We start from the raw sequence: 54,926 nt of genomic DNA on the forward strand, positions 1-54,926 counted from the left end.
TGGCGGTCGGCACAGACGTGCAGTGGGTGGGCCTGACGCCCCCCGTCTGGGCGGTGGGGGCGCGAGAGGCGGCGGGGCAGCCAGCCGACCCCCTCCAGGCCGCGATGGGGGAGGCCCTGGCCCTGGCGCGGGAGGCAGCCCAGGCGGGTGAGGTGCCGGTGGGTGCCGTGGTTCTGGGGCCGGGCGGGGCCACGGTCGGCCGGGGCCGCAACACCAGCCGCGAACACGGCGATATGACCCGGCACGCCGAACTCGCGGCGCTGCGGGAGGCGGCCCGCACCCTGGGCACCCCCTACCTGACCGGCTGCACCCTGGTCGTCACGCTAGAACCCTGCCCCATGTGCCTGGGCGCGGCGCTGGAGGCGCGGGTGGGACGCATCGTGTACGGCGCGGCCAACCCGAAAGCGGGGGCGCTGGGCGGCGTCAGCGACCTGCTGGCCGCCCACTGGGGCCACACGCCCCAGGTGACAGGCGGCGTGCGGGCGGGGGAGGCGGCGCGGCTGCTGCGTGAAACCTTCCGGGCGCTGCGGCAGCCCAGGGAACCGGCCTACTCGCCCCCGCCGCAACTGCCCCCGTCGCCGCCTCCACAGTCGCAGCCCCCACTGCCGGAATCGCTGATCCCCGCATCGCAGCCGCCCGCGCCGTCCCCCCAGGACGCCTCGAACGACCCCCACACCACGGGATCCCCGCCGGACCTGCCCCGTTGCCGCTGATGCCCGGAAGGGGCGGGAAGCAGCAGCAGGCCCAGGGTGAAGACCACACTGCCCGCGACCCAGCCGCCCAGCCAGACGACCAGCAGCAGCAGCAGGAGCGCGAGCATCAGAGTGACCGGGGCAGGGGCTTTAGGGGTGTACATGATGTCCTCCGTTCAGAGAGCGAGGGGCCGGTGCCGGTGCCTGCCCCAGCGTCTGCCGGTGCCGTCAGCCCGCGGTCACGCGAGGGTCAAGGCGGCCTTCGGGAAGCCGTCACCCGTGTCAGCCGGGCGTCTGGTAACCTGAAAAGGTCGTTTTCCGGTGAAGTCCCCCTCCTGATGCCGCCTCTGCTGACCCTGCTTCCCTTCCAACATCTGGTGCGGCAGGTGGCCCCGCATGGCGAGCTGTTGCGGGCCTGGCCGCTGTCGGGCGGGGTGTCGGCGCAGGTCACGGCGCTGGAGGTGCGGGGGGAAGGCGGGCAGGTGGAGACCTGGGTGGTGCGGCACTACGGCGAGGCCGACTTCCGCCACAACCCCGCTGTGGCCGAGACAGAGTTCCGGCTCTTGCAGACGCTGCACGCCGCCGGGTTGCCGGTCCCCGCGCCCCGCTGGGTTGTCCCGCCGGGCGAACTGTTTCCCCGCTCGGCCCTCGTCACGGCTTACGCCGCAGGGCAGACCGACTTCGCGCCCGCTGACCGGGCCGGGTACGCCGTGCAACTGGCCGACTTCCTCGCCCGCCTCCATGCGGTGAGGCGTGAGGGGACGGACCTGTCCTTTCTTCCACCCCTGCGCGGTCTGGGCGAACGGCCCGCTGTGCCCGACGAGTCCCTGGACGAGACCCTGATCCGGGACGTGCTGGAGCCGCTCTGGCCGCCTGCCCCGGTGAATCCCCCTGCCGTGCTGCACGGCGACTTCTGGCCGGGCAACGTGCTGTGGCGGGAGGGCCGCCTGGCCGCCGTGCTGGACTGGGAGGACGCGGCGCTGGGCAACCCCCTGGCGGATGTGGGCAATGCGCGGCTGGAACTCCTCTTTTTCCTCGGCCCGGAGGCGATGGAGGCGTTTACGCGGCGCTACCGGGAGCTGGCGGCCCTGGACTTCGCCGCCCTGCCCCTCTGGGACCTCTGCGCCGCGCTGCGTCCGGCGGGCCGGCTGGCGGGCTGGGGGCTGGACGCCGACGCCGAACAGGGGCTGCGAGCACGTCATCACGGGTTTGTCCGTCAGGCGCTGCGGGAAGTCGGTGCATAGGCGAGGCGGCCCCCGGCGGCCCTCCCTCCCCCTATCCTGTCCCCCATGCGCGTCGTCCTGAAGCTCGGCACCAGCGTTCTCACGGCGGGGACCGACCGCCTGCACCGGCCCCGGCTGGTGGACCTGCTGCGCGGGATGGCGGATATCCGGGCCGCCGGCCACGAGGTCGTGCTGGTCACGAGCGGCGCGGTGCTGGCCGGGTGGGAGGCGCTGGGCTTCCCGCCGCGCGACCGCACGCTGGCCGAGAAGCAACTGCTGGCGGCGGTCGGCCAAGGCCGCCTGATGCACCTCTATGCCAGCATTGCCGACCTGTACGGCGTGCCGGTCGCGCAGGTGCTGCTCACCGCCGACGACTTCCGCGACCGCACCCGCTACCTGAATGCGCGGACCACCCTGGACGGCTGCCTGGCGCGCGGCGTGCTGCCGATCATCAACGAGAACGACGCCGTGGCTGTGGAGCAGATCAAGGTGGGCGACAACGACACGCTTTCCGCCTTCGTCGCCAACCTGGCCGAGGCCGACCTGCTGGTGATCCTGACCGACGCGCCCGGCCTCTACACCGCCGACCCGCGCAGCGACCCCGCGGCCACGCTGATTCCGGTCGTGGAGCGCGTAACGCCGGATATCTGGGCGCTGGCGGGTGGGGCGGGCAGCCACCGCGGCACGGGCGGCATGCACACCAAGATTCAGGCCGCCGAGATTGCCACCCGTGCCGGAACCCCGGTCGTGATTGCCCCCGGCGACGCCGAGAATGCCCTGGCCCGCATCGTAGGCGGGGAGGCGCTGGGCACGCGCTTTCTGGCCCACGGCTCCCGCCTGGAGGCCCGCAAACGCTGGATTCTGGCCGAAATCGCCACCGGCCGCGTCGTGCTGGACGACGGCGCGGCGCGGGCGGTGCGCGAGCGCGGCGGCAGCCTGCTTCCCGCCGGAATCACCGCTGTCCACGGCCCCTTCGAGCGCGGCCACACCATCCGCCTCCTGGCCCCCGACGGCCACGAGGTCGCCCGTGGCCTCACCCGTTACCGTGCCGCCGACCTGGAACGCATCGCGGGCCGCCACTCGCGCGATATCGAGGGCGTGCTGGGCTTCACCTACGGGCCGGAGGCGGTCCACCGGGACGACCTGGTGAGGTTGTAGGACGCGGGAGGCAGTACGCGGTGCGCGGGAAAAGAGCCTTTACTGCGTACCGCCTCCCGCGTACCGCGCACCCTCGACAAGCCACGGGCCGCCCACCACCCACCCTGCTACCCTGCCCCCATGACGACCGAGACTCTGACCGTCCGTGACCTGGGGGTGCGGGCCAGGGCGGCGGCGCGGGTGCTGCGCTCGCTGCCCACGGCGCGCAAGGTGGCAGCGCTGCACGCCATCGCGCGCGAGCTGCGGGCGCGTGAGGCCGGGATTCTCGCCGCGAACGCGCGGGACGTGGCGGCGGCGCAGGCGGCGGGCCTACCTGCGCACATGGTGGACCGCCTGCGCCTGGACGCGGGGTCGCTCGCGGCCATCGCGGACGACGTGGAGGCGGTGGCCGGTCTGCCCGACCCGGTGGGCGAACAGACGGAGGAAAAGCTGCTTCCCAGCGGCATCCGTGTCTCGCGAAGGCGCGTGCCACTGGGCGTGCTGGGCGTGATCTACGAGAGCCGCCCGAACGTGACGGTGGACGTGGCCGCCCTCGCCCTGATGAGCGGCAACGCGGTTCTGCTGCGCGGCGGCAAGGAGACGGTGAACAGCAACGCCGCCCTGGAGGAGGCCATCCGCGCCGCCCTGGCCGCCGAGGGCCTTCCCGAGTCCGCCGTGCAGGTTATCCGCGACCCCGCCCGCGAGCGGATGCTGGAACTGCTGCGCCTGGACGACCTGGTGGACGCCATCATCCCGCGCGGTGGGGCGGGGCTGCACCGCTACTGCGTGGAGAACGCCACGGTGCCGGTCATCGTGGGGGGCATCGGCGTCGTCCACATCTACCTGGACGAGAGCTTCACCCGCGACCCCGCCGACGTGGCGCGGGCGGCCGACCTCATCCGCAACGCCAAGGTCCAGAAGCCCAGCGCCTGCAACGCCCTGGATACCCTGCTGATTCATGAGGGCGCACTCCCCGTCCTGCCCGTCATCGCCCATGACCTGGCCACGCACGGCGTCTCCCTGCGGGCCGACCTGCCCGCCCTCGCGGCGCTGGAGGCCGCTGGGGTGGAGGCAAAGCCCGCTGCCGAATCCGACTACGGCACCGAGTTCCTGGCCCTCACTGCCAGCATCCGCACCGTGGCCGGGCTGGAGGAGGCCCTCGACTTCATCGCCGCGCACGGCAACCACACCGACGTGATTCTGACCCGTGACCCCGCCCAGGCCGAACGCTTCGTGCAGGACGTGGACAGCGCCGCCGTGATGGTGAACGCCAGCCCCCGCTTCAACGACGGCGGGCAACTGGGCCTGGGGGCCGAGGTCGCCATCAGCACCCAGAAGCTGCACGCGCGGGGTCCGATGGGCCTCTCGGAACTCACCACGACCAAGTGGGTGGTGGTGGGGGACGGTCACGTACGGGCGTGAGCCTCTGCCCAGGAGCTGAGGGCACCGCCGCCTGACCCGCCACCGCAGTGCCGGGGCTGTCAGAGCGTGTTTAAAAAGTTTGGCTCTTCCTATATTCCGGGGAGCTGGCTTGCCAGGGAATGACATTCCCATGGTGCTGCACGGAGAAACGGTCGAAGGAGCCGTACGGGCTGGAGGGGTCGAGTTTTGAACGTGCTGTGCGCTCTTTTCCCCTCGATTCTCCCCTCGGCTCCCTGAAACGCAGGAAGAGCCAAAAGTTTGGCTGGGTCCCTCATTTGGTTGGAGGACATGGGCTTGTTTAGGGCCGACCCATGTCGCCGGAAACTGATACACACAACGTACTCGGTACGGACGATTGACCCCTGGAGCACCTCATGCTTTCAGAGGCTCAGCAGGCGAGCGGCTGTGCGCCGATGAATTGCCCTCAGTGGTGTCACGCTCCTGTCCGACTTGTACAGCACTTTCACTTGACGTGGGTCGGCCCTGGTCAAAGGGGAAAGGGCGGCCCGGCTGCCCTGCGTGTTAGCCTCCCCGGATGCATCTGCTCCTGATTCGCCACGGTCAGTCGAGGAACAACCACCTGGCCGGGGCGGCGGACTACCTCGCGGGCAGGCTGGCCGACCCGCCCCTCACCGAGCGGGGGCAGCAGCAGGCGCTCCGGCTGGCGGAGTGGGCCGCCGGGGATGACCTCTGCGGGCGCGTGACGCACCTCTACACCAGCCTCACGACCCGCGCGGTGCAGACCGCCGCGCCCCTGGCGCAGGCGCTGGGGCTGAAGGCGCACGGCCTCCGGGAAGCCTACGAGTGCGGTGGTCTGAACAGTGGCCCGGCGGGAGGCTTCACCCCTGTGGCGGGCCGCGACCACGCCTCTTTGCAGGCCGACTGCCCCGCGCTCCTCTGGCCGGGGGAGCTTCACGGCCAGGCCTGGGACGGCGGCTGCGAACCCTGGGAACACGCGCGCTTCGCGGCCCGGGCGGCCAGCGTGATGGCCCGGCTGCGGAGGGATGCGGGGGAGGCCGACGTGCTCGCCCTCGTCACCCACCACGATTTCGCCCAGTACCTCGTCGCGGACCTGCTGGGCCTGCCCGCGCTGAACGGCGAGGCGCTCACGTTCCGGCTGAACAACACGGGCACCGCCTGCCTCGAACTGGGCACAGATGCGGCCGGCACAGAACGCGCCCTGCTGCACTGGTTCAACCGGACCTGTCACCTGACGCCCGACCTCGTGACGCTCTGACGCTCCCCCGTCGCCCGCCCGTGTGAACGCCTACATGCCCCGTTCGCCCCGGCGCGTTACCCTGCGGGCCATGGCTGCCCCGTGTGCCCCGACCGACGTGCTGGTGGTGGGCGGAGGTCCGGCGGGGCTGGGGCTGGCGGCGGAGCTGGCCGCCCACGGCCTGAGCGTGCGGCTGGTAGCTCCTCACCCACCCCGGCCCTTCCCGGCGACCTACGGGGCCTGGCTGGACGAACTGCCCTCCTGGGCGCACGCCTGCTTGGCGAACGTCTGGACCGATGTGCGCGCCTACACGGGCGAGCGGCCCACTCCCCTCCTGCGGCCTTACGCGCGGCTGGACAATGCGCGGCTGCTGGACACCCTGCTGGGGCGCGCGGGGGGCGGCTTGGCCTGGACGGTGGGCACAGTTCAGGGTGCCGTGCGGGTAGGGGAGGGCTGGGAAGTCCGGGGCCAGGGCGGCGAAACCTGGCGGGCCAGTCTGGTTGTGGACGCGGGCGGGCACACGGGCAGCCTGACGCGGCCCCAGCAACGGGGCGGAGCGGCCCTCCAGACGGCCTTCGGCCTGGTCGCTCACTTCGACGTACCGCCCGCTCCCCCCGGCGGCATGGTCTGGATGGATTACCGTTCGCCTGCCGCTGGCCCCGCCACCTCCCCGACCTTCCTGTATGCCATGCACCTGGGCGGCACGCGCTATCTGGTCGAGGAAACCAGCCTGGTCGCCCGCCCCGGCCTGTCCCGCGCGGTGCTGGAGCGGCGGCTCCTGGCCCGCCTGCGTGCCCAGGGCACCCCACCATGCGAGGTGGAGGCAGAGGAATGGGTCGCCTTTCCCATGAACGCGGCGGCTCCCTGCCCCGGCCCGGTTCTGGCCTTCGGGGCGGCGGCGGGGCTGGTGCATCCGGTCAGCGGTTTTCAGGTGGCGGGGGCGCTGGGGGACGCACCGGGGGTAGCGCAGGCAGTCGCCGCCGCTCTGGATTCATCCGGCCCAGAAGTCGCGGTGCGGGCAGGCTGGGCCGCCCTGTGGCCCCCCGAACGCCGCGCGGCCCGCGAGGTGGCGCTGCTGGGGGTGGACGCGCTGCTGACCCTGCCCCCGGCGCAGCTTCCGGCCTTTTTCGACGCTTTTTTCGGGCTACCCGCCGCCGAATGGCACGCCTTTCTGGCCCCCCGCACCGGGGCGGGAACTCTGGCCCGCACCATGCTGCGGTTGTTTGCCCACGCCCCAAATCCCGTGCGTGCCTCGCTGGTTCGCGCGGCCCTGGCCCACGGCGGGACGAGCGGGCGGGCGCTGCTGGCGGCGGTACGCGAGTAGGCCGGAGGGTCGAACGGTCAAGAGGTTCAACCGGACGACGGCCAGGGCTGCTGGGCGGTTTCTTCAGGGGTCAGCCCCTTCCTGCCGCCGGTTGCAGGAAGTCTGATGAACGCAGCCTTGACCTCTCCACATCCCCCTCGTGGGGCAGGCGCGTCAAGCTCAGACATGACCGACAGACGAGCCGAGGATCAGACGCCCCAGACCAGTGAGCTGGACGTGAGCCACGCCGACCAGCAGGATTCGGTCGGCACCGTGAATCCCGCCGGCCTGGACTCCGACCCGGACCGGGACGAGCTGGAAGAACTGCGCGCTAACCTGGCCGACATGACGCATGAGGAAAAGCCCCGCCTGGAGGAGGCCGAGGAGGAGGAGTAGGGGCAACTGGCCCTAGCTGTACTCCTGAGAGCATGTTGCAGAAGGGTCTGTATGGAGGGTGAAGTGCGCCGATATGAGATACCGGTTCCTCCCTCTTCTGCGGAGCTGTATCAGTTCCGGCGTCTGCAGACAGCTCTGTGAGTCGTCAGCAACAGGGGAAGCGCACTTCTGACCCTTCCCCCGTTGCCGGAAAGCTTTCACCTAACCTTCCGAACGCGCTTGCGCGGCATGGTTGCCTGTACCTCCGTCCCTGTTCTTGCGCAACTTTCAGGGGTCGTTGCAATCCGGTCTGTCCCCACGCCCCGGACACATCTCACCGTGCTTGCCTATACTGATTTCATGTCCCTGCTCGACATGATCGGCCCGGTGATGATCGGCCCGAGCAGCAGCCACACCGCCGGTGCCTGCCGCTTGGGCCTGGTCGCGCACCACCTGCTCGGTGAGGCCCCGCGCCGTGCCGTTATCGGCCTGCACGCCTCGTTTGCCAAGACGGGCCGGGGCCACGGCACGCACCTCGCGCTGGTGGCGGGCCTGCTGGGCTTTGCCCCCGATGCTCCCCATCTGCCCCGCGCGTTCGAGGAAGCCGAGGCGGCAGGCCTGACCGTCGAGTTCCGGGACGTGGACCTGGGCGACGTTCATCCCAACACGGCCCACATCGACCTGCATGGGGAGACGCAGCATGTCACCGTGCAGGGCAGCTCTACGGGCGGCGGCGTGATTCAGGTCACGCAGGTGCAGGGCCTGGGCGTGAATTTCAGCGGTTCCAACCCCACCGTCCTGCTGCGTTACATCGATGCGGTGGGCATGATCGCCCGCATTGCCACCACCATCGCCGCCGACGGCGTGAATATCGCGGCGCTGACCTGCACCCGCGAGAACCGGGGCGGCCTGGCTCTCCTCGCCATCGAACTCGACGCGCCACTCAGCGAGCAGGCCCTCGCCTTTTTCAACCGCTGGTCCGACACCGACTGGGTGCGGATGCTGCCCAAGTTGATGGACGGCTGAGCGGCGGGTGCCGCTGTCCAACGGTCTGACGGTCGAACCGTCCAACTGCCCGACCTCATCTCTTTTGCCTTTAGACGGTCAGACCGCCAGACGGTTTGGCCGCCTCCCCAGGAGGCCCCATGACCCTCGAAGAACTGATGAACGCGCCCGCCCCGGCCTCCGGCTGGGTGCTGGCACAGGACTGCGCCGAAACGGGCCTGGACCCCGACGACATCCGGCAGGAGATGGCCCGCCGCATCGGGGAGATGCGCGCCAGTATCGAGCGCGGGCTGAAAAGTGACGCTAGGAGCATCACTGGCATGGTGGGCTGGAACGCCAAGGGCCTCTGGGATGCGCCCGACGTTCTGGGAGCACCGCTGCTGAGGCGCGTGCAGGCCTACGCGATGGCCGTGAACGAGGAAAATGCCCGCATGGGCCGCATCGTCGCCGCGCCGACGGCGGGCAGCGCGGGCACCATCCCCGGCGCGCTGATCGGGGTGGCCGACCACCTGGGCCTCCCCGACGAGCGGCTGGTGGACCCGCTGATTCTGGCCGCCGGGGTGGGCAAGGCCATCAGCAAGCGCATGTTCATCTCGGGTGCGGCGGGGGGCTGTCAGGCCGAGATCGGCTCCAGCGCCGCGATGGCCGCCGCCGCCGTCACGGAGCTGCTGGGCGGTACGCCGCGCGCCGCCGTCCATGCGGCCAGCCTCGCCCTGATGAACACCATCGGGCTGGTGTGCGACCCGGTGGGCGGCTACGTGGAGGTGCCCTGCGTGAGCCGCAACGCCTTTTTTGCCGTCCACGCCGTCAGCGCGGCGCAACTGGCCCTCGCGCAGCTCGAATCCTTTATTCCGCCCGACGAGGTGCTGGGCGCGATGGCCTCGGTGGGCCGGATGATGCCCGCCGCGCTGCGCGAAACTGCCGACGGGGGCCTCGCCCAGACCCCGACCGGCCTCGCCGTGACGGCCCGGATGGAGGGCCGCGAGCCGGAAGGCGACCTGCCCGGCGGCATGGTGGAACTGCCGATGGCGTGAGGGGAGGGAAGCACGTTCGCTGCCCCCGCTCCCTCTACAACACCCCCCGGTACATCTCCTCCAGGGTTAGGGACCGGCCCAGGCAGGGCACCCCCACCTCACCCTCGCCGCGATGCTCACGCATCTGCCAGTCGCTCTCTGTACCGCCGCCTTCGGTGCGCTGGTATTCCACCACGTACCGCTCGCTCTGCGACACGATCAGGTAGGTCTGAAGGGTCGGAATTGCGGTGTAGGCCGCATATTTGTGGCGGCGGTCGTTATGCGCCGTGCTGCCGGACAGCACCTCAACCAGCAGGCAGGGGGCCGTCTCGTAGTACCTGTCCGGGCGTTCGTGACCGCACACCAGCATCACGTCGGGGTAGAAGTAGCTGGTCGCCGGGGGAATATACAGCTTCATGTCGGACTGGTAGAGGCGGCAGCCCTGGCGGTCGGCGTCAGGAAACAGGTGTCCTACGATACGGGTGCTGATCAGACCATGTTCCCCGCTCGCTCCTGCCTGGCCGTGCAGCGGGTACACGAAGCCCCCCACGTATTCCCGCTTGTAGGGACTCTCGCGTTCCGTGCGGAGGTATTCGGCCTCGCTCATGGCCTGCGGCGCAGCGTCCGTCATGAGGTCATCTTACGGCGGCGGCCAGGCTCAGGTAGGAACGCTCAGCCCCAGCGCCTCCCGCAGTTCGGCGTGCGAATGGAGGACCCGTGCCGCGCCCACTTGACGCAGTGCCTGTGCACCATTCGGGTGAACGTGGCCGCCCGCCAGCAGGCCCCATACAGTCGCACCCGCCGCCACCCCCGCCGTCACGCCGGTCACGCTGTCCTCGACTACAAGAGCGCGGGTTGGCGAGACATTGAGTGCCGCCGCCGCATGCAGGTACAGGTCGGGCAGAGGTTTGCCCCGCCCACCTACGTCTGCCGGATGGTAGGCATGGTGGCCCACCAGTTCCGCCAGGCCCGCCGACGCGAGCTTGAGCAACAGGCGCGCGTGCAGGCTGTTGCTGGCGACGGCAAAGGGGATGCCTGCTGCTGTGAGCGCGCGCAGGGTCTCCGCCGCACCCTCGATGGCGGGCGTGGCTGTGAATGCCTGGGCTAGCCGGGCGTCCAGTTCGGGCAGAAAGCCCTCGGGCTGCTCCCAGCCATGTTCGGCGCGCAGCCAGTCGAAGAGGGCACGGTGTGTCCCACCCACAGCGCGGGCCATGAAGGCAGTGCGGTCCAGTGTCAGGCCGTGTTCAGCCAGCAACTCCACCCAGATGGTATTCCCCAGCAATTCGCTGTCCACCAGCACGCCGTCCAGGTCGAACAGGACAGCCCCGAAGTCCCCTTCCCTCACTGAACGTCACTCTCCGGCCCCTGCTCCCACCCAGCCAGGATGTGGATATGGGTGTGAAAGACCACCTGGCCGCCGCCCTGCCCACAGTTCACCACCAGGCGGTAATCCTGGGCGTGCTGCCGCGCGACCTTGACGGCGGTCAGCCACAGCTCGCCCATCTCCTGCGGGTCCTTGATCTCGTCCAGGCGGGCCGACACCTGCTTGGGAATGACCAGCAGGTGAATGGGGGCCTTGGGGGCGATGTCGCGGATGGCGATGTAGTGGTCGTCCTCGTACACCACGTCGGCGGGCAGCTCACGGGCGATGATGCGCTCGAACAGCGTCGGGTGGGCGGAACCAGGATTGGTCATGCCTTTACTCTAGAGACTCCCGGCGGGCAGGACAGGCACACTCGGGATATGCGAGTGCCGAAACGTCTGATGCTGGCCCTGGGTCTGGGTGTCCTGGCGGCCCGGAAGGTCCTGAGGGCACCCTATGACCTGAGCGGCAAGAGCGTGCTGATCTCGGGCGGGTCGCGTGGCCTGGGCCTGGCGCTGGCCCGCGAGTTCACGGCCCGCGGCGCGCGGGTGACGCTGCTGGCCCGTGACGCGGGCGAACTGGAGCGGGCCGCCCTTGACCTGCGGGCCGGTGGGGCCACCGTCCACACCGTGGTGGGCGACGTGACCATCAAAGCCGACCTCGTGCGGGCATTGGAGGAAACCGCGCGGGTGTACGGCGGCCTGGACGTGCTGGTCAACAACGCGGGGCTGATTCAGGTCGGGCCACTGGAGAACATGACCGAGGAGGACTTCCGTGAGATCATGGAGGTCAACGCCTTCGCGCCCCTGCGCTTTACGCGCGCCGCGCTGCCGCTGCTGCGTGCCCGCCGGGGCCGCGTGCTGATGATCGCCTCGGTGGGCGGCAAGGTGGCGGTGCCGCACCTCGCGCCCTATTCCGTCAGCAAGTTCGCTGTGACGGGGTTGGGCCAGGCGCTGCGGGCCGAACTCTCGCGCGAGGGGGTGGGCGTCACCACCGTCTGCCCCGCCCTAATGCGGACCGGCAGCGCCCGCCACGCCGAGGTGAAGGGCAAGGCCGAGCAGGAATACGCCCTGTTCGCCACCCTCGACAATTTCCCGCTCGTGTCCCTCGACGCCGACAAGGCCGCCCGCCGCATCGTGAACGCCCTGGTGCGTGGCGAGGCCGAGGCGATGATCGGGGGTCCCGCGCTGCTGCTGCGTTACGCCCAGGCCCTCGCGCCCCAGCTCACCGCCGACCTGATGGCGCTGGGTAACCGCGCCCTGCCCGGCCCCACCACGACCGACCGGGGTGTGCCGGGAGCCAGCGTCGAGACGGCCCTCACCCGCAGGAACCCTATCAAGCGGGCGGCAGAAGCGGAGTGGAACGAGGGCTGAACGCCGCCAGGCTTCCTGCAAGAGGCGCAGGCAGGGTCAAACCGTCAGAAGGTCTAACCGCTGAAGGCCTGCTCAGGATTCCTCAGCGGTCAGACGGTTGGACTTCTGGACAGTTTGACCCTCAGTCTTGCCACCAGCCGTCAAACGGTGTGACGGGTAACGCCCGCTTGTGCCGCGTGGCGAGGAACATCCGTTCCAGCTTCGCGGCGGCCTCCTCGGAAACCTCGCGGCCTTCCAGGTAGGCGTCGATCTGCCCGTAGGTCACGCCCAGCGCCGCCTCGTCGGGGAGGCCGGGGCGGTCGTCTTCCAGGTCGGCGGTGGGTACCTTGCGCCAGGTGGATTCGGGCGCGCCGAGGTGCTGGAGCAGCGCCGCGCCCTGCCGTTTGGTCAGCCCGGTGAGGGGCGTCACGTCCACGCCGCCGTCGCCGTACTTCGTGTAGAAGCCGGTCAGGGCCTCGGCGGCGTGGTCGGTGCCCACTACCAGCAGCCCTTCCTGACCGGCCAGCGCGTACTGGGCGACCATGCGCTCGCGGGCCTTGATATTGCCGCGCACGAAATCGCGCAGCGGTGCTCCCAGGGCCTCCGCTGCTGCCGCCGCGCTCGCGTCCGCCGCCGACCTGATATTCACGGTCGCGGTGCGGTCGGGCTGGATAAAGGTCAGCGCCATCTGGGCGTCGGCCTCGTCGGCCTGCACGCCGTAGGGGAGACGCACGGCCAGAAAAGTCGCGTCGCCGCCCCCGGACCGCACCCGCTCGGCAGCAAGTTGGCAGAGCCGCCCGGCCAGGGTGCTGTCCTGGCCCCCGCTGATCCCCAGCACGAAGCCGTGGGCCGGGGTGCTTTGCAGGTACGCCGCCAGAAAGTTCACCCGGCGCTTGATTTCGGCGGTGGGGTCGATGTCAGGCTGGACCTGGAGTTCCTGGCGGATGCGGTCGCGGAGGCTGGACATGGGGGGAGTATTTCATGGGGGGTGATTTTCGTGGCTTGGTGGTGGGATGTGGGTTTTGGGGCAGGGCATCTTGTAGCGAGCTTCCCCCCGCCCCCCCCAGCCCCCCTACCCCCCACCGGGGGACGTCTCCGCCGCGCGGGGCGGCCCGCGCGTTGACGCCAAGCTTGTTCACGTGTCTCTCCTCTTGGTGGAGGGGGGAGCGGCGCTGCGCTAGGCAAGGGAGGTTCCGGGGTTTCCGGCGTTGCCAGGCTTCGCCCCGGTTTCCCCCTCCACGCCATGCCTGGCCCGCCGGGCGGCCCGAACGGCTCGTCTTCCAGGCCTGACCGCCTGAGGCGTGGGACCTGAGCGTTGGCTCCAAAGTCGAAAAGACAGGGGAGGCAGGTGCTTTGGCGGGTTGGGGTGGGGGTGGAAAAAAGAACGTGGAGGCGGACTTGTCGCTCCTCCCCCCTTGCGGGGGAGGTTGGGAGGGGGGTGGACGGCGCAGCCGTCCCAGCGCGGGCTGAGAAGGGGCAAACAAGCACGCCACTCCCAGCCCACCTTGCTTTTACTGAGTCCCCAATCCTGTTTGGAGCCGCTACCCCTGTCCTACGCGCTGACCCGTCCCCGTCCGCCGTTCTTGCCGACGCGCAGCACGTCGGTCACGCCCGGCACGCGCAGGATGGCGGAGCGCAGCGCCTCCAGCCCGCTGTTGCCGGTCACGGCCACGCGCAGGTAGATGTGGGCCGTGCTGTCGGCCCCCACGCCCGCCTCGACCTTCATGGGGCTGTGCTTCTCGGTCGCCAGGATGCTCAGCACGTCGGCCAGCAGGCCCGCGCGGTCGGGGGCGACCACATCCAGGTCCACGATGGTGCCGCCCGGCGTGCCCGAGTCCCAGGAGGCGGCGACGCAGCGTTCGGGTTCGTCCTTCAGGAGCCGGATCATGTTGGGGCAGTCGATGCGGTGGATGCTGACGCCCCGGCCCCGCGTGAGGTAGCCCATGATCTGGTCGCCCCGGATGGGGTTGCAGCAGTGGGCCAGCTTGGTGGTGGTGCTGAAGCCCTCGACGTACACGCCGCCGGGCGCGGGGGTCTGGGGGGCCGCCGCCCCGCGCCGCGCCGGAACGTTGGCCTGCTCCTGCGCCAGGCTGGGAGACAGCAGGCGGCCCACCGCGCTGGGCGTGGTCTTGCCCGCGTGCAGCGCCAGATACAGGTCGTCGGGATTGCGGGTGCCGACCAGTTTCTGCGTCGCCTCCTCCAGCAGCTTGGTCCGCATCAGTTGCCGCACCGGAAGCTGCCGCTTGCGCAGGTAGCGTTCCAGCAGGTCGTGGCCGTGCTGCAAGGCCTCCTCGCGTTCCTGCTGGCGGAAGTGGTGGCGAATCTTGGACCGGGCGCTGCGGGTCACGGCAAAGTTCAGCCAGCCCTGGCTGGGTTTGCTGTTCTTGCTGGTCACGATCTCGACCATGTCGCCGTTGTTCAGCTTGTGGCTGAGCGGCACGATGGAGCCGTTCACCCGCGCCCCCACGGTCGTCTCCCCGATGCGGGTGTGGATGTGGTAGGCAAAATCGATGGGCGTGCTGCCCGCCGGGAGGCTGATGGCGAGGCCCTTCGGGGTAAAGACCCGCACCCGCTGCGAGAGGATGTCGGTCTTGACGGCATCCAGATAGTCGGAAGCGTCGTTGATCTCGTTCTGGAGTTCGCGGAGCTGCGCGATCCAGTTCTCGCGGTCCTTCTGCGCGAGCTGCGACCCCTGCTTGTACATCCAGTGGGCGGCCACGCCATACTCGGCCACCTCGTGCATCCGGCGCGAGCGAATCTGCACCTCGATAGGCTGGCCGCTCTGGCTGATCACCGTGGTGTGCAGGCTCTGGTAGCCGTTGGGCTTGGGCACCGCGATGTAGTCCTTGAAGCGGCCCGGCAGCGGCGTCCACATCGAATGCACGATGGACACCGTGTGGTAGCAGATGCGCTTCTCGCGCGTCTCCTCGGCGCGCTCGCGGCGTTTCTCGTCGGTGCCGGGGGGCACGGTGAGGGGCCGGGGCGTCAGAATCACCCGGATGGCGAGCAGGTCGAAAATCTGCTCCAGCGCCTTGCCCTCCTTCTGCATCTTGTTGTGGATGCTCCAGAGGTGCTTGCTCCGCCCCGCGATGTCGATGTCGCTGACCCATTCGGGCAGTTCGAGGTCGTCCTCGAGCGCCTCACGCAGTTGCCTCACCGCCCCCTGAATCAGGGCGTCGCGTTCCTCCTGCCGGGTGCGCAGGCGGGTCTGGAGGTAGCGGTAGGCGTCGGGCTGGAGGTACTGAAAACTCAGGTCCTCCAGTTCCCACTTGATCTGCCCGATGCCGAGCCGGTGCGCGAGCGGCGCGAAGATTTCCATCGTCTCGCGGGCGATGCGGGTCTGCTTTTCGGGCTTCATGCTGCCGAGGGTCCGCATGTTGTGCAGGCGGTCGGCCAGCTTGACCACGATGATGCGCAGGTCGCCCGTCATGGCGATCAGCATCTGGCGCAGGTTCTCGGCCTGCATGTCGCGCCCGGTGTCGCCCACCTCGGCCTGCTGGCTGCCCTGCTTGGAGAGCTTGCTGACCTTGGTCTCGCCCTCCACGATGCGGCGCACGTCCGGCCCGAAGTTCTCCTCGATCACCTCGAAGGTCACGCCGTCCACATCCTCGACCGTGTCGTGCAGCAGCCCGGCCATCAGGCTGTCGGTGTCCATCCCCAGCCGCGCCAGGATGGTCGCCACCGCCACCGGGTGCGTGATATACGGCTCGCCGCTCTTGCGGTTGACCCCCGCGTGGGCATCCCGCGCGAACACGTAGGCCCGCTCGACCCGCTCCCGCTCCGCCGCCGGGCGGTCCGCGATCAGGGGGCGGAGGTCCTCCATCCCGTGTTCGGAGGGGCCGCGCTCGGCCAGGCCATGTTCGGAGGAAACGGGCACGCCCGGCAGAATAGCGCGTCCGGCACAGTGGCAAGGGTGGCCCGCCCCCCTCTTTTCTCCCGGCCTCATGCCCTTGACGCTGCGGCCCTGTACGGTGAGGTATGCGCACTTTGCGGAAAACGGCGGCGGCCCTGCTGACCCTCGCCACTGTGGCCCTGTGCTCGACCGCCCACGCCGGGGACCGGCTGGAAGTGCTGCGGGTGGCCTTTTCGCCCTACGGCACCCGCGCATTGGTCGTGACGGGGGGCGTGCAGGACGGCAGCGGCTTCAGCACGGCGAGCCTCACGGCGGTGGGGACCGGGAACGGCCAGTCCCTGCTGAAGGCAGGTGCCCGCTCGACCACCCAGCCGGTTTCGGCGGTGGTGTCGGCCCTGCTGGCCCGCGAACGCCCCCGCCTCATTCCGCTGGGGCTGGTGCCGGGGCGCGTCGCGGAGCCGGTCTACGCCCGGACCTTCCCCACGCTGGCCCCGAGCTGGACCGAGGGCACGCCCGCCGGGCGCACCAGCACCACCGCCGTTCGCCTGTGGTCGCGCCCCGTGCCCATCCGCCTGACGGTGCGGCCCCTGCCCTCGCGCTGCCCCTACACCGAGATGCTGCCCACCGGTGAACGTCCCGCTGGCTTCACCCTGACCGTGAACGGGCAGACCGTCCACGACGACCGGGTGCTGCCCCCGGAGCGCCTCTGCGCGGCCCGCTACGCCCTCGACCGCGTGTACCGCAAGGGCAACCGCGTGGTGTTCATCGTCCGCGCCTACACCCCCGGCTTCGAGGGGCCGAACGCGGAGGTGCTGGTGGTGGCGGCGCTGTTGCGGTAGGGGAAAGGGGGCGGTGCGCGGTACGCAGTGCGCGGGATTTCGCTTTCCTGCGTACCGCGCACCGCCTCCCCCTCAAAGCCTCCCCGCCACCCCCTGCATGATCTCCCGCACCGCGTCCAGCTCGTCGCGGTTGATGCTGTGGCCCAGGCCGGGGTAGACGCGGGCGTCCACCTGGGCACCCCGCGCACGAAGCTGGGCGGCACTCTCCTCGAAGCGGGCGAGGGGAATGTGGGCGTCGTCGGGGGCGACGCCCATGAAGACGGGTGTGCCCTGGAGGTCCCCGGTCTGGTCCAGGGTGATCAGGCCCCCGCTGAGGGCCACCACGCCGCCCAGCCGCTTCCCATCCGGACGCTGGCCCGCGCGGCTGGCGTACTCCAGCGCGAGGCACGCGCCCTGCGAGAAGCCGCCCAGCACCACGTTCCGCGCCGGGATGCCCTGGGCTTCCAGCTCGGTCAGCACGGCGTCCACCGTGGCGAGGGCGCGGTCCAGGTGCGGCTGGTTGTCCTGCACGGGGACGAGGAAGGACAGGGGATACCAACTGTTCCCCTCTGCCTGCGGAGCCAGGTACGCGAAGGCGCTCAGGTTCAGCTCGTCCGCGAGCGAGAGGATGTCCGGGGCCGTGCCCCCTCGCCCATGCAGCAGCACCATCGCCACCCGCGCCTCGTTCAGCGGGCGGCCCGCCGCGTAGACCTGAATGCCCTCGCTGCCGGGAGCGGTTTCAGGAGCAGGTGGCGGGGTGCCCGGCTCCCGCGTGCCGATGGTCACGCCGTACTCGCGGCTCACGATGCGCGGCAGGTGCGCCTCAATGGCAGGGCGCTGGGCCTCGTACCACGCGGGGAGCTTCAGGTGCCGGCCCAGTTCCGCCACCGGTTCGTCGTCGGGGAAGCCGGGGGCGTCGGTGGCAATCTCGAACAGCACGCCGTTCGGCTCACGGAAGTAGATGGAGTGGAAATACTGCCGGTCCTGCACGGGCGTGGGCTGGTAGCCCGCCGCGCCCAGCCCCGTGAGGTAGGCGGCCTGTTCCGCGTCGTCCCGCGTGCGCAGCGCGACGTGGTGGACGCTGCCCGCCCCGAACGAGCCGCGCGGCTTGCCGGGCCGCTCCACCACGTCCACGAACAGGCCCACGCCGTCCCCGCTGCCCCGGAAGCGGGTGCGGGTGCCTTCCGCGTCGGCCTCCTGGCCCACCTCCGTGAAGCCCAGGTGTCCCACCAGCAGGTCACGCACCAGGCCGGTGTCGCCCACCCAGGCCGTGACCGAGTGGAAGCCGCGCAGGGCGTGTTCGGCGGGCACCGGGCCGGCGGGCCAGGGCTGCACGGGCTGGCCGGCCTCGAAGACCAGGTCCACCCAGGTGCCGTCGGGGTCCTCCAGGGTCAGCACCCTCTCCCCGAACCGCTCGCTCTCGTGCAGGGCGTAGCCCTGTTCCCCCAGGCGCGTGCGCCAGTAGCCTTCGCTGCCGCGGGGGGCGCTATAGGCCGTCGCCACCACCTCGCCGTTGCCGCGCACGCCCCTTTTCGCGCCCGGCCAGGGAAAGTGGGTCATGATGGTGCCCGGCTGCCCGGTCAGGTCGCCGTAGTACAGGTGGTAGGTGCCGGGGTCGTCGAAGTTCACCGTCACCTTGACCAGCCGCTGCCCCAGCGTCTGAGAGTAGAAGTCGATGTTGCGCTGCGGGTCCGAGGCCATCACCGTGATGTGGTGTAGCCCCTGAACTGGCGTGGTGCCGGGAATGCGGGCAGGGGAGGAGGTCATGCTCCGAATATAGTTCAATGTTAAACGATTTGGTGTAAGCGGGGCACGTTGCCCCAGGTTTCGGTACCCGTGATGGTGCGAGTCTCCCGGAGGAGCTACGGGTCGCGCCGCCTGCGCCTCGGCGCGGTTTCTTCCCCTGCCCAGGCCAGCCCGCGGCCCAGCTTGCGGGTCAGGCTGGCCAGGTGGCCCAGTTCCTCGGGCGTCAGGCCCGCGAACACGTCCCGGATACCGCGCACATGGTCGGGCAGGACGCGGCTGATCAGCGCCTCGCCTTCCGGGGTCAGGAAGATGTTCATTACCCGGCGGTCCTGCGGGTCACGCTCGCGGCGCACCAGGCCGTCGCGTTCGAGGTTGTCGATCACCATCGTCAGGTTGCCGCTGGAGCGCAGGATCTTGTCCGCGAGCTGGCGCTGGTTGAGCGGCCCCAGGTGGTACACCGCCTCCAGCACGCCGAACTGGCTGATCGTCAGCCCGTGGTCGGCCAGGTGCCGGTTCGCGTTCACCTCGACCGCGTGCGCCGCGCGCCACAGCTTGATGTAGGCGTCGAGCGCGGCGCGTTCCTCCGGTGAACCTGCGTAACGGGTGGGCATGCCGGCTATCCTCGGGGCAGAGGGGGCGGGAGATCAAGCCGTGCCGACGTGGCGGTGCTGCTGTGATGGGTGGTCATACGGATTCCGTCCAATTCCTGAACAGTCGGGAGGGCACCGCCTGTTCATCCATCTCCCGAAATCCGCCCTTGTTCCTTCTCCCTCCGGTCGGATTTCCGGGTGTTTTCAACACCCTTCAATCGGAATCAGTATCAGACCACGCCCTGCGCCAGCATCGCGTCCGCCACCTTGATAAAGCTGCCGACGTTCGCGCCCCGCACGTAATCCACCGTGCCGTCGGGCCGGGTGCCGTGCTGCACGCAGACATGGTGGATGCTGCGCATGATGCCGTGGAGGCGCTGATCCACCTCCTGCGCGCTCCACGACAGCCGCATCGCGTTCTGGCTCATCTCCAGGCCGCTCACGGCCACGCCGCCCGCGTTGGACGCCTTGCCCGGCGCGTAGAGCAGCTCCTGCTCGGTGAAAAGCTGCACGGCCTCCGCCGTGGAGGGCATATTCGCACCTTCCGCCACCAGCAGGCAGCCGTTCTGAATCAGCGTGCGGGCATCCTCGCCGTTCAGTTCGTTCTGGGTGGCGCACGGCAGGGCGATGTCACAGGGAATGGCCCAGGGCGTCCGGCCGGGCAGGTACTCCAGCCGGAACTGCTGCGCGTACTCTTCCAGGCCACCCCGGCGCACATTCTTGAGGTCCATCAGCGCGTGCCACTTCTCTTCCGTCAGCCCTTCGGCGTCGTACACGGTGCCCCGTGAGTCGCTCCAGGAGACCACCTTCGCGCCCAGGCTCATGCTCTTGAGGGCTGCGTACTGCGCCATGTTCCCCGACCCGCTCACCGTGACGCGCTTTCCGGCGAAGTCGTCGCCCCGGCGGTTCAGCATCTCCTGCGCGAAATACACCGTGCCGTAGCCGGTGGCTTCCGGGCGAATCAGGCTGCCGCCATAGGCCGGGGCCTTGCCTGTCAGGACAAAGCCGCCCTGCCGGGTGATGCGCTTGTACTGCCCGTACAGGTAGCCGATCTCACGTGCGCCGACGCCGATGTCCCCGGCGGGCACGTCAAAATCCTCCCCGATGTGGCGGTAAAGCTCGGTCATGAAGGACTGGCAAAAGCGCATCACCTCGCCGTCGCTCTTGCCCTTGGGGTCGAAGTCGCTGCCCCCCTTGCCGCCGCCCATCGGCAGGGTCGTGAGGCTGTTCTTGAAGACCTGCTCGAAGGCCAGGAACTTCATCACGTCCAGCGTCACGCTGGGGTGGAAGCGTAGGCCGCCCTTGTACGGCCCCAGCGCACTGTTCATCTGCACCCGGAACCCACGGTTCACCTGCACCTGCCCGGCATCATCCACCCAGGGGACCCGGAAGAGGATGGCCCGCTCGGGTTCCACCATCCGCGAGAGCAGCCGCGCCTCGCGGTACTCGGGATGCGCCTCCAGAAAGGGCCACAGGCTCTCGGCTACCTCGCGCACCGCTTGCAAAAAATCAGGCTGGTGCGGGTCACGCGCCGCCACGCCGTTCAGGAATTCTTCCAGGCCCATTCCTGCATTCCTCCCGGTTTTCACACCGGCACCGCCCTTCGCGAGAACCGTTTCCATAGTGAGGCAAGGGTAAAGGGAGCGGCCGCGAGGGGAGGGGGGGCCGTCTAGTTTTTTGTTAGACGTATTCTTTTTTCATTAAGTGGGAATTGGAGTCGGAGTGGGACGCTGGGAACCACCTGTGTCCCCTCCTGCCCCTCTCCGTGTGGTATTCAGCGAGGACTGCCCTCAGCGCTTCCCCTGCTCCTGCGAGGCCCGGTATTCCTCGGTCGCCAGGCGGATGCAGGCGGCGACCCCCTCCATCGCCGTGCGGACCTCCTCCACGGGTGGGCGCGTGGGCGCGAGGCGGAGGTTGCGGTTGTGCGGGTCCTGCCCGGCAGGATACGTCGCCCCGGCGGGCGTGAGGCTCACCCCGGCCGCCTCCGCGAGTTCGACCACGCGGGCGGCGACCGGCTCGGCCGTATCCAGGCTGATGAAATATCCACCCTGCGGCAGCGCCCAGGTGGCATAGTCGCCCCCTTCCCCCAGCTCGGCGCGCAGCACCTCGTCCACCGCGCGGAACTTGGGGGCGATGATGGCGGCGTGGCCCTGCATCAGGCCCTCCAGACCGCCGGGGTAGCCTTCCAGGAACTTCACGTGCCGCGCCTGCTCGACCTTGTTGGGGCCGATGCTCTGGGCGTTGAGGTACTTCGACAGCCACTTGACATTGTCCTCGCTGCTCGCCACGAAGCCCAGGCCCGCGCTGGCGAAGGTGACCTTGCTGGTGGAGGCGAACACGAAGGCCCGGTCCGGGTAGCCCGCGTCCCGGCACAGCACCACGAAGTTCACGGGTTCGGCGCGCTCCTCCTCCGAGAGGTGGTGGACCCGGTAGGCGTCGTCCGCGAAGATGGTGAAGTCGGGGGCCGCCGCCTGGAGGCCCGCCAGTCGCCGCGCCTTTTCGGGGCTGATGCTCTCGCCGCCGGGGTTGGAGTAGGTGGGCACGAACAGCACACCCTTGACCGAGGGGTCCGTTCCGGCCAGGCGCTCGATGGCGTCCACGTCCGGGCCGTCGGGTTGCATGTCCACTGTGAGCAGCTCGAAGCCCAGCGTTTGCAGCAGCAGGAAGTGGCGGTCGTAGCCGGGCACCGTCACGATCATCTTCGGCTTCTGCGTGATCCAGGGGGAGGTGCTGCCGCGCACGCCGTGCAGCAGGGCAAAGGTCAGCACCAGCCCCTGGAGTTCCAGGCTGGAGTTGTTCCACACGACCACGTTCTCGGCCTTCACGTCGAGGTACCCCGCGAACAGGGCGCGCGCCGAGGGCAGCCCCGCCACCCCACCGGGGTAGTTGCGCAGGTCCAGGCCGTCCATCTTCACGTCCCCCTCGTTCAGAGAGGTCAGCAGCCCGTTCGAGAGGTCGAAGTCGGCGTCGGCAGGTTGCCCGCGCTGCATGTTGAGTTTCAGGCCGCGGGCCTGGAACGCCTCGTATGCTGCGCGGGCCGACTGGAGGGCCTGGGCGGGTGCTCGACTCGTCATGTGCCCACGTTACCCGTGCCACGTCCGGGAGGGGAGGGGCCTGTTTGACCCGGCTGGACGGCCCCGCCGGTGGGCGTAGAATGGGCGGGTCCGGCGGGCGGAGGAAGCCTGCCCGCGCCCCTGGCCGCCGGACCGTTTCTGGCTGGTCCCTTTTTCGCCCATCCCAACAGGAGAATCCCAATGCAGTACGTCGTTTCCCGCCCCCGCGTGGGCGTTTTTATTGACACGCAGAACCTCTACCACTCCGCCCGCGACCTGCTGGAGCGCACCGTCAACTTCGAGACGATCCTGCGCTGCGCCACCGAGGGACGCGAACTCGTCCACGCCATCTCCTACACCGTGGAGCGCGAGGGCGAGGCGACCGCGCGGCCCTTCATCTACAAGCTGTCGGCGCTGGGTTACAAGGTCCGGCGCATGAACCTCACGCTGCATCACGTCACCGACGGCGGCAAGGCCATCTACGAGGGCAACTGGGACATGGGCATCGTGGCCGACATGGTGCGCCTGATGGACCACCTCGACGTGGTGGTGCTGGGCAGCGGCGACGGCGATTTCACCGACATCGTGGAGGTCTTGCAGGAGCGCGGCAAGCGCGTGGAGGTGATCGCCTTCCGCGAACACACCGCCCAGAAACTGATTGACGCCGCCGACCGCTTCACGCACCTGCCCGACATCGAGGAGGCGCTGATGCCCGCGCGGCAGAAGGGGGAGGTCAGGGGTTAGGGTTCAGGGGTTAGGTTTTAGGAACTTCCGCTTTTGCATAAGCTTCCTTTCCCTAACTCCTAACGCCTAAGCCCTAACCCCTATGGACGCCGACGCCGTTCTCGCCCGCCTCGCCTTTCAGCTCCCCCCCGAGCGCATCGCGCAGACGGGGGCCGAGCCGCGTGACTCGTCGCGGCTGATGGTGGTGACGCAGGAAAGTCTTTCGCACCGCGTCTTCCGCGACCTGCCGGAGCTGCTGCGCGCCGGGGACGTGCTGGTCTTCAACGAGAGCCGGGTGATTCCGGCGCGGGTGATGGCCCGCAAGCCCGTCACGCCGGAGGGCTTCGGCGGCGGCCAGGTCGAGGTGCTGCTGCTGCGGGAAGAGGAGCAGAACGTCTGGTCGGCCTACCTCAAGCCCGCCAAGCGCGCGGGGAAGGAGTTGTGGCTGGGCCAGCCCGGAGGCGTGCAGCACCGCGCCGAGGTGGTCGGCACTCTCCCCGACGGCGCGCGCCTGTTGCGCTTCGACCACGACATCAAGCCTCACCTCGACGAGATTGGGCGGCTGCCACTCCCGCCCTACATCGCGGCTGGGAACAGCGACGAGACGTGGCGCGAACGCTACCAGACGGTGTATGCCCGCGAACCGGGCAGTGTGGCCGCACCCACGGCGGGCCTGCACTTCACGCCCGAGCTGCTCGCGCGGCTGGACGCGCTGGGGGTGGAACGGCACGCGATCACGCTGCATGTGGGGGCGGGCACCTTCCGGCCCGTCACGGGCAGCGTGGCCGACCATGTGATGCACGCCGAGCGGTACGCCATCAGCCCGGCGACGGCAGAGGCCGTCAATCGCGCCAGGGGGGAAGGCCGCCGCGTGATCGCCGTCGGCACCACCACCGTCCGCGCCCTGGAAAGCAGCGCGCACGTCGATGGCACGGTGAACCCCGGCGAGGGCGACACCCGCATCTTCATCACGCCGGGCATCCCCGTCCGTGTCCCGGACCTCCTGATCACCAACCTGCACCTGCCCGGCAGCACCCTGCTGCTGCTCGTCGCTGCCTTCGCAGGCGAGGAACGCATCCGGGCCGCGTATGACGCCGCGCTGGAGCAGGGCTACCGGTTCTACTCGCTGGGGGACGCGATGCTGCTGGAGAGGGCGGCAGAAGAGGGCAGATGAGGTCGGGGCCGCCGCCCTATGCTGTTCGGTATGGGCCGCCTGCCGCTTGACGCTGAACGCCAAGATGAGGGGTGGCAGACACACGCGCTGCCTGCGAAGGAGCAGCGTCTTCCCATTTGGTTGCGCGTCCTTGGGGTTGTGGGGACGGCGACGGGAGCCGGTGTCGTGCTGTACTACACAGCCATCCTCCTTGGACTTGGCTTTCTGCTCAGGGAGTGGGCGGGGCCGTCGTTCGCTGACCTCTTTTCCCTGCTTGGGAGTATCCTCGTGCTTCCCGCGCTGTTGCTGGTCGCCAGCTTCCTGCTGGGCATGCTCTTTCTGTGTTTTCTGTGGGCGCGGGGAGAACAGTTCGTTCCGGCACTGAGTACTGTGATCGGCCTGCTCCTCGCCCTGGCGCTGGCACTGTTGTCCGCGTTCGACTTCATCTCCTGGCAGGCTCTCCTGGTTCCGGCGGCTCTCGTGCTGCCCGGCCTGATCGCCTGGGTCCGGTTCCTGCTGCTCCGGTAGGTTTCGCCGCCTACATCTCCCGCCTCAACGTCACCATCGCCGCCTCCCGCACGAACCCCAGCCGCTCGTTGATGGCGAGCATGGGGCGGTTGATGGCGTGGTTACCTGTGCGGGCGTGGGTAAAGCCCCGACCCAGCGCCGCGCGGGCGGCCGCGAGCTTGAGGGCATAGGCGACACCGTGGCCGCGCCAGGCGGGCAACACGCCCGTCAGGCCGTTGTGCAGCGTGCCCGGCCGGGTCGGGACAGGCTGGCTCAGTTCGCTGAGACCCACCCACTCGCCGCCTGGGGCCACGGCGATGAACTCGCCCACGGGGTCAATCCTGCCGGACACGCGGCGTTGCCAGACCTCGAAGGGCCACACGCTGATCGGTGTGGTGCTGGGCACGTCGAGCAGCAGGGCGGCTGTCAGGGCATACAGGTGGCGCTGGGCGGCCTCGTCGAAGTCGTCCACCAGTTCGCCCAGGGGGGCGATGCGGAGGCCCGCGGCCCGTGCGCGGTCCTCGTAGGCGGCAAAGCGTGCGAAGTCCAGCGTTCGCAGGTCCAGGGTGCTGGACCACATCCGGTCGTGTTCGCGGTAGCCGTGCGCCTCGTGGAAGGCTTTTTCCCACCAGTCCTCCCGCACGCGGGTGACGAGGGTGTGCGCGCCGGACTGGCGGGCGTTCGCCTCCGCGTGGGCCAGCAGGGTTTCGGCCAGCGCGCCCCCGGCCAGGTCCGGCCGCGTCCGCACGGTCACGTCCAGCCAGCCGGGATGCCCGTCCATCCGGGGCACGCCCGTCTCGGCCAGGCCCAACAGCTCGCCCCCAGCCAGCACCAGTGTGCGCACGAACGGCTCGCCTTCCAGGCGGCCCGCGTCCTGCCGTTCCAGGTCTTCCGGGGCGACAGGGGCCTCGGGGTGGGCAGCCGTCAGGAAAGCGGCCACGCGGGGCACGTCGGCGGGCCGGGCGGGCTGGAGGACCAGGCCGGAAAGCAGGGGAGGGGTCAGGGTGTCCATGCGGAAGCAAAGCATGGCGGCAGGGCGCGCGCATCCGCCGATTGGCGCAGCAAGGAGCAGGCCTCCCTCTCTATACTCGCCCCATGACACAAGTGCCCCCGGTGGCCGACGGCAATCCTCACGCTCAGGGTGAAAATCCCCTGCTGAACGTGGGCTTCCGCATTCCCTTCGACCGGATTCGGCCCGAACATGCCGAACCCGCCGTGGACACGCTGCTGGTGCAGACGCGCGCGAGCCTGGAGCGGCTGGCACGGGCGGGAGAGCGTGACTACGCGGGCTTCATGGCCGACCTCGACACCCTGACCGAACAGCTCGACACGGTGCGCGTGATCGTGGGCCACCTCGACGGCGTGGTGACCAGCCCCGAGTGGCAGGCGGCCAAGCGCGCGATTCTGCCCAAGGTGACCGAGTTCTACACCCAGCTCAGCCTCCACCCCGGTCTGTGGGCGGCTCTCAAGGGGTTCGCGGAGACGGACGCGGCCCGCGCCCTCGACCCGGTGCGCGCCCGGCACCTCCAGATGACCCTCGACGAGTTCCGCCGCGAGGGGGCCGACCTGCCCGAGGAACAGAAAGCGCGGCTGCTGGAGGTCAACACCCGGCTGGCGCAGCTCACCAACGACTTTTCCAAGAACGTGCTGGACGCGACCGCCGCCTTTGAGCTGTACGTGCCGGGGGAGCGGCTGGCGGGCGTGCCGGGGCGCGTGCGCGAGGCGACCCGGCTCGATGCCCAGAAGCACGGCCAGGAGGGCCACCGCCTGACCCTGCACCAGCCCACGGTGGAACCCGTTCTCACCTACGCCGACGACCGCGAGCTGCGCCGCGAACTGTGGCTGGCGCAGAATGCCGTGGGCGTGCAGCCGGGCCGCGACAACCGCCCGCTGGTGCTGGACATCCTGCGGTTGCGCCGCGAGCAGGCCCGGCTGCTGGGCTTCCGTGACTTCGCGGATTATGTGCTGGAAGACCGCATGGCGGGCCGGGGCGAGCGCGCCCTGACCTTCGAGCGCGACCTCGAGGCCCGCATCCGGCCCTTCTTCGAGCGCGAGAACGCCGAGCTGGAAGCCTTTTACCGCGAGCAGGCCGGGGCAGACGCGCCCGCGCTGGAAGCCTGGGACGTGGCCTACTGGGCCGAGAAGCAGCGCCAGGCCAAGTACGACTTCGACGAGGAGGCCCTGCGGCCGTACCTGGCCCTGGACAACGTGCTTGCCGGCATGTTCGAGCTGGTCCGCCGCGTGTTCGGCATCACCGTCCGCGAGGCCGAGGCCCCCGTGTGGCATCCCGAGGTGCGCTACTACGAGATTCTCGACGAGGAAGGCACCCACATCGCCTCCTTCTACACCGACTGGTTCCCGCGTGACACCAAGCGCAGCGGCGCATGGATGAACGGCTTCATGACCGGCGGCCCGCGTGCCAGTGCTGATAGGGAGGGCGGCGTGGACCCCCACCTGGGCCTGATGTGCGGCAACATGACGCCCCCCAGCGGTGAGACTCCCGCCCTGCTCTCCATCCGCGAGGTCGAGACGGTCTTCCACGAGTTCGGGCACCTGCTGCACCACGCGCTCTCAAAGGTGCCGGTGCGCAGCCTGAGCGGCACGCGCGTGGCCTGGGACTTCGTGGAACTGCCCTCGCAGATCATGGAGAACTGGGTGCTGGAGCGGGACGCGCTCGACCTTTTCGCCCGTCACTACCAGACCGGCGAGCGGCTCCCCGACGACCTCTACCAGCGCCTGATCGCCGCCCGCAACTACCGCGCCGCGAACACCACCATGCGCCAGCTCGCCTTCGGCACGGTGGACCTCTCGCTGCATATCGAGTTCGACCCGGAGGCCCCCGGCGCGGACCCCACCCAGGAGGCGCGCGAGATCATGGCCCGCTTCTTCCCCTATCCCCTGATGCCGGAGTATGCCCGCATCGCGCAGTTCGGCCACCTGTTCAGCAGCCCGGTGGGCTACGGGGCCGGGTACTACTCCTACAAGTGGGCCGAGGTGCTGGACGCCGACGCCTTCAGCCGCTTTGCCGCGGAAGGTATCTTCAACCGCGAGACGGGCCGCGCCTATGTGGACACTATCCTCAGCCGCGGCAACAGCGCCGACGCCGCCCAGCTCTACCGCGACTTCATGGGCCGCGACCCCGATCCCGAAGCCCTGCTGAAGCGCAGCGGCTTGGTCGAGGCCTGAGCGTCACCCGCCGCTGACTTCCGGCCCTCACGTGGTGGGGGCCGGTTTTGCTGACTGGTGACAGGGTCCTACCACCGCTGGATTGTCTGCCGCCCTCACAGACCCAGCAGCGCCCCCACCACCGCGGCCCCCAGCACGACCACCGCGCTGTTCACCCGCGTGCGCCGCAGCAGCACAAAGGCGAGGACGGCGAGCAGCGCCGCGGGCCAGGACGTGACGCTCGTCCGCGCCAGCACCAGCGCCCCGGCCAGCATCACCCCGCCGCCGAAGGGCAGCAGCGCGTCACGGAAGGCGACCGCCCAGGGATGTTTGCTGTGCCGCTGCCACAGCAGGGCGGCCAGGGCACTCAGCAGCGCCGTCGGGCCGTAGAAGCCCAGGGTGGCGACCAGCGCCCCACCCAGCCCGGCGGCGGCATACCCGTAGTGCGTGACGGCCAGCATGTTCGGCCCCGGCATCAGTTGCCCCAGCGCGAACCCGTTCGCCAGCGTCCGCGTGTCGATCCAGCCGTGCTGCAAGACCAATGCCCGCTCGATTTCCGCCACGTTCGTCCCGCCGAAGCTGATCAGTCCCAGCCGGGCAAAGGCCAGGAACATCTCCCAGAGGTCGGTCATGCGGCTCCATCCCGTGAGCCTGGCCTGGGTCGGTGAATCAGCAGCCCGGCCCCCAGCAGCACCAGCAGCACGGGGAAGAGGTCCAGCCGCAGCACCCCCAGCGCCAGAAAGGCCAGGACCGTGATGACCGGCCCGCCCCTGACCTGCCACCCCACCCGCACGACGGGCAGCGCGGCGGTGAGCAGCACGGCCAGCGCCGCACAGGCCGCCCCTCGCAGGGCGCTCTGAAGCACGGGGGGCAACCCGGCGGGCTGGCCCAGCGTGACCACACTGACCGCGAGCATGGCGAGGAGGCCGGGCGTCAGGACTCCCAGTGTGGCGGCCACCGCGCCCGCCCGACCACCCAGCCGCGCGCCCACCATCGCCGCGAGATTCACCGCGTTCGGCCCCGGCGTGAGCTGCGCCAGGGTGAACGTCTCCGCAAAGGCCTCGTCGGTCATCCAGCCGCGAGTGGTCAGCGCGCGGCGCGTGTGGGCGGGCAGGCCGCCACCGATGCCGGAGAGCGCGACCCCCACGAACATCCGGGCGAGGCTCAGGGGCGTGGGGGCCGGGGCGGCCGGGTCAGCCTCCGGCGGCGTGGTCGGCGCGGTGGAGGTCATGCCAGGAGCGTAAACCCGTATCCAGCGGCCCCTCCCGTGACTGTTAGGGGAACAGCCGCGCACGCAACGCACGAAAAGAGCGAAGAGGCTCCTTGCTAGGATGCTAGTAAGCTAGTAACCTGAAGCTATGGGTGACGACGACAAGCGGCAGTTCAACATCTACCTGCCCGACTCGCTGATTCGTGCGGTGAAGATCGCCAGCGTGGACGCGCGGATGAGCCTCAGCAGCTATGTGGAGCAGGCGTTGCGTCAGCATCTGCTGATCGAGGCGAAGGCAAAACGGGCCGGGGACGAGGCCGCCGCGCTGTACCGCCGGGAGGAGCAGGCATGAGGCCCTACGTTCTGATCTACGCCACCGACGTGAACCGCAGCCGCGCGTGGTACGAGCGCCTGGGCTTCCGCCTGCGCCGCGTGAACCGGCATGGCGGCTGGGCCGAACTGGAATGGGGCGACTTCCTGCTGTACCTGCACGGCACGGCGACGCCCCGCCCCGCCGGTTTCGCCCTCCCCGGCTTCGAGGCGCAGGAACCGCTGGAGGGGGTGGCGGCCCGTCTGGCGGCGGCGGGTGTCCTCCCCGACCCCGTGATCCTCGACGAGGGCTACGGGCGCGTGCTGCGGCTGCGCGACCCCGACGGCCACGACCTCGAAATCGTGGAGCATGACCCGGAGCTGTATGCCTGAAGGGACCTGCCCATTCCCGCAGGGGGCCGACACCCCCGCCTGCTGCTGGTCGCTGGTAGCTGGAGGCTGGCCGCTCACCCCGCCATTTCGCGCATCCGCTCCCGCCCTCTGCCCCTTACCCTGAGGCACCTATGACCACACCCACCCCGGACGCCAGCGTGCGCGTCCGTGACCTCCGCAAGAGTTACGCCGTCCACGAGAAGGAGCCGGGCTTTCTGGGCAGCCTGAGGAGCTTCGTGAAGCGCCAGACCCGCACCGTGGAAGCCGTCCGGGGCGTGTCCTTCGACCTCGCGCCGGGCGAGGTGGTGGGCTTTCTGGGGCCGAACGGGGCGGGGAAGACCACCACCCTCAAGATGCTCTCGGGCCTGCTGCATCCCTCCGGCGGGGAGGTGCGCGTGGCGGGGTTCGAGCCGCGCCGCCGTGAGGCCGCGTTCCTGGGGCGCATCACGCTGGTGATGGGCCAGAAGCAACAGCTTATCTGGGACCTCCCCGCCCTCGACTCCTTCCTGGTCAATCAGGCGCTCTACGAGATTCCCGACACTCAGTACCGCGAAACCATGCGCGAGTTCACCGAGGTGCTGGGCCTCTCGGGCATCCTGAAAAAGCAGGTGCGCAAGCTCTCGCTGGGCGAGCGGATGAAGTGCGAACTCGCCGCCGCGCTGCTGCACCGCCCGCAGGTGCTGTTTCTGGACGAGCCGACTATCGGCCTCGACGTGAACATGCAGGAAAGCGTCCGCGCCTTTATCCGCGACTACAACGAACGGTACGGCGCGACCGTCATCCTGACCAGCCACTACATGGCCGACGTGACGGCGCTCGCCCGCCGCATCCTGGTCATCGACTCCGGCCGCCTCGTCTTCGACGGCGACCTCGCCCGCCTGGCCGAACAGGGCCACGGCGGCAAGACGGTACGCCTGCAACTGCGTCAGCCGGTGAGCGCCCCGCGCCTCGCCGCCTACGGCTCCGACGTGAAGGTGGACGGCCTCAGCGCCGAACTCACCGTCCCCCGCGCCGAGGTCAGCCCCCGCGCCGCCCGCCTCCTGGCCGACCTCGACGTGGCCGACCTGACGGTGGAAGACCCGCCCATCGAGACGGTGATGGCGGAGCTGTTTGGGAGGAAGCAGGAGGTGGAGCGTGTTTAGGGATGCAGGGCGCGGGACGCGGTGCGCGGTCTGGCCTGCCGTCTTTTCCCGCGTACCGCGCACCGCGTACTGCATCCCGCGCTGGGGGCGAGCATGACCCCCCTCCTCCGCAAGGCCCGCGTCCTCTTCGTCACCAAGTTCGCGGAGATGACGGAATACCGCGCGGAAGTCATCATCTGGATGCTGTCGGGCACGCTGTCGCTGGTGATGATGCTGGTCTGGATGGCGCAGGCGGCGGCGGCCCCCGGCGGGCAGGTCAACGGCTACAGCCCCGCCGAGTTCGCCACCTACTTCCTGGGCACCTGGGCGATGAGCCAACTCATGGTGGTGTGGGTGGCCTGGGAACTCGACTTCGAGGTGCGGCAGGGCACGCTCTCGCCCAAGCTGCTGCGGCCCCTCGACCCCATGTGGCAGCACTACGCGGGGCACCTGGCCGAGCGGGTGGTGCGCTTTCCCGCGCTGCTGGCGCTGGTCGCGCTGTTTGCCTGGCTGTCGGGCGCGAGCTTCACCCACGACCCCTGGGCCTACCCCGCCGCGCTGGGGCTGGCGCTGCTGGGCTTCAGCGCCCGCTTTCTGTGGGAGTACTGCCTGGGGCTGCTGGCCTTCTGGACCGAATCCAGCACCAGCTTTCAGGAACTGGTGTGGCTGGTCTACGCCGCACTGGGCGGCATGTTCGCGCCGCTCGCCTTCTACCCCCAGTGGGTGCAGCAGATCGCCGTCTGGACCCCCTTTCCCTACATGCTGGGCCTCCCCGCCCAACTGCTCGCCGGAAAAGCCTCCCTGGCCGATGCCGGACGCGGCGCGCTGGTACTGCTCGGCTGGCTGGTCGTGTTCTGGTTCGTGCGGCTGGCAGTGTGGCGCGTGGGGCTGCGGAAGTATGGGGCGGTGGGGGCGTGAAGCGGTTAGTTGTAAGTGGTCAGTGGTTAGTGGGTTGGTGGCCTGTCCTTTCCCACTCACCACTTCCCACTTCCCACTTCCCGCGCCAAGGGCGCGCATGACCCGCTACCTCCGCCTCATCCGCATCTTCACCGGGGCCACGCTCGCCGCGCAGCTGGAGTACCGCGCCAACTTCGTGGGGGCCGTGCTGGCGAGCCTGGGGCAGGTGGGGGTGGCGCTGCTGGGCATCGGGGTGCTGTTCGGGCAGCCGGGGACGACGACGGTGGGGGGCTGGACCTTTCATGAGGCCCTGCTCGTCACCGGGTTTTTCATGCTGACGGAGGGGGTCATCAGCGTCTTTATCCAGCCCAACCTCAGCAAGATCGCGGAGGCGGTGCGCACCGGCAGCATGGATTTCACGCTGCTCAAGCCTATCGACGCGCAGTTCAATGTGAGCACCCGGTCGCTGAACATGCTGCGCGTGACCGACCTGCTGATCGGGGTGGCGCTGATTGGGTACGCGGCCTCGCACCTCAGCGTCACGCCAGGCGGGGTACTGGCCGCCGCCGTGCTGTACCTCTCGGCCGTGGTCATCGTGTACTGCATCTGGCTGGCCCTGTCCACCACCGCCTTCTGGTTCGTGAAGACGCAGAACGCTTCCGAGCTGTTCAGCGGGGTCTTCGGCGCGGCCCGCTTTCCGGTCACGGCCTTTCCGCTGCCCGTGCGTGCCTTCCTGACCTTCGTGGTGCCGGTCGCCTTTATCACCACCGTGCCCGCGCAGGCCCTGACCGGCCGGCTGCCCCCCGCGCTGGCGCTGGCTTCGCCGCTGGTGGCCGCCGCGCTGTTCGTGCTGACGCGCCTGTTCTGGCGCAGGGCAGTGGCGAGTTACACGAGTGCGAGCAGCTAGGGCGGGGTGCAGAAAGGTTGCCGAACCTTTCAGGGCCGAATGAAGTGAGAAACCGTGATAAGGGCGGCGTGAAGTGGAGTTGCTGCCCAGCACACGCGGCAACGTAACGGAGAGCCGCCCTAGGGGCTGGGCGGCTCCTCCCGCCCCCTCTGTTATCCTCCGCAGACGTGGCCCGAACTTCCCCTGATCTCGCCTGGACGCTGGCGCGCGCGCACCTGTCGCGGCGGCGGACGCAGAATCTCCTGACGGTGCTGGGGATCGCGGTGGGGGTGATGGTCCTGATCGCCGCGCTGAGCCTGACCAACGGCTTTACCCGTGCCCTGGTCGACGCGACGTTGCGGGCCAGCCCCCACCTCAGCCTGACGGCCTTTTCGCCTGCCCCACGCGACCCCGCGCTGGAGGCGGAGATGCGGGCGGATTCGCGCGTCCTCGCCTTCGTGCCCTTTTTGGGCGATAAGGGCCTGCTGACCCGCCCGGCCACCCAGGGGCGGCCGGCGGGCGTGGATTTCGCCACCCTGTTCGGGGTGACGCCGGAAGCCGCGCAGGTCCTGCATCTGGCCCCCGAGGAAAGCACGCTGCTGCGCACCCTCGGCCCCGGCGAAGTGCTGCTCGGCTCGGCGCTCGCCCGCAGCGTCGGGGCCTTCACGGGCGACGAGGTGCGGCTGCTGAATTCCACGCAACGCCGCACCGCCCTGCGAGTCAAGGGCGTGTTCAACACCGGAAACTACCTGATCGATTCCGGCTACGCCTTTACCAGCCTGGGCACCCTGCAAAAGCTCCAGGACACGGGGAATATCACCGGCTACCAGCTCCGGCTGCGCGACCCGGACGCCGCCCCTGGGGTCGGAAACGACCTCACGCGCGTGCGGCCCTACGCCTCGTTGCCCTGGCAGAGTCTCTACGGCACGCTGCTTGACCAGCTCGCGCTGCAAAAGCGGGTGATCGCCTTCGTGGTGTTCCTGATCGTGATCGTCGCGGCCTTCGGGATCGCCAACGTGCTGACGCTGGCCGTGTTCGAGAAGACCCAGGAAATCGCCATCCTGCGGGCCATCGGCGCGACCCGGCCCGTCATCCTGCGGACCTTTCTGATCGAGGGGGCGCTGCTGGGGCTGGGCGGGCTGCTGCTGGGCAATCTGCTGGGCCTGGGCATCAGCGCGTATTTCACGGTGCGGCCCTTTCAACTGCCCGGCGACCTGTACTTCATCACGGCGCTGCCGGTCGAGGTGCGCTGGACCGATCTGCTGTGGGTGAACGCCGTCGGGCTGGGCACCACCCTGCTCGCCGCGCTGATTCCGGCCCGCCGCGCCGCCGGGGTGGAACCCGCGCGCATCATCCGCTGAGCGTGCTGCCAGAGCGAAAAAACTCCGTGTCAGACGGGCATCACCTTCCTGACGGTGGGCTGAAGCACCATTAAGTTTCCCCCCCCGGTGGCTCATGGCCCGTCAAGTTGCTCCCCGTAACCTGCTTCTCGGAGGTACCACATGAAAAAGCTTCTGATGATTCCCGCGGCGATGCTGCTCGGTACGGCGGCGGCGGCTCCCAAGATCAGCGCCCAGAGCATTATCGTCAACCCCGCCCAGCCCGACCTCAGCGTCAGCGTGCGGGTCGACAAGGACACCACCGGCAACGCCAACCCCACCTACCGCGTCGGTGAGAACATCCGCATCAGCACCTCTGTCAACCGTGACGCCTACGTCTACCTCTTCAACGTCGACGCCAACGGCAATGTGGATCAGATTCTCCCCAACCAGCTTGGCGGCGAGAGCAACTTCGTCAAGGCGAACACCGTCCGCATCTTCCCCGCGCCCGGCGACAACTTCACCTTCACGGTGGGGAACGACACGGGTCTGAACAAGGTGCTGGCACTGGCGAGCCTGACGCCGCTGAACCTGGACCAGCTCAGCTCGTTCAAGACGCAGCAGGACCAGTTCGCCACCGTGAACGCCCGCGGCCAGCAGCAGCTTGCCCAGGCCCTCAGCATCGTGGTGAACCCCCTGCCCCAGAACAGCTGGGTCAGTGACACCGCCTTCTTCACCGTGGTCGGCCAGACCCCCGTGCAGACGGGCAGCCTGTTCGTGGGCACCAACGTCGCCAACGCCACCGTGATCCTGAACGGCCAGCGCCTCGGCGGGGCCAACGTGACCTTCAGCAATATCCGCCCCGGCACCTACCCCGTGCGCGTGCAGGCCCCCGGCTACCGCGACTACACCACGACCCTCACCATCCGCGCGGGCAGCACCACCAACCTGAACGTCGAGTTCTCGCAGGTGGTCGTGACGACCCCCGCTCCCGCCCCGGTGCAGAACCAGTTCACCATCGCGCTGCGCAGCCCGGTGAACGGTGCGCGCGTGTTCGTGGACGGCCAGGAAGTCGGCACCATCCGCAACGGGGGCCTGAACGTCACCGTCAGCCGCGGCAGCCACGAGATTCTGCTGCTCGCCCCCGGCTACCGCACCTTCAGCAACGTCTACGACGTGCAGCGCAGCGGCCAGATCACCATCACGCCCACCCGCTAAGCTCCCTTCCTGACCTGCACCCCTGCCCCCGCGGCGGGGGTGTTTCGATTTACGGCCCGTGTTCCAGCAGGTCGTGCAGCACCCGCGCCGTCATACCCCAGATGTCATGCCCCTGCCAGGGGTAGCGGTAGAGCGGCACCCGCTGGCCGTCGGGGAGGAGGCGGGTTTCACGCACCACGTCAAGCGAGCGCAGTTCTCCCAGCGACGGCAGGATGATCTGCGCGACCTCGGCGGTCAGGGTGAGGCGCGGCTCGGCGGGGATGCGCGCCAGCACCGGCGTCACGTGGAAGCCCACTGGGGTGAACACGTCGTCCAGCTCGCCCAGCACCGTGACCATGCGGGGGTCAAGGCCCACCTCCTCCTCGGCCTCGCGCAGCGCCGCCTGGACGGGGGATTCGCGCGCTTCCAGACTGCCCCCCGGAAAACTGATCTGGCCGCGGTGGGTGGGCAGGTCCGCCGACCGCACGGTGAGCAGCACGCGCGGATCGCGCTCGCGGGTCAGGGCGACCAGCACGGCGGCGCGGCGGTAGTCCGGCAGGTGCAGCGGCGTGCGCAAGCGGCAGCTCAGCCAGACCGCCCAGGGGTCGTCGAGCGCACAGTCCAGTGGGTCGGGGGCGTTGTCGTCCGGCCTCACGTGCCTTCTCCGGGGTCGGGCAGGGCGGCCAGGGCCTGGGCGGTGCGCTCCCGCAGGGCCACCTCCGCCTCCACCCCCGCCGACCTTGCCCAGGCGACGACAGCCGAGAGCACGTCCGCGATGCCCTCCGCGGTGTCGGGGGCAGCGTGGAGCGCCGCCTGCACCGCCTCCTTACCACTCTTCTCCCGCCCCCCCAGCTTCTGCGCCTGCGTCTCGCGGGCCAGCGCGCCCAGGGAGGCGGGCACCCGGTCCGCGGCGCTGCGGGGCCGCCCCCCGCGTTCGGCGGTCTTGATGACTTCCCAGTTGGTTTCCACCTCGGCCGCGCCGCTCACCTGCACGTCCCCGAACACATGCGGATGCCGCCGCACCAGCTTCTCCACGATGCCGCGCTCAACCTCGGCGTAACCGAAGGTGCCTTCCTCCTCCGCAATCACGGCATGAAAGGCCACCTGGAGAAGCACGTCCCCCAGCTCGCCGCAGAGGGCGGCGGGTCCCTCACCGACGGCGTCCACGGCCTCGGCGGCCTCCTCCAGCAGATAGGGGCGCAGGGATTCGTGTGTCTGCTCGCGGTCCCAGGGGCAGCCGTCCGGGGCGCGCAGGCGACGCAGGGTCTGAAGAAGGTCTTGCACCCGCCCATGCTAAGGCGGCGCGCCGCTCTACCTCCCGCCTCCCGCGCCCGAGTCTTCACTTCAGGTGAAGGCACATGATGAAAAGGTGGCCTGGGCCTGACGACGCTCACCGCCGGTTCACCGTTCATCAGACACAGTGTGTTGGACTGGCAGGCATGAAGAAGCGACTGACGGTTCCTGTCCTCACGGCCCTGCTGGGGGCCTTCGCCCTGCCCGCCCTGGCGCAGGCCACGCCCGCCCAGACCACGCCGGCTCAGAACGCGCAGCTCGGGGCCGCCTGGAGCGCGCCCACCCTGGCGAACGCGACCTACGTGATTCTCGACCCCCGGATCGAGGGCAACCCGAACATCATCAGCGGCGACCAGCGCACCGGCATTCTCGCGGCCATGAAGCGTGACTCCGCGGGGGCCATCAAGCGCCACTACCCCAACGCCATCATCGCGGACAACCCCCAGACGCCGGGGGCCATCAAGGTGACGCCGGTTCTCCAGACCCCGAATGCGCTCGTGCCCTGGGCCAAGCTCACCGCCGCCCTGCACTTCGACCTCGCCAGCGGCCAGCGCGTCACGCTGAACGACCAGTTCGGCCTGCTGACCCTGTGGCAGCACCAGGCTGAGGCCGCCAACTTCCTGTACGACCAGCTCGCCAAGCGCCTGCCCTGAGAGGGCTTCCTGCCAGAGGCGGCAGGAAGGGTCCAACCCCATAAAAGCTGTTCGACCTCTGGACCCCTCGCCCCATCCTGCACGCGAGTTAAGTCCCCCTTCACGCGCCCCGGCCCACCTGCCGGGGCGTGTTAGCTTCGCCGCATGACCCAGCAGGATTCTCAGAACGGCAAGAGTGCCTTTGTCACGGGCGCGAGCAAGGGTATCGGCCTCGCGGTTGCGCGGGCGCTGGCAGGGGCGGGCTACGCCGTGACCCTCACCAGCCGTCACCAGGGCGAGGTGGAAGCCGCCGCCCGCGACATCGGCCAGGGCGCGCGGGGTGTGGTGTGCGACGTGCGCGACCCGCAGGCGCTTCAGCAGGCGGTGGATGCGCATGTGGCCGCCTTCGGGGGGCTGGACGTGCTGTTCGTGAACGCGGGGGTGGGGCGCTTTGCCAACGTCGCGGACCTCACCGTCGAGCAGTGGCAGGACGTGATCGACACCAACCTGAACGGGGCCTTTTACACCATCAAGGCGGCGCTGCCTGCCCTCAAGCAGCGGGGCGGGTACATCTTCACCCTCTCCAGCCTTGCGGGCAAGAATCCCTTCGCGGGCGGCGCGGCCTACAACGCCAGCAAGTTCGGCCTCAACGGCCTCTCGGAGGTGCTGACCCTCGACCTGCGCCAGCACGACATCAAGGTCACGCAGATCATGCCCGGCAGCGTCGCCACCCACTTCGGCGGCCACACCCCCAGCGAGGCCGACGCCTGGAAGATTCAGCCCGAGGACATCGCCCAGCTCACCCTCGACCTGCTGGCGATGCCCGCGCGCACCCTGCCCAGCCGTATCGAGGTGCGGCCCAGCAAGCCACCCAGGAAGTAGGGGAGTTGGAAGGGAGGCGCGTCATATGGATTGACGCGCCTCCCTTCTTTGGAATCCCATAGACTGCTGCTGTCCGGTGTGGACGGGTTGCATGACAGGGGAATATGCGGGAGGGGGCAACTCGATGCGAAAGCACCCGGAGTTGCCGCTCCGGGTGCAGAAAGGGGGTATGCCTATGACTAACCGTCGCAAGCATACCCCCATACCCCGCGCGAGAAACGGAGAAGAAGGCCCCTGGCGGCCGCCGAGATCGTTGCGACCATCGGCGCAGTCGCGGGCCTGATCACGGCCATCGCGCACCTTATTCGAGCCTCTGAAGTCAACCCTCTCGCCCCCTGACACGCCGTCCGGCCGGACGTTTGGCCCCTGAGAACCCTCTCGGGGGTCTTGTCCTGCCGCCCTCCCCGGAGGCCCTGCTAGAATGCGCCGCGTGTACACGAACCGCCGCGCACACCACGAATATGAGCTTTTGGAGCGCTTCGAGGCGGGCATCAGTCTGACGGGCAGCGAGGTCAAGAGCGTCCGGGCGGGCGGCGTGGACTTCCGGGATGCGTTCGCGCGTCTCACGAACGGCAATATCGAGCTGGAGGGCCTCTACATTCCGACCTACACCGAAGCGACCTACAACAACCACGAGCCGCGCCGCACCCGCCGCCTGCTGCTGCACCGCGAGGAAATCGGCAAGCTCAAGCGCGCGCTGGAGCAAAAGGGCCTGACGCTGGTGCCCACCCGGCTCTACCAGAAGGGCCGCGTCTTCAAGGTGGAACTGGCCCTCGCGCGCGGCAAGAAGCTGCACGACAAGCGCCGCGCCGAGGCCGAGAAGACCGTGCGCCGGGAGCTGCGCGAGCTATGAGGTGGCGCTTCACCAGGCCCCTGCTGCTGGCGGGGCTGCTGCTGGGGGCGGGGCTGGCGGGCGCGCAGATCGCCTTTACCCGGCTGAACCTCGCCGGGCAGCAGGTGCAGAGCATCAACCTCTACGGGGCCGAGTACGCCAGCCAGAGCGTGCTGGACGAGGTGCTGAGCGTGACCCGCGACGGCGGGCTGGTGCGGGTGCAGGGCTACGGCCACACGCTGCTGCTCCCCATTGACGAGGATCAGCAGCGGGCCACCACCGACTTCAACACGGTGCAGCTCGACACCGAGCGGGTCAAGGCCCGCTCCGCGACGCTGGTCAACGGGAACCTGTACCTGCCGCTCGACACGCTGGCGCGGGGGCTGGGGGCCAGCTACCAGGCCGGGAACTTCCGGCTGGTGCCCGCGACCCTCCAGGGCGTGAGCAGCCGTGCAGGCAAGGACAGCGACCGGCTGGTGCTCGACCTCAGCCGCGACGTGTCCTTTACCGACGAGCTGCGCGGCACCACCGTGACTGTCACCCTGAAGGGCGTGCAGGGCGAGGCACGGCGCTACACGACGCGCGGGGCCTTTGTGCCCCAGGCAGAGGTGACCCGCAGCGGCGACGACCTCAAGCTCACCTTCACCCTGCCGCCGGGCAGCGGCTACCGCGTCTATCCCGTGGTCCGCCCCGGTGGCGCGCGGCTGGTCGTGGACGCGGGGCCGGGCGTGCCCTACACGGCCCCCGCCCTGCTGGAGCGCATCTCGCGGCCCCTGATCGTGCTGGACCCCGCCCGCGTGAGTGGCCTGGGCCGCGACGTGACGCTGGAGGTGGCCCGCCGCGCCGCCGAGCTGCTCAACAAGGCCGGCTGGCAGGTCAAGCTCACCCGCGACGCCCAGAGCGCGCTGGGGCAGGACCAGAAGTTGGCCCTGGCCCGGCGCAGCGACGTGTATCTGGCCCTCGATCTGGGGCGCTTTCCCGGAAGTCCGCGCGGGGGTGTCACCGTATACGAACCGACCGGGCGCGCCCCGGCCCAGATTGTCAATGCTGTCCGCAACGGTGCCCAGGCCCCCTATATCGACCTCGCCGTCGGGGACGGGGGCGGCACACGGCGGCTCAGCGAGCTGCTGCGCGGCGAGTTGAAGGGCGGGGGCGTCACGGCCAGGAGCGAGAACGTCACCCGCTCGCTGACCCTGAGTGAGGCTCCCGAGGCCTCGCTGCTGCTGGAGCTGGGCTGGGCCAGCAACGCCGAGGACCGCGCCAAACTGGGCGTGGATGACCGCCTCCAGGCAATGTCGGTGGCGGTGGCGCGCTCGATTGCCACCTACCTGACGGCCCGCGCCGCCAACGCTGGCCGGGCGGTCCCCGCGGGCCAGAACGGAGCGGGACAGTGAAGCGGCTCCTTTCGTTGTTCAACGTGGTCAGCCTCGCGCTGCTGGCCGCCGCCGCCTACGCCTATCAGGAAGTGCGGCAGCCCCCCAGCACCCCCAAGCCCCCCCCGCTGGAGCTGGAGGAAAAACGCGCCGTGCAGGTCCGGGTGTACTTCACCGACCCGCAGATCCAGAGCATGAAGCCCGAGACGCGCACCGTGCAGGTCACGCAGGAAAACGCCAGCACGCTTGCGCAGGCCGCCCTGAATGCCTGGGCCAGCGGCCCCCGGGCCTCCGGTGCGCTGCGCCTGGTCCCCGAGGGCACGGCTGCCCCCAAGGCCTGGGTGCGCGGCCAGCACTACTACGTGAACCTCCCGGCGGCCTACCAGAAGCTCCGGTACGGCACCAGCGGCGAGCGGATGCTGCTGTGTACCCTCACCCGCACGCTGCTCGAAAAGGGCGGTCAGGACGTGACCTTCCTGGTCGAGGGCAAGAACGTGGACACCCTGGGCCACCTCGACGTGCGCGAGCCGTACACCCGGCAGGACTGTGCGGACTAGGGCGCGGCGCGCCCGTCTAACGGTCGAACCGTCTGATACGGTTGCCGTCCAATCCGTTATCGAATCAGGAAAGCGCCGATTCGATAACTCCTTTCCCGGCAACCGTTGTGTTCCTCCTCGCTCTGCTCGGGTTGAACAGTTTTTGTCACTGTTCAACCGGAATACGTCTGACCGCCTAGAAACCGACCTTCGACCCTTGCCGTTAGACGGTTAGACCGTCAGACTTTTAGACTCCCATCCCATGCTCCAGAGCATCACCCTTCAGGGCTTCAAGAGTTTCGCGGACCGGACCCGGCTGGAGTTCGGTCCGGGCGTCAGCGCCGTGATCGGGCCGAACGGCAGCGGCAAGAGCAACGTGGTCGAGGCCCTGCGCTGGGCGACCCACCAGGCGCGGGCGCGGGAGCTGCGGGCGGGGCGCGGCACCGAGCTGATCTTCCACGGGAGCGGCGGGAAGGCTCCCCTCGGCCTGGCGGAGGTGCAGGTCGAACTGCTCACCGCCGAGGGGCACGTGAACGTGACGCGCCGGGTCTACCGCGACGGCACCGGCGAGCAGGACCTGGGCGGCCGTCCCGTCCGCGCCCGCGACGTGCAGTCGGCCCTGCGCGGCACCGGGCTGGGGCCGGGGGGCCTGGCGGTGATCGGGCAGGGCGAGGTGAGCGGCGTCGTGCAGGCCGAGGGGCGCACGCTGCTGGGCTACCTTCAGGAGGCGGCGGGCCTCTCGCGAACGGTGTCAGCCCGCCAGGAGACGGAGGCGCGGCTGCGGGGGGCGGATGGGCATCTGGAACAGCTCCGGCTGGTGCAGGGGGAACGGGCCGCGGGGGTGGAACGGCTCGCGCAGGCCGCCCGCGACGCCCGCACGCACCGCGACCTCACCCTGCGGGCGCTGACCCTGGAAGACGCCCTGAAGCGCGAGCGGCAGACGGCGCTGGTGCGCGAGATAGCCGCCGCCCGGCTTGAGGCCGACACGCTCGACGCCCGCAGCGCCGAACTCGCCGCCGGGGTGCAGGTCGCCGCCGCCCGCGCGGAGGCTGCCCGCGAGGCCGTGGGGGACGCCCGCGCCCGTGCCGAGGCTTTTGCCGGGGCGCTCGATGCCCTGCGCGCCGCCCGGGATGCCCACGCCCAGGCGGGGCGTTACGCGGACCACCTCCAGGCCGAGGCCGAACGCCTGCGCGCCGAACTCGCCGCCCTGCCCAGCAGCCCGCCCGCCGGGGCCGCGCCCGACCTTCCCGCCCTGGAGGTGGCCGTGAGCGCCGCCCGCACGGACGCCGAGGCCGCCGAGCGCCGCGCCCGCACCCTGGACGCCGACCTGACCCGCGCCCGCGCCGCCGCCGCCCGCCTGGCCGAGGCCGCCGCCCGCCTGGACGCCAGCCGCGAGACGCTGGGGGGCGAACTCGAACGCGCCGAGGGCAACCTCGAAGGGGCGCTGGAAGCGCTCGCCGCCGCCCAGGAGCGCCTGGCGGCCGCCGCCCACGCCCGGCAGCAGGCCGAGGCCGGATACGCGGCACTGGCGGGCCGCCGCACCGACGCCCAGGCCCACGAGCGGCACCTCACGGCCGAACTCGCCCGCCTGAACGCCAGCGCCCTGCCCCTGCGCCGCGAGCGCGAGCGGCTGGAGCAGACCCTGAACTCCTACGCCCGCTACGGCGAGGGCGCGCGCAACGCCCTGCGGCTGGACCACCCCGGCATCGTCGGCTCGGTGGCCGACCTGCTGACCGTGCCCGCCGAGTACGAGACGGCCGTGACCGCCGCGCTGGGCCGCCGCCTGGAACAGATCGTGGTGGGCAGCGGCGAGGACGCCCGCCAGATCATCGAGGAACTCAAGCGCGCGGGCGGACGCGCGACCTTCCTCCCCCTCGACCTGATCCGCGCCCGGCCCCGCCGCGACGGGCCGCTGCTGCGCGAGGCGGGGGTGGTCGGCAACCTGGCCGACCTGTGCCCCACCAACCCCCCCCTGGTGGGCGAGGCGATTCTGGCCGACACGCTTATCGTGGAGGACCTGCGCGCCGCCAACCGCATCGCCCGCGCGCACCCGAACCGCCCGCGCCTCGTCACCCTGGACGGCGAACTGCTGGAGGCGGGTGGGGCCATCACCGGGGGCCGCCTGCGCGACACCGGCTCCAACATCCTAGCCGACCAGCGCCGCTTTCAGGACCTCGACGCGGAACTGGAGGACGTGGACCGCCAGACCGCCCGCCTGGGGGCCGAACTGAAGAAGGTGCAGGCGACCCTGGCCGGTGACGCGGGGGGCCACGATGCCCTCCTCGCCGCCCGTGAGCGCGCCGCCCGCGAGGAACGCGAGGCCGAGAAGCGCGTGACCGAGCTGGAGGCGCAGGCCCGCAGCCTGGGCGCGCACCGCGACCGCCTGCTGGCCCGCCTGGCCGACCAGACGCCCGCCTCCCCGGAGCCGGACCACCCGGCCGCCGACCCCGCCCACCTGGAAGCCGACCTGCTCGAAACCCGCGCCGCCGCCGAGGGGCACCGCGAACGGGAGCGCGCCGCGCGGGAGGCCCTCGCGCTGGCCCGCGAACTCGACGCCGCGTGGCGGGCCTTTCGCAGCGCCCGCGCCCGCGCCGCCGACCTGCGGGAACACCTGACCGCGAACGCAGAGGCGATGGCCGCGCAGGAGGCCCACCTGACTGCCGCCGCCGCCGAAGTCCAGCGCCGTGAAACGGCCCTCGGCGTGCTGGACGAACACGAGCTGTACCGCGCCGAGAAGGAACGCGACGCCGCCGCGCAGGCCTACACCTCCCTGCTGGGCGAGCAGAACAAGGTCCGCGCCCGCCTGGAAGACCTGCGCCTGCTGGTCGCCCGCCGCGAGGGCAGCCTCGATTCCATTCCCGACGGGTGCAGCCCCCCTGGCACGCCCCGCGAATGGACCGCCGACCTGAACCGCACCCGCGCCGACCTGGAACGCCTCGGCCCCGTCAACGCCCGCGCTGAGGCCGACCACGCCGCCGAGCGGGCCGAACTGGAGGCCCTGACCCGCGAGCTGGACGACGCCGAGGGGGCCGCCGCCGAACTGCGCGCCCACCTCGCCGAACTCGAAACCGCCGAGGGCCTCGCCACCCGCGCCGCCTTCGGCCGGGTGAACGCCGCCTTCCGCGAGTATTCCGCCGAGCTGCTGGGCGGGCAGGGCGAACTGGAACCGGAGGAGGACGGGGCGGGAAAGCTGACCGGCCTGCGCCTGGCCGTGCAGCCCAGAGGCAAGCGCACCCGCTCGATGACCCTGCTGTCCGCGGGCGAGCGCACGATGGCGGGCCTGGGCTTCCTCTTCGCGCTGAACCACGCGGGCGGTGAGGGCGGTGCTGTCGGGGAGGGGGCCGGGGGCCTCCCCCTCGCCGTGCTGGACGAGGTGGACGCGCCCCTCGACGAGGCGAACATCCGGCGCTTCACGGCCTTTTTGGAGCGCTTCTCGGCACGCGGGGCGCAGTTCCTGCTCGTCACCCACCAGAAGGCGACGATGGAGGTCGCGCAGGCGCTCTGGGGCGTGACGACCGACCAGACGGGCGCGAGCCGCGTGCTGAGCATCCGCCAGGCGGAGGAGGCGGTGGGGCGGTGAGGGCCTCACGGGGCGAGGCTGGGGTGATACGGATTCCGGATAATCCGTTACGGCCCCTCCGCTCCGCTTCGGTGCCTTCACTCCTATCCGTCGCCCTTTTTCCTTCTCCCTCCGGTCGGGTTAACCAGTTACTGCATAACTGATTAACCGGAGTCCGTATGAGGTGTCAAAGTCGCCTACGCCGAACGGTTCATGTCGGCGCGGCCCCTTTGCTGTCATCCTGCTCCCCATGACTCAGGAGACGCCACGGGAAGCACTGCTGGCGGCGCTGAGGTGCTGGCAGGGCCGCGACTATGCGGCGCTCGCCCTGCGGGTGCGCCCGGCGCAGCGCGAGCCGACGCGCCGCGAGGTGCAGGAGGTGCGCCTCGCCTACCGCCAGGAAATCCTGCGGGGCTTCCGGATTCTGGACACGCGCGACACCGACCCTGCCGCCGCCAGCGTGGACACGGAACTGCTCCTGACCCAGGGCGGCGAGTGGCTGCTCGTGCGCCGCCGGTACCGCATGGTCTACCTCGATGGCTCGGGCCGCCCGGTGGACCGCACCCGCCCGGAGGGGCGCTGGATTCCCCACACCACCTACGCGCTGCCCGGCCCGACGCCGCTGCTGGCCTGAAGCTCTGCCTCCAGCGCCTCCCGCAGGAGGGCCTGCCCGATAGCCCCGGCTCCCCAGGAGAGGCGCTGGGCGAACTCCCCGGCACAGACGGCCAGCCGGTGCCGTGTCTCGAAGGCCGGGCGAAAGGCCTCAAGCCGGACCCTTGCCCAGTAACGGAGCTGGTAATAGGGCTGCGGCGTCAGGCCCTCAACCCGCTGTGCCCCCAGGAACTGCCAGCGCAGGACCTCGGCGCAGGCTTCCTCGGCGACCTCCCGCCGCAGCGTCTGCTCCCAGGTTTCCTGGTCTTCGGGCTTCCCGCCGGGGAGGCTCCACGCGCGGCCGTCCTCCGACACGAGGAGGATGCGGGCGTCCGGGGTCAAGCAGAGGCCGCTGACCTGCGTCACCGTTTCGGTGGGGAGGGGCCGATGGCCGGGCAGCCAGGTGATGAGGCCGGGCCGCCCTTCCCAGGTGGTCCGCTCGCGCAGGCTCATCCGTCCAGCCGCTGCACGCTGCTGCCCGCCACGCTCTTGGTGACGATCAGGCGGCTGGGCAGCCGCTCGGACAGGCTTTCCACGTGCGTGACCACGCCCACCATGCGCCCCTGCGTCCGCAGGTTTTCCAGCGCGCCCGCCACGGCTTCCAGTGCCTGCGGGTCGAGGGTGCCGAAGCCCTCGTCCAGAAACAGGGCACCCAGAATCTTGTTCCCGGCGAGGTAGTCGCTCAGCGCGATGGCGAGGCTGAGGCTGGCGAGGAACGTCTCGCCGCCCGATAAGGTCTTCACGGCGCGCGTCTCGCCCGCGTTCCAGAGGTCCTGCACGACGTACTCGCCGTCCTCCAGCGCGAGGCGGTAGCGTCCGTCGCTGATGTCGAAAAGCAGCGCCCCGGCCCCCGTCAGCAGCCGCGCCTCCACCTCCGCGAGGAGGTACTGCTGGAACTCGTTGGCCTTGAGGGTGTTCGTGAGCGTCTGCCAGGTGTCCAGCCGGGCGGCCAGTTCCTTTGTCTGCGTCTCGATCTCGCCCCGGCGCTTCAGGCGTTCTCGGGCGCTGCGTTCCTGCTCGGCCAGACTCCCGGCCCGCTCGCGCACCCCGGTCAGGGCGGCGTCGGTGGCCGTCAGCTCGCGCTCGGCCTGGCGAAGCTGTGCCGGGTCGAAGGGTTCCAGCCCCAGTTGCCGTTCGAGTTCGGTGAGCTGGGCGCGGAGCTGTTCGACCTGCGCGGCGTGGGTGCGCGCGGCCTGCTCCAGCGCGGCGATATCCGCCTCGGGGAGGGCGGCGGCGCGGGCCTGCGCGGCGTCCAGCCCCAGCGCCGTGAGGGTCGCCTCCAGCGCACTCTGCGCCTCCTGTGCCTCCCGACCCCGGCTCGCGGCGGCGTTGCGGGCCGAGGTCAGCGTGGCCTGGGCCGCCGCCTGGGCACTCTGCGCGCGGGCGAGGGCCGCCTGCGCCTCGTTCAGGCGGGAGCGCACGCCCTTGACCTCGGCCAGCAGCTTCTGCCGTTCGCGGGCGGGGTCGGTGCCCGCCGCCCGCACCCGCCCCGCCAGCCCGGCCAGCAGGCGCAGCGCGAGGTCGTGCGGGTCGCCGCTGACCTGCGCCTCAAGGTGCCGCAGGTCGAGTTGGCGCTGGTCCAGCGCCGCTTCCCAGTCGGCGAGTTCGGCGGTGCGGGCCTCGATGGATTTTTTCAGGTTGCCCAGCTCCAGCCCGATTTCCTTGTAGCGCAATCGGCGGTTTTCCAGCGTGCCCTGGAGGGCCGTCACCTGCCGTTCCAGCGCGGCGAGGTCCACGCCGGACGCCTGGGGCAGCACCCGCACGGGCTGCTCGCACAGCGGACAGGGGTCGCCCACGTGCAGGTGGGAACGGTAGGCACTGAGGCCCGCTTCCAGCCGCGCGGCCTGCAACTCCGCCCCGGCGCGGTCGAAGTCCGCCTTGGCCTGCTTGCCCTCGCGCTCGACCCGCTTCTGCTCCTGCCCGAGGGCCTCCTGCTGCGCCTGCTCGGTCTTCTGCCGCTCGCGGCCCGCGTCCAGCGCCGCCTTCTGCGCCTCCAGCTGAATGCGCTCCTGCCGCAGTTTTTCCAGCTTCTGCGCCGCCTCACGGGCCGCAAAGTGCGCGTCCTCGTCCCAGGGGAGGGGCTGGGGGTGGGTGGTCTGCGGGGTGCCCCCGGCGCGCCTGAGGCGGGCGGCATCGGCCTCGGCCTCGCGCAGGGCGTCGGCTCTGGCTTCCAGGTCGGGAATGCGGGCCTCGGCCTCCTGCGCGGCTTCAAGGGCCGCTTCTGCCGCCTCCGCCGCGCGGCGTGCCCCGGCTTCCGCCGTCCTCGCCTGGGCGCACTCGCGGTCCTCGCGCTCGGCGGCGATGCGGGCGCGTTCGGCCGCGTCGAGCAGGGGCAGCACGCCCGCCACCCGCCGCGCCCGTTCGGCCCGCGCGGCTCCCTCGCGGACTCCCGCCGCGCGGGCTTCCAGGGTGGTCAGGCGGCGGGCGGTGTCCTCGCGGGCGGTCCAGACGCCCTCCAGGGCACGCAGGCGGTTGACCTGGCCCTGCAACCGTTCGCGCATGTCGGTCAGGCGCTCGGCTTCCGCGTCCACCGCCTCGCGCTCGGCGCGCAGGGCCTTCACCGCCTCGCCCGTCACGCCCGCATATTCGCCGTCCAGCAGGGCGTGCAGGCTGCCCAGCGTGTGCTTGAACTCTTTCGCCCGGTCGCCCGCGAAGGCGTGCATGGCCTTCACGTGGTCCAGGCCCATCAGCTCGCCCAGCAGCGCCTGCCGCTCGCGCCCGGTGCCGTGCAGCAGCCGCGAGAATTCGCCCTGCGGCAGCAGCACGCTGCGCACGAAGGTCTTGAAGTCCAGCCCCACCGCGCGCCCGATGCGCTCGTTCACGGCCCGCGTGCCGCCGTCGCTGAGGTTGACCCAGCGGCCTTCCTCGTACCGTTCGAGCCGCACCTCGTTTTCCGCCTGCCGCCGGCCCCGGCTGCGGGCCACCCGGTACGTCTCGCCGCCCGCCTCGAAGGTGAGGCCGACCGACAGCCCCCGCTCGCCCTGCGAGATCAGCGCGTCCAGCCCGGTCGCGCCCAGCCGCGGCGTGGTGCCGTACAGCGCGAACGTCATCGCGTCCAGCAGGCTGCTCTTGCCGCTGCCCGTCGGCCCCACCAGGGCGAACAGTTCGAGGTCGGAAAAGTCCAGCGCGGTGTGCTGCCGGAAGGCGGTGAAGCCCTGGAGTTCGAGGGAAAGGGGCCTCATGCGCGGGTTCCCTGCTTGCAGACGGCAGAAGGCTGAAGGTAGAAGGCCAGAAATGCCTCGGCCTCTGCGCTTGTTGCCATCTGCCTTCCGCCATTTGCCTTCTGCGTCCTCACGCCCCCACCTCTTCCCCCCGCGCCGCCTCGTCCGCCTCGTGGAAGGCGGCGCGCAGGTCGTCGGGCAACTCTCCCCGGCGCTCCCTGTGAAACTGCTCGTACAGTTCGGTCAGGCTGAGGCCCTCGCGCCGCAGTTCGGGGAGGGCGAGGTCGTCCTGCACCGCGTCGAGTTCGACGGCCAGCGTCCCCGGCACCTGCCGCAGCACGCGGTCCTTGAGGCCGGGCAGGGCCGTGCCGGAGGGGGCACGCACGACCACTTTCACCAGGCCCGCGAAGCCGCTCAGCGAGGCGAGGCGGGCCTCGATCTGATCCAGATTCACCTTCACCGTTCGCAGTTCGCGCCCGCTGCTGAGCGGGATGGGCGTCACGCGGGCGGGGCGTCCGGCCTCCACCTCGACCAGATTGACCTGTTTCTTCTCGCCGCCCTCGCCGAAATCGAGCTGGATGACCGAGCCGGGGTAATGGGCGAGCGGCATCTCGCTGGATTTCTGCGGCTTGTGGACGTGCCCCAGCGCCACGTACTGCGCCCCGGCGGGCAGTTGCAGCGGCGAGAGGGTGTAGGCGTTCATCAGGTCGAACTGCATGGTGCGCTCGGAGCCGCTGGGCACCGCGCCGTCCATCGTGGCGTGCAGCATCAGCATGTTCACGCTGTCTCCCCGGAATCCCTCGGCGAGCCGGCGCAGAAAAAAGCCCATCCCCTCGCGGTACTTCTGCCGCCACGCGCCCACGTCGCCGCCCAGCACGTCGGCAGCCTTCACCAGCCGCCGCTCGGACAGGAAGGGGAGCGCGCCCACCGTCAACTTCTCGCCGCCGCGCGTCTCCACCGTGCGAATCATGTCCAGCGGATGGGCGGCGGGCTGCGCCACCAGTTGCACGCCCACCCACCCCAGCAGCCCGGCGAGGCTGTGCAGCCGGGCCGCCGAGTCGTGGTTCCCCGCGATTGCCACCGCCGGGATGTTCGCGTCGCGCAGGCGCAGGAAAAAGTCGAACACGGCGGCCTCGGCCTCCGCCGACGGGTTCACGGTGTCGAAGAGGTCGCCCGACACGAGCACCACGTCGGCCTTCTCACTGCGGGCCAGCCCCGCGATTTCCACCAGGGCCTCATGTACCTCCGGCGTCCGGTCAAGGCCCCTCAGATTCCGCCCGGCATGGAAATCTGCCGTGTGAAGTACGCGCATGACGGAAAAAATAGCACGGGGCAGAAGTTGGAGTCGTACCATCTGGGGATGAGCGATCCTGCCTTCCAGCGCATGAGCGTTGAGGAATACCTCCGCACCGAGCCGGACAGTCCGGTGAAGCGGGAGTACGTGAACGGGTTCGTGTACGTGGTGGACAACGGTGACAACCTACGCGGTCACGCGGGCAGCAGCAAGGCGCATGCCAGAATCATTTTCAGAATCATGCAGCGGGTTGAGCCTGCGGCTGAAGACATTAGTTGCCGCGCCTTTTCCAGCGAAATCAGGCTCAAGATCGAGGGGCGGAACAGTTATTACTACCCGGATGTGATGGTCGCCTGTGGTCCCGACACGAATGACCCCTATTCCGAGACTTCCCCCTGTCTCCTTGTGGAAGTCCTCTCCAGAGGCACCGCCCATACCGACAGGCACGCCAAGTATGAGGCGTATACGGCCCTCCCCACCCTCCAGACCTACCTCATCGTCGCGCAGGACGAGCGCCGCGTCTACGCATACCAGCGCCAGGGCGAAAGCTGGGAGCTGGCCGAATACGTGGGCCAGGGTGAGATTGAGCTCCCGTGCCTGAAAGTGTCGCTCTCGCTGAACGAGATTTACGCGGGCGTGCTGGAGGGTTGAACTGGCAAGAGCAGAGCTGGCGAACATTCTTGAGCCACCACATCTCTACACTTTCACCATGAGGGGCCAGGAGCTGAGGATGGACGCTCAGGGACGGGTTCTTATTCCTGCCTCCCTGCGCCGGCAATTGCAGTTGCAGCCCGGAGAGAAGCTCATTCCGCGCATTGAGGACGGCAAGCTCATCCTGGAGAAGCGGTCGGAGGTGCGCCGCCGCCTGCTGGGCATCTTCTCGCCTCAGGAGCCTTCGCCGGTGGGCGAGTTGCTGGAAGAACGCCGTCAGGAAGCGGAGCGGGAATGACCGTGGTGCTCGATGCCAGCGCGGTGCTGGCCTGGATGTATGGCGAAACGGGGGCTACGGAGGTTGAAGCGGTGTTGGACGGCGGGCAGATGAGCCTGGTGAATCTGGCAGAAGTCACCACGAAGGCGGTCGAGCGCGGCGCGTGCTGCTCGTGTTCGTCAGGATCTCGCTGCCTACGGGGTCGAGTTTCATCCATTTGACGCGGAGCAGGCGGACCGCTGTGCCGAACTTCGCCCTCTGACCCGCGCCGCTGGCCTCTCGCTGGGGGACTGCGCCTGCCTGGCTCTGGCCCAGACGCTGGCTCTGCCCGCCATGACCGCTGACAGGGCCTGGAGTGGCCTCGGCGTCGGCGTGAGATCACGGTCATTCGCTAACCCCTACTCCCCGCCTCCCCCTGCCGCGTGGAGTAGCTTTCCGGCCAAGCTGGGGCATGACCCAGGCCCCGGCTGCCCCCCAGACCCCTGCAACACAGAAGCTCTGGAACCGCAACTTTCTCCTCTGGTGGCTGGGCGCGGCGCAGAGTGCGCTGGGCAGCGCGCTCTCGGGCATTGCCCTGAGCTTCCTGGTGCTGCACCAGACCGGCAGCGCGGGGGCGATGGGCGTGAACCTGGCGCTGAGCATGTTGCCCGCGCTCTTCGCGCCCTTCTTCGGCACGCTGATAGACCGCCTGCCGCTCAAGCCGCCCCTGATCGCCTGCCACCTGCTGCGCGGCGTGATGCAGCTCGGCATCGGCTTCGCGGCGCTGCGCGGTCACGTACCCATCGAGGCCATCTATGCCGTTTCGTTCCTCACCGGACTGATTGCGGCGTTCTACACGTCGGCCAGCATGGGCGTCACGGTGCGGCTGGTGCCGCGTGAGCAGCTTCAGCGGGCCACCGGGCTGATGCAGGGCACCTCCCAGACCATGCAGATGGTCGGTTTGCTGGGCGGCGGCTTTCTGGTGGCGGTGCTGGGCCGGGGCGAGGCCCTGATCTTCGACGGGGTGACGTTTCTGGTGTTCGCGGCCCTGCTGTTGCCGGTGCAGTTTCCGCCGCGCAAGGCAGCGGCAGCGGGCGAGCGTTTCTGGCAGTCCTTCCGGGGCGGGTTGAAGTACGCGCGCGGCAGCGTCCTGCTGACCGGTCTGCCGCTGGTGGCACTGGTGCTGAACGCCAGCTTCGCCCCGCTGGACATGCTGATTCCCAAACGGATGCAGGTGCTGGGGGCGGGGGCTGCTGGCTATGGCCTCTTTTTCGGGATGCTGGTGGCGGGGATGGCGGCAGGTGGGTTTCTGGTGGCGTGGCTGGGCGAACGGGTCAAGCCGGACCGCGCCTCGGTGTGGGGCATGGCGCTGATGGGCACGATGACCCTGCTGCTGGCCTTCACGCAGACCGCTCCGCAGATGTATGCCCTGGCCCTGCTGATGGGCCTGGCGAACGCCTTTTGCAACATGGGCATCGGCGTCATCTTCCAGACGCGGGTGGACCCCGATTTTTACGGGCGGGTCGGCAGCCTCTTGAGCGCGGTGGGCATGGTGGGGATGCCGGTCACGCTGCTGGCGCTCTCGCCCTTCGCGGACCGGATTCCTGTGGCCGTCATCTTCGGGGTGGCCGGGGGGCTGACGTTGCTGGGGGCCGCCGTGTGGGGAGCCATTCTGCGGCGTGAGGGTGCCTCTACCGCTCCGGCAGCCGCCCCGGCGTGAACATCAGCCCCAGCAGGCAGTCCTCGGCCCCGGCGGCCTGCCGTTCCTCCTGTTCGCGCTCCAGGGTCCAGGCTTTCAGGTCGCGCAGCCGCCGTTCCAGTTCCAGCAGGGTCTCGGGCAACAGCCGGACCTCCCCGATGGTTCCGAAGCCCCGGAACGATGCCCGCCTGTCTTTGAGGCCGCCGTAATTGACGCTGAGCTGTCCCTGCGCGTTCATCGCCAGCACGACCTCGCGCACCTGCTCGCGGCTGAGGGCCGCGATATGGGTCAGGTAGGCGTTCAGAAAGGGCTGGTGCAGCGCCGCGAACAGGCCCCGCACGTCGTCCGCCTCGGTCAGGTCGAAGGGCACGCGGTAGGCGGGGGCGGCCGCGCGGTAGAGCTTGACCGGCCTGCCGCCGCGTTTGCGCTCGCCCGTCACCCCGACCAGGCCCGCGGCACACAGCCGCGTCAGGCGGTGGTGGGCCTGCTTGACGGTAATCTCGGCATCCAGGGCCACCTCCCCCGCGCTGACCTCCCCGTGCATGGCCGCCCCCAGCACGCGCTGGTAGGCGAAATCCAGCAGCAGCCGCGCCTGCTCGGGCGTCTGCGCGGTGAAGGCTCCGGCGGGCAGCGTCACCCGCACAGCATGGCGCATTCGGCTCGGTCCCGTCCCGTTACGTTGAGCGCAGAACGCTACCCCCACGCTATCCTCTTTCCCATGACCGCCGCGCCCCCCATCGAACCCTTCCGCGTCACGGGTGGCGTGAACAAGGTCCGTTTCCGCGCCGAGAGCGGCTTTACCGTGATGACGGCCCGCCTGCGCAACAGTGAGGGCGAGGACCCCGACGCCACCGTGATCGGTGTGATGCCCCCGCTGGAAGCCGGCGACACCTTCAGCGCCGACGTATTGATGGAGGAACACCGCGAGTACGGTTACCAGTACCGCGTGCTGAATATGGTGCTGGAGGCGCAGCCCGCCGACCTGACCGAGGCGGGCGTGGCGGCTTACCTCGAAGCCCGCGTGGGCGGCGTCGGCAAGGTCCTGGCCGGGCGCATCGCCAAAACGTTCGGCCCCACCACCTTCGACGTGCTGGAACAGGAACCGGAAAAGCTGCTGCAAGTGCCGGGCGTCACGCAAAGCACCCTGCACAAGATGGTGTCGAGCTGGTCCCAGCAGGGCCTGGAACGCCGCCTGCTCGCGGGCTTGCAGGGTTTGGGCCTCAGCATCAGCCAGGCGCAGCGGGCGGTGAAGCACTTCGGGGAGGCGGCGCTGGAACGGCTGCAAGCCGACCTGTTCGCGCTGACCGAGGTGGAGGGCATCGGCTTTCTGACCGCCGACAAGCTGTGGCAGGCGCAGGGCGGCGCGCAAGATGACCCCCGCCGCCTGACCGCCGCCGCCGTGTACGCGCTTCAGCAGGCGGGGCAGCAGGGCGGCCACAGTTTCCTGCCGCGCGAGCGGGCCGAGCGGGGTGTGATGCACTACACCCGCGTCTCGGCCGAGCAAGCCCGCCTTGCTGTGGAAACCGCCGTGGAACTGGGCCGCCTCTCCGACGACCCCGCCCCCGACGGCAGCACCCGTATCTACCTCCCCCACGTCCTGCGCGCCGAGAAGAAGCTCGCCACGCTGATTCGCACCCTGCTCGCCACGCCGCCTGCCGGGGACGAGTGGCCCGCTGCCGACCGCCTGCCCGCCGGGGCGGCAAAGGGCCTCTCGGAGGAACAGGCGCAGGTGCTGCACCTGCTGGAAGACCACCGCCTGGTGGTGCTGACCGGCGGCCCCGGCACGGGCAAGAGCACCACGACCCGCGCGGTGGCGGACCTCGCGGAGAAACTGGGGCTGGAGGTCGGCCTCTGTGCCCCCACTGGCAAGGCGGCGCGCCGCCTGGGCGAGGTTACGGGGCGCACCGCCTCCACGATTCACCGCCTGCTGGGGTACGGCCCCGCGGGTTTCCGGCACAACCACCTCGAACCCGCGCCGTATGACCTTCTGATCGTGGACGAGGTGAGCATGTGCGGCGACGGGCTGATGCTCTCGCTGCTCGCCGCCGTGCCGCCCGGCGCGCGGGTGCTGCTGGTGGGCGACACCGACCAGCTTCCCCCGGTGGATGCGGGCCTGCCGCTCCTCGCCATCGCGCAGGCCGCGCCCACCGTCCGGCTCAGCACCGTGTACCGCCAGGCTGCCGAGAACCCGATTATCCGCGGGGCACATGGCCTGCTGCACGGCCAGGCCCCGGTGTGGGGCGACCCCCGCCTGCACCTCACCGAGACGGAACCCGACGTGGGTGCCCGCCGGGTGGCCCTGATGGTCCGCGAACTCGGCGGGCCGGGGCAGGTGCAGGTGCTCACGCCCATGCGCAAGGGGCCGCTGGGCGTGGACATGCTCAATACCCACCTCCAGTCCCTCTTCAACCCCGGCCAGGGCGGCATCCGCATCGCGGACGGCGAGGCGCGGCCCGGTGACGTGGTGGTGCAGACGAAAAACGACTACACCAACGAGGTCTTCAACGGCACGCTGGGCACGGTCCTGAAGGCCGAGGGCAGCCGCCTGACGGTGGATTTCGACGGCAACATCGTGGAACTGGCCGGGGCGGAACTCTTCAACCTGCAACTGGGTTACGCCCTGACCGTCCACCGGGCGCAGGGCAGCGAATGGCCGACCGTGCTGGGCGTACTGCACGAGGCCCACATGCCGATGCTCTCGCGCAACCTCGTCTACACGGCCCTGACCCGCGCCCGCGAACGCTTCTTCGCGGTCGGCTCGGCCTCCGCCTGGCAGAAGGCGGCGGGGCGGCAGCGCGAGGAGCGGAACACGGCGCTGCTGGAGCGGGTGCGGGGGCGGTAGGATCTCTATCACTGCTGCTCGTTGTCTTCTGCTTTCACGTTGTTTGCTCAAGGCTGCCTGTGAACGGGGGAACCGGAGCAGGAAAAATCCCCACCGAGAGTGCTCGGCGGGGGGAGTGGGTCAGCGGGGTTCAGACCGTCAGCGGAAGTAGAGCCACTCCTCTGGAAATGGCCCATTGCTGATTTCGTGGCTTTCCAGGGGCAGGGTTCCCTCAGGCGTGGTCA

52 protein-coding genes and 1 pseudogene (2 of these 53 only partly in view) are annotated in these 54,926 nt (G+C 70.0%); 34 read left to right on the forward strand and 19 right to left on the reverse strand.

From position 1 onward, the window contains the following. From tilS to sdaAA, 9 genes are all read left to right on the forward strand, one after another. Positions 1 to 713 carry the 3' portion of a tRNA lysidine(34) synthetase TilS gene (tilS, locus tag ABEA67_RS03565; RefSeq protein WP_345460963.1) on the forward strand. It extends 1,069 nt beyond the left edge of the window, so 713 of the gene's 1,782 nt are visible here — the last part of the coding sequence; the start codon falls outside the window, past its left edge; the stop codon is at positions 711 to 713. A gap of 317 nt (positions 714 to 1,030) precedes the next feature. Then, on the forward strand, positions 1,031 to 1,936 hold the full coding sequence (locus ABEA67_RS03570) for a phosphotransferase family protein (protein WP_345460967.1): 906 nt from the start codon (positions 1,031 to 1,033) through the stop codon (positions 1,934 to 1,936). A gap of 45 nt (positions 1,937 to 1,981) precedes the next feature. Beyond that, positions 1,982 to 3,073, forward strand: coding sequence for a glutamate 5-kinase (gene proB / locus ABEA67_RS03575; RefSeq protein WP_345460970.1), 1,092 nt, complete (start codon positions 1,982 to 1,984; stop codon positions 3,071 to 3,073). A 120-nt stretch (positions 3,074 to 3,193) separates the two neighbouring features. After that, on the forward strand, positions 3,194 to 4,474 hold the full coding sequence (locus tag ABEA67_RS03580; protein WP_345460973.1) for a glutamate-5-semialdehyde dehydrogenase: 1,281 nt from the start codon (positions 3,194 to 3,196) through the stop codon (positions 4,472 to 4,474). 535 nt (positions 4,475 to 5,009) lie between these two features. Further along, positions 5,010 to 5,711, forward strand: a complete 702-nt coding sequence (locus ABEA67_RS03585) for a histidine phosphatase family protein (RefSeq protein WP_345460976.1) — start codon at positions 5,010 to 5,012, stop codon at positions 5,709 to 5,711. A gap of 70 nt (positions 5,712 to 5,781) precedes the next feature. Continuing rightward, positions 5,782 to 7,014 (forward strand): lycopene cyclase family protein, encoded by a 1,233-nt coding sequence (locus ABEA67_RS03590; protein WP_345460979.1) that lies wholly within the window; start codon positions 5,782 to 5,784, stop codon positions 7,012 to 7,014. Between the two features lie 165 nt (positions 7,015 to 7,179). Continuing rightward, on the forward strand, positions 7,180 to 7,389 hold the full coding sequence (locus ABEA67_RS03595) for a hypothetical protein (protein WP_345460982.1): 210 nt from the start codon (positions 7,180 to 7,182) through the stop codon (positions 7,387 to 7,389). Between the two features lie 339 nt (positions 7,390 to 7,728). Beyond that, positions 7,729 to 8,394 (forward strand): L-serine ammonia-lyase, iron-sulfur-dependent subunit beta, encoded by a 666-nt coding sequence (gene sdaAB, locus ABEA67_RS03600; RefSeq protein WP_345460985.1) that lies wholly within the window; start codon positions 7,729 to 7,731, stop codon positions 8,392 to 8,394. 119 nt (positions 8,395 to 8,513) lie between these two features. After that, positions 8,514 to 9,407 carry an L-serine ammonia-lyase, iron-sulfur-dependent, subunit alpha gene (gene sdaAA / locus ABEA67_RS03605; RefSeq protein WP_345460988.1) on the forward strand — a complete coding sequence of 298 codons (894 nt, stop codon included), beginning with the start codon at positions 8,514 to 8,516 and terminating at the stop codon, positions 9,405 to 9,407. Positions 9,408 to 9,441: 34 nt separating this feature from the next. Here the strand turns inward: sdaAA and ABEA67_RS03610 are convergent, their stop codons facing one another. Genes ABEA67_RS03610 through ABEA67_RS03620 form a run of 3 tightly spaced genes read right to left on the reverse strand, consistent with a single transcriptional unit; the run spans position 9,442 to position 11,081 of the window. After that, on the reverse strand, positions 9,442 to 10,017 hold the full coding sequence (locus tag ABEA67_RS03610; RefSeq protein WP_345460991.1) for a Uma2 family endonuclease: 576 nt from the start codon (positions 10,015 to 10,017) through the stop codon (positions 9,442 to 9,444). Positions 10,018 to 10,044: 27 nt separating this feature from the next. Continuing rightward, a complete protein-coding gene (locus ABEA67_RS03615) occupies positions 10,045 to 10,731 on the reverse strand; it encodes an HAD family hydrolase (protein ID WP_345460994.1) in 687 nt (228 codons plus the stop codon). Continuing rightward, positions 10,728 to 11,081: a histidine triad nucleotide-binding protein gene (locus tag ABEA67_RS03620; protein ID WP_345460997.1), complete on the reverse strand. Its 354-nt coding sequence runs from the start codon at positions 11,079 to 11,081 to the stop codon at positions 10,728 to 10,730. Before ABEA67_RS03620 ends, ABEA67_RS03615 begins: the two co-directional genes overlap by 4 nt. A gap of 48 nt (positions 11,082 to 11,129) precedes the next feature. Here ABEA67_RS03620 and ABEA67_RS03625 point away from each other — a divergent pair, with 48 nt between their 5' ends. Further along, complete coding sequence (locus tag ABEA67_RS03625; RefSeq protein ID WP_345461000.1) at positions 11,130 to 12,122, forward strand: SDR family NAD(P)-dependent oxidoreductase; 993 nt, start codon at positions 11,130 to 11,132, stop codon at positions 12,120 to 12,122. Positions 12,123 to 12,243: 121 nt separating this feature from the next. Here the strand turns inward: ABEA67_RS03625 and nadE are convergent, their stop codons facing one another. Further along, positions 12,244 to 13,068 (reverse strand): ammonia-dependent NAD(+) synthetase, encoded by an 825-nt coding sequence (nadE, locus tag ABEA67_RS03630; RefSeq protein ID WP_345461002.1) that lies wholly within the window; start codon positions 13,066 to 13,068, stop codon positions 12,244 to 12,246. A 585-nt stretch (positions 13,069 to 13,653) separates the two neighbouring features. Next, positions 13,654 to 15,924, reverse strand: a complete 2,271-nt coding sequence (locus tag ABEA67_RS03635) for a RelA/SpoT family protein (RefSeq protein WP_345461803.1) — start codon at positions 15,922 to 15,924, stop codon at positions 13,654 to 13,656. Positions 15,925 to 16,079: 155 nt separating this feature from the next. On the opposite strand from ABEA67_RS03635, the gene ABEA67_RS03640 reads away from it, so the two are divergent. Beyond that, the gene (locus ABEA67_RS03640; RefSeq protein ID WP_345461004.1) at positions 16,080 to 16,793 is read left to right on the forward strand and encodes a DUF2259 domain-containing protein; all 714 of its coding nucleotides are present in this window, start codon (positions 16,080 to 16,082) and stop codon (positions 16,791 to 16,793) included. 72 nt (positions 16,794 to 16,865) lie between these two features. Here ABEA67_RS03640 and ABEA67_RS03645 read toward each other — a convergent pair whose 3' ends face one another. From ABEA67_RS03645 to ABEA67_RS03660, 4 genes are all read right to left on the reverse strand, one after another. Continuing rightward, entirely contained in the window at positions 16,866 to 18,539 is a 1,674-nt protein-coding gene (locus tag ABEA67_RS03645; protein ID WP_345461006.1) for a VOC family protein, read from the reverse strand. Between the two features lie 95 nt (positions 18,540 to 18,634). Next, positions 18,635 to 19,129 (reverse strand): MarR family winged helix-turn-helix transcriptional regulator, encoded by a 495-nt coding sequence (locus ABEA67_RS03650; protein WP_345461008.1) that lies wholly within the window; start codon positions 19,127 to 19,129, stop codon positions 18,635 to 18,637. 209 nt (positions 19,130 to 19,338) lie between these two features. Then, positions 19,339 to 20,673, reverse strand: coding sequence for an NADP-specific glutamate dehydrogenase (gene gdhA, locus ABEA67_RS03655; RefSeq protein ID WP_345461010.1), 1,335 nt, complete (start codon positions 20,671 to 20,673; stop codon positions 19,339 to 19,341). 225 nt (positions 20,674 to 20,898) lie between these two features. Next, complete coding sequence (locus tag ABEA67_RS03660; RefSeq protein WP_345461013.1) at positions 20,899 to 22,182, reverse strand: aspartate aminotransferase type Ic; 1,284 nt, start codon at positions 22,180 to 22,182, stop codon at positions 20,899 to 20,901. A gap of 180 nt (positions 22,183 to 22,362) precedes the next feature. Here ABEA67_RS03660 and ABEA67_RS03665 point away from each other — a divergent pair, with 180 nt between their 5' ends. From ABEA67_RS03665 to ABEA67_RS03675, 3 genes are all read left to right on the forward strand, one after another. Further along, the gene (locus ABEA67_RS03665; protein ID WP_345461016.1) at positions 22,363 to 22,905 is read left to right on the forward strand and encodes a LabA-like NYN domain-containing protein; all 543 of its coding nucleotides are present in this window, start codon (positions 22,363 to 22,365) and stop codon (positions 22,903 to 22,905) included. Between the two features lie 82 nt (positions 22,906 to 22,987). Then, positions 22,988 to 24,058: a tRNA preQ1(34) S-adenosylmethionine ribosyltransferase-isomerase QueA gene (queA, locus tag ABEA67_RS03670; protein WP_345461019.1), complete on the forward strand. Its 1,071-nt coding sequence runs from the start codon at positions 22,988 to 22,990 to the stop codon at positions 24,056 to 24,058. Between the two features lie 30 nt (positions 24,059 to 24,088). After that, positions 24,089 to 24,565, forward strand: a complete 477-nt coding sequence (locus ABEA67_RS03675) for a hypothetical protein (RefSeq protein WP_345461021.1) — start codon at positions 24,089 to 24,091, stop codon at positions 24,563 to 24,565. Positions 24,566 to 24,575: 10 nt separating this feature from the next. On the opposite strand, the gene ABEA67_RS03680 is transcribed toward ABEA67_RS03675, so the two are convergent. Next, positions 24,576 to 25,556, reverse strand: coding sequence for a GNAT family N-acetyltransferase (locus ABEA67_RS03680; protein WP_345461024.1), 981 nt, complete (start codon positions 25,554 to 25,556; stop codon positions 24,576 to 24,578). A gap of 83 nt (positions 25,557 to 25,639) precedes the next feature. On the opposite strand from ABEA67_RS03680, the gene ABEA67_RS03685 reads away from it, so the two are divergent. Beyond that, complete coding sequence (locus ABEA67_RS03685; RefSeq protein ID WP_345461027.1) at positions 25,640 to 27,730, forward strand: M3 family metallopeptidase; 2,091 nt, start codon at positions 25,640 to 25,642, stop codon at positions 27,728 to 27,730. Between the two features lie 95 nt (positions 27,731 to 27,825). Here the strand turns inward: ABEA67_RS03685 and ABEA67_RS03690 are convergent, their stop codons facing one another. Continuing rightward, positions 27,826 to 28,341, reverse strand: coding sequence for a chromate transporter (locus ABEA67_RS03690; RefSeq protein ID WP_345461030.1), 516 nt, complete (start codon positions 28,339 to 28,341; stop codon positions 27,826 to 27,828). Continuing rightward, entirely contained in the window at positions 28,338 to 28,940 is a 603-nt protein-coding gene (locus ABEA67_RS03695) for a chromate transporter (RefSeq protein WP_345461033.1), read from the reverse strand. Before ABEA67_RS03695 ends, ABEA67_RS03690 begins: the two co-directional genes overlap by 4 nt. Before the next feature lie 127 nt (positions 28,941 to 29,067). On the opposite strand from ABEA67_RS03695, the gene ABEA67_RS03700 reads away from it, so the two are divergent. The 7 genes from ABEA67_RS03700 (at position 29,068) to ABEA67_RS03730 (ending at position 35,062) form a co-directional block, all read left to right on the forward strand. Then, positions 29,068 to 29,271: a hypothetical protein gene (locus tag ABEA67_RS03700; RefSeq protein ID WP_345461036.1), complete on the forward strand. Its 204-nt coding sequence runs from the start codon at positions 29,068 to 29,070 to the stop codon at positions 29,269 to 29,271. Further along, the gene (locus ABEA67_RS03705) at positions 29,268 to 29,621 is read left to right on the forward strand and encodes a VOC family protein (protein ID WP_345461039.1); all 354 of its coding nucleotides are present in this window, start codon (positions 29,268 to 29,270) and stop codon (positions 29,619 to 29,621) included. Before ABEA67_RS03700 ends, ABEA67_RS03705 begins: the two co-directional genes overlap by 4 nt. Before the next feature lie 131 nt (positions 29,622 to 29,752). Further along, positions 29,753 to 30,763, forward strand: a complete 1,011-nt coding sequence (locus ABEA67_RS03710; RefSeq protein WP_345461042.1) for an ABC transporter ATP-binding protein — start codon at positions 29,753 to 29,755, stop codon at positions 30,761 to 30,763. 93 nt (positions 30,764 to 30,856) lie between these two features. Further along, the gene (locus ABEA67_RS03715; protein ID WP_345461045.1) at positions 30,857 to 31,660 is read left to right on the forward strand and encodes an ABC transporter permease; all 804 of its coding nucleotides are present in this window, start codon (positions 30,857 to 30,859) and stop codon (positions 31,658 to 31,660) included. A 97-nt stretch (positions 31,661 to 31,757) separates the two neighbouring features. Then, complete coding sequence (locus ABEA67_RS03720; protein WP_345461048.1) at positions 31,758 to 32,546, forward strand: ABC transporter permease; 789 nt, start codon at positions 31,758 to 31,760, stop codon at positions 32,544 to 32,546. Positions 32,547 to 32,713: 167 nt separating this feature from the next. Further along, on the forward strand, positions 32,714 to 33,886 hold the full coding sequence (locus tag ABEA67_RS03725; RefSeq protein ID WP_345461051.1) for an FtsX-like permease family protein: 1,173 nt from the start codon (positions 32,714 to 32,716) through the stop codon (positions 33,884 to 33,886). A gap of 141 nt (positions 33,887 to 34,027) precedes the next feature. Continuing rightward, entirely contained in the window at positions 34,028 to 35,062 is a 1,035-nt protein-coding gene (locus ABEA67_RS03730; RefSeq protein ID WP_345461054.1) for a DUF4384 domain-containing protein, read from the forward strand. Positions 35,063 to 35,111: 49 nt separating this feature from the next. Here the strand turns inward: ABEA67_RS03730 and ABEA67_RS03735 are convergent, their stop codons facing one another. Further along, entirely contained in the window at positions 35,112 to 35,696 is a 585-nt protein-coding gene (locus ABEA67_RS03735) for an NUDIX hydrolase (protein ID WP_345461057.1), read from the reverse strand. Continuing rightward, positions 35,693 to 36,325, reverse strand: a complete 633-nt coding sequence (locus ABEA67_RS03740) for a MazG family protein (RefSeq protein WP_345461060.1) — start codon at positions 36,323 to 36,325, stop codon at positions 35,693 to 35,695. The genes ABEA67_RS03735 and ABEA67_RS03740 overlap by 4 nt, the downstream gene beginning before the upstream one ends. Positions 36,326 to 36,480: 155 nt before the next feature. Here ABEA67_RS03740 and ABEA67_RS03745 point away from each other — a divergent pair, with 155 nt between their 5' ends. The 7 genes from ABEA67_RS03745 (at position 36,481) to ABEA67_RS03775 (ending at position 44,782) form a co-directional block, all read left to right on the forward strand. Then, a complete protein-coding gene (locus tag ABEA67_RS03745) occupies positions 36,481 to 36,987 on the forward strand; it encodes a hypothetical protein (RefSeq protein WP_345461062.1) in 507 nt (168 codons plus the stop codon). A 144-nt stretch (positions 36,988 to 37,131) separates the two neighbouring features. After that, complete coding sequence (locus ABEA67_RS03750; RefSeq protein WP_345461064.1) at positions 37,132 to 37,848, forward strand: SDR family oxidoreductase; 717 nt, start codon at positions 37,132 to 37,134, stop codon at positions 37,846 to 37,848. Positions 37,849 to 38,269: 421 nt separating this feature from the next. After that, on the forward strand, positions 38,270 to 38,701 hold the full coding sequence (gene smpB / locus ABEA67_RS03755) for an SsrA-binding protein SmpB (RefSeq protein ID WP_345461066.1): 432 nt from the start codon (positions 38,270 to 38,272) through the stop codon (positions 38,699 to 38,701). Further along, entirely contained in the window at positions 38,698 to 40,074 is a 1,377-nt protein-coding gene (locus ABEA67_RS03760; RefSeq protein WP_345461068.1) for an N-acetylmuramoyl-L-alanine amidase, read from the forward strand. Before smpB ends, ABEA67_RS03760 begins: the two co-directional genes overlap by 4 nt. After that, a complete protein-coding gene (locus ABEA67_RS03765) occupies positions 40,071 to 40,610 on the forward strand; it encodes a GerMN domain-containing protein (protein WP_345461070.1) in 540 nt (179 codons plus the stop codon). The genes ABEA67_RS03760 and ABEA67_RS03765 overlap by 4 nt, the downstream gene beginning before the upstream one ends. Positions 40,611 to 40,851: 241 nt before the next feature. Further along, positions 40,852 to 44,169, forward strand: coding sequence for an AAA family ATPase (locus tag ABEA67_RS03770; RefSeq protein WP_345461073.1), 3,318 nt, complete (start codon positions 40,852 to 40,854; stop codon positions 44,167 to 44,169). Between the two features lie 229 nt (positions 44,170 to 44,398). Next, positions 44,399 to 44,782 carry a hypothetical protein gene (locus tag ABEA67_RS03775; protein ID WP_345461076.1) on the forward strand — a complete coding sequence of 128 codons (384 nt, stop codon included), beginning with the start codon at positions 44,399 to 44,401 and terminating at the stop codon, positions 44,780 to 44,782. On the opposite strand, the gene ABEA67_RS03780 is transcribed toward ABEA67_RS03775, so the two are convergent. The 3 genes from ABEA67_RS03780 to ABEA67_RS03790 all read right to left on the reverse strand — a co-directional run bounded on the left by ABEA67_RS03780 (position 44,746) and on the right by ABEA67_RS03790 (position 49,272). Beyond that, positions 44,746 to 45,252, reverse strand: coding sequence for an NUDIX hydrolase (locus ABEA67_RS03780; protein ID WP_345461079.1), 507 nt, complete (start codon positions 45,250 to 45,252; stop codon positions 44,746 to 44,748). The genes ABEA67_RS03775 and ABEA67_RS03780 overlap by 37 nt on opposite strands. Continuing rightward, positions 45,249 to 47,981, reverse strand: a complete 2,733-nt coding sequence (locus ABEA67_RS03785) for an AAA family ATPase (RefSeq protein WP_345461082.1) — start codon at positions 47,979 to 47,981, stop codon at positions 45,249 to 45,251. The genes ABEA67_RS03780 and ABEA67_RS03785 overlap by 4 nt, the downstream gene beginning before the upstream one ends. 109 nt (positions 47,982 to 48,090) lie before the next feature. After that, complete coding sequence (locus ABEA67_RS03790) at positions 48,091 to 49,272, reverse strand: metallophosphoesterase family protein (RefSeq protein WP_345461085.1); 1,182 nt, start codon at positions 49,270 to 49,272, stop codon at positions 48,091 to 48,093. Positions 49,273 to 49,320: 48 nt separating this feature from the next. Between ABEA67_RS03790 and ABEA67_RS03795 the strand changes: the two genes are divergently transcribed. From ABEA67_RS03795 to ABEA67_RS03810, 4 genes and pseudogenes are all read left to right on the forward strand, one after another. Beyond that, positions 49,321 to 49,905 (forward strand): Uma2 family endonuclease, encoded by a 585-nt coding sequence (locus ABEA67_RS03795; protein ID WP_345461088.1) that lies wholly within the window; start codon positions 49,321 to 49,323, stop codon positions 49,903 to 49,905. Between the two features lie 58 nt (positions 49,906 to 49,963). Further along, positions 49,964 to 50,203: an AbrB/MazE/SpoVT family DNA-binding domain-containing protein gene (locus ABEA67_RS03800; protein ID WP_345461091.1), complete on the forward strand. Its 240-nt coding sequence runs from the start codon at positions 49,964 to 49,966 to the stop codon at positions 50,201 to 50,203. Between the two features lie 102 nt (positions 50,204 to 50,305). Continuing rightward, positions 50,306 to 50,479 (forward strand): annotated as a pseudogene (locus ABEA67_RS19405) (hypothetical protein); the annotation flags it as partial. A gap of 154 nt (positions 50,480 to 50,633) precedes the next feature. Next, on the forward strand, positions 50,634 to 51,881 hold the full coding sequence (locus tag ABEA67_RS03810) for an MFS transporter (protein WP_345461097.1): 1,248 nt from the start codon (positions 50,634 to 50,636) through the stop codon (positions 51,879 to 51,881). Here the strand turns inward: ABEA67_RS03810 and ABEA67_RS03815 are convergent. After that, entirely contained in the window at positions 51,853 to 52,497 is a 645-nt protein-coding gene (locus tag ABEA67_RS03815) for a helix-turn-helix domain-containing protein (protein WP_345461100.1), read from the reverse strand. The two genes, ABEA67_RS03810 and ABEA67_RS03815, sit on opposite strands and share 29 nt — an antisense overlap. A gap of 81 nt (positions 52,498 to 52,578) precedes the next feature. On the opposite strand from ABEA67_RS03815, the gene recD2 reads away from it, so the two are divergent. Beyond that, on the forward strand, positions 52,579 to 54,702 hold the full coding sequence (gene recD2 / locus ABEA67_RS03820; RefSeq protein WP_345461103.1) for an SF1B family DNA helicase RecD2: 2,124 nt from the start codon (positions 52,579 to 52,581) through the stop codon (positions 54,700 to 54,702). Between the two features lie 138 nt (positions 54,703 to 54,840). Here recD2 and ABEA67_RS03825 read toward each other — a convergent pair whose 3' ends face one another. Continuing rightward, positions 54,841 to 54,926, reverse strand: the end of a protein-coding gene (locus ABEA67_RS03825; protein WP_345461106.1) for a hypothetical protein. The gene runs 1,309 nt beyond the window's last position; 86 of the gene's 1,395 nt are visible here — the last part of the coding sequence; the start codon falls outside the window, past its right edge; its stop codon occupies positions 54,841 to 54,843.

It is taken from the genome of Deinococcus carri, from assembly GCF_039545055.1.
In the GTDB taxonomy this organism is placed as follows: Bacteria; Deinococcota; Deinococci; order Deinococcales; family Deinococcaceae; genus Deinococcus; species Deinococcus carri.

What these genes read in the sequence shown, in the direction of transcription:
- ABEA67_RS03570 (WP_345460967.1), top strand. Translation starts at nt 1,031, where the DNA reads ATGCCGCCTCTGCTGACCCTGCTTCCCTTCCAACATCTGGTGCGGCAG.
- proB (WP_345460970.1), top strand. Translation starts at nt 1,982, where the DNA reads ATGCGCGTCGTCCTGAAGCTCGGCACCAGCGTTCTCACGGCGGGGACC.
- ABEA67_RS03580 (WP_345460973.1), top strand. Translation starts at nt 3,194, where the DNA reads ATGACGACCGAGACTCTGACCGTCCGTGACCTGGGGGTGCGGGCCAGG.
- ABEA67_RS03585 (WP_345460976.1), top strand. Translation starts at nt 5,010, where the DNA reads ATGCATCTGCTCCTGATTCGCCACGGTCAGTCGAGGAACAACCACCTG.
- ABEA67_RS03590 (WP_345460979.1), top strand. Translation starts at nt 5,782, where the DNA reads ATGGCTGCCCCGTGTGCCCCGACCGACGTGCTGGTGGTGGGCGGAGGT.
- ABEA67_RS03595 (WP_345460982.1), top strand. Translation starts at nt 7,180, where the DNA reads ATGACCGACAGACGAGCCGAGGATCAGACGCCCCAGACCAGTGAGCTG.
- sdaAB (WP_345460985.1), top strand. Translation starts at nt 7,729, where the DNA reads ATGTCCCTGCTCGACATGATCGGCCCGGTGATGATCGGCCCGAGCAGC.
- sdaAA (WP_345460988.1), top strand. Translation starts at nt 8,514, where the DNA reads ATGACCCTCGAAGAACTGATGAACGCGCCCGCCCCGGCCTCCGGCTGG.
- ABEA67_RS03610 (WP_345460991.1), bottom strand. Translation starts at nt 10,017, where the DNA reads ATGACGGACGCTGCGCCGCAGGCCATGAGCGAGGCCGAATACCTCCGC.
- ABEA67_RS03620 (WP_345460997.1), bottom strand. Translation starts at nt 11,081, where the DNA reads ATGACCAATCCTGGTTCCGCCCACCCGACGCTGTTCGAGCGCATCATC.
- ABEA67_RS03625 (WP_345461000.1), top strand. Translation starts at nt 11,130, where the DNA reads ATGCGAGTGCCGAAACGTCTGATGCTGGCCCTGGGTCTGGGTGTCCTG.
- nadE (WP_345461002.1), bottom strand. Translation starts at nt 13,068, where the DNA reads ATGTCCAGCCTCCGCGACCGCATCCGCCAGGAACTCCAGGTCCAGCCT.
- ABEA67_RS03635 (WP_345461803.1), bottom strand. Translation starts at nt 15,924, where the DNA reads ATGGAGGACCTCCGCCCCCTGATCGCGGACCGCCCGGCGGCGGAGCGG.
- ABEA67_RS03640 (WP_345461004.1), top strand. Translation starts at nt 16,080, where the DNA reads ATGCGCACTTTGCGGAAAACGGCGGCGGCCCTGCTGACCCTCGCCACT.
- ABEA67_RS03645 (WP_345461006.1), bottom strand. Translation starts at nt 18,539, where the DNA reads ATGACCTCCTCCCCTGCCCGCATTCCCGGCACCACGCCAGTTCAGGGG.
- ABEA67_RS03650 (WP_345461008.1), bottom strand. Translation starts at nt 19,129, where the DNA reads ATGCCCACCCGTTACGCAGGTTCACCGGAGGAACGCGCCGCGCTCGAC.
- gdhA (WP_345461010.1), bottom strand. Translation starts at nt 20,673, where the DNA reads ATGGGCCTGGAAGAATTCCTGAACGGCGTGGCGGCGCGTGACCCGCAC.
- ABEA67_RS03660 (WP_345461013.1), bottom strand. Translation starts at nt 22,182, where the DNA reads ATGACGAGTCGAGCACCCGCCCAGGCCCTCCAGTCGGCCCGCGCAGCA.
- ABEA67_RS03665 (WP_345461016.1), top strand. Translation starts at nt 22,363, where the DNA reads ATGCAGTACGTCGTTTCCCGCCCCCGCGTGGGCGTTTTTATTGACACG.
- queA (WP_345461019.1), top strand. Translation starts at nt 22,988, where the DNA reads ATGGACGCCGACGCCGTTCTCGCCCGCCTCGCCTTTCAGCTCCCCCCC.
- ABEA67_RS03675 (WP_345461021.1), top strand. Translation starts at nt 24,089, where the DNA reads ATGGGCCGCCTGCCGCTTGACGCTGAACGCCAAGATGAGGGGTGGCAG.
- ABEA67_RS03680 (WP_345461024.1), bottom strand. Translation starts at nt 25,556, where the DNA reads ATGGACACCCTGACCCCTCCCCTGCTTTCCGGCCTGGTCCTCCAGCCC.
- ABEA67_RS03685 (WP_345461027.1), top strand. Translation starts at nt 25,640, where the DNA reads ATGACACAAGTGCCCCCGGTGGCCGACGGCAATCCTCACGCTCAGGGT.
- ABEA67_RS03690 (WP_345461030.1), bottom strand. Translation starts at nt 28,341, where the DNA reads ATGACCGACCTCTGGGAGATGTTCCTGGCCTTTGCCCGGCTGGGACTG.
- ABEA67_RS03695 (WP_345461033.1), bottom strand. Translation starts at nt 28,940, where the DNA reads ATGACCTCCACCGCGCCGACCACGCCGCCGGAGGCTGACCCGGCCGCC.
- ABEA67_RS03700 (WP_345461036.1), top strand. Translation starts at nt 29,068, where the DNA reads ATGGGTGACGACGACAAGCGGCAGTTCAACATCTACCTGCCCGACTCG.
- ABEA67_RS03705 (WP_345461039.1), top strand. Translation starts at nt 29,268, where the DNA reads ATGAGGCCCTACGTTCTGATCTACGCCACCGACGTGAACCGCAGCCGC.
- ABEA67_RS03710 (WP_345461042.1), top strand. Translation starts at nt 29,753, where the DNA reads ATGACCACACCCACCCCGGACGCCAGCGTGCGCGTCCGTGACCTCCGC.
- ABEA67_RS03715 (WP_345461045.1), top strand. Translation starts at nt 30,857, where the DNA reads ATGACCCCCCTCCTCCGCAAGGCCCGCGTCCTCTTCGTCACCAAGTTC.
- ABEA67_RS03720 (WP_345461048.1), top strand. Translation starts at nt 31,758, where the DNA reads ATGACCCGCTACCTCCGCCTCATCCGCATCTTCACCGGGGCCACGCTC.
- ABEA67_RS03730 (WP_345461054.1), top strand. Translation starts at nt 34,028, where the DNA reads ATGAAAAAGCTTCTGATGATTCCCGCGGCGATGCTGCTCGGTACGGCG.
- ABEA67_RS03745 (WP_345461062.1), top strand. Translation starts at nt 36,481, where the DNA reads ATGAAGAAGCGACTGACGGTTCCTGTCCTCACGGCCCTGCTGGGGGCC.
- ABEA67_RS03750 (WP_345461064.1), top strand. Translation starts at nt 37,132, where the DNA reads ATGACCCAGCAGGATTCTCAGAACGGCAAGAGTGCCTTTGTCACGGGC.
- smpB (WP_345461066.1), top strand. Translation starts at nt 38,270, where the DNA reads ATGCGCCGCGTGTACACGAACCGCCGCGCACACCACGAATATGAGCTT.
- ABEA67_RS03760 (WP_345461068.1), top strand. Translation starts at nt 38,698, where the DNA reads ATGAGGTGGCGCTTCACCAGGCCCCTGCTGCTGGCGGGGCTGCTGCTG.
- ABEA67_RS03770 (WP_345461073.1), top strand. Translation starts at nt 40,852, where the DNA reads ATGCTCCAGAGCATCACCCTTCAGGGCTTCAAGAGTTTCGCGGACCGG.
- ABEA67_RS03775 (WP_345461076.1), top strand. Translation starts at nt 44,399, where the DNA reads ATGACTCAGGAGACGCCACGGGAAGCACTGCTGGCGGCGCTGAGGTGC.
- ABEA67_RS03780 (WP_345461079.1), bottom strand. Translation starts at nt 45,252, where the DNA reads ATGAGCCTGCGCGAGCGGACCACCTGGGAAGGGCGGCCCGGCCTCATC.
- ABEA67_RS03785 (WP_345461082.1), bottom strand. Translation starts at nt 47,981, where the DNA reads ATGAGGCCCCTTTCCCTCGAACTCCAGGGCTTCACCGCCTTCCGGCAG.
- ABEA67_RS03790 (WP_345461085.1), bottom strand. Translation starts at nt 49,272, where the DNA reads ATGCGCGTACTTCACACGGCAGATTTCCATGCCGGGCGGAATCTGAGG.
- ABEA67_RS03795 (WP_345461088.1), top strand. Translation starts at nt 49,321, where the DNA reads ATGAGCGATCCTGCCTTCCAGCGCATGAGCGTTGAGGAATACCTCCGC.
- ABEA67_RS03800 (WP_345461091.1), top strand. Translation starts at nt 49,964, where the DNA reads ATGAGGGGCCAGGAGCTGAGGATGGACGCTCAGGGACGGGTTCTTATT.
- ABEA67_RS03810 (WP_345461097.1), top strand. Translation starts at nt 50,634, where the DNA reads ATGACCCAGGCCCCGGCTGCCCCCCAGACCCCTGCAACACAGAAGCTC.
- recD2 (WP_345461103.1), top strand. Translation starts at nt 52,579, where the DNA reads ATGACCGCCGCGCCCCCCATCGAACCCTTCCGCGTCACGGGTGGCGTG.